At 59.8% G+C, this 57671-nt stretch carries 52 protein-coding genes (1 of these 52 running past the window's edge); 28 read left to right on the top strand and 24 right to left on the bottom strand.

Going from position 1 to position 57671, the window contains the following annotated elements:
- Nucleotides 1–1751: the 5' portion of a DEAD/DEAH box helicase family protein gene (locus R8871_RS35420; protein WP_175054561.1), read on the bottom strand. The gene continues 391 nt to the left of window position 1, outside the view; only the first 1751 of its 2142 coding nucleotides appear in the window; its start codon is at nucleotides 1749–1751; its stop codon lies beyond the left edge, outside the window.
- 319 nt (nucleotides 1752–2070) lie between these two features.
- Nucleotides 2071–2721 carry a DUF3800 domain-containing protein gene (locus R8871_RS35415; protein ID WP_175054560.1) on the bottom strand — a complete coding sequence of 217 codons (651 nt, stop codon included), beginning with the start codon at nucleotides 2719–2721 and terminating at the stop codon, nucleotides 2071–2073.
- Between the two features lie 794 nt (nucleotides 2722–3515).
- Between R8871_RS35415 and R8871_RS35410 the strand changes: the two genes are divergently transcribed.
- Nucleotides 3516–4256 carry a hypothetical protein gene (locus R8871_RS35410; protein WP_175054559.1) on the top strand — a complete coding sequence of 247 codons (741 nt, stop codon included), beginning with the start codon at nucleotides 3516–3518 and terminating at the stop codon, nucleotides 4254–4256.
- A 2-nt stretch (nucleotides 4257–4258) separates the two neighbouring features.
- On the top strand, nucleotides 4259–6187 hold the full coding sequence (locus tag R8871_RS35405; protein ID WP_175054558.1) for a phage integrase family protein: 1929 nt from the start codon (nucleotides 4259–4261) through the stop codon (nucleotides 6185–6187).
- A 431-nt stretch (nucleotides 6188–6618) separates the two neighbouring features.
- On the opposite strand, the gene R8871_RS35400 is transcribed toward R8871_RS35405, so the two are convergent.
- Nucleotides 6619–7593, bottom strand: a complete 975-nt coding sequence (locus R8871_RS35400) for a ParB/RepB/Spo0J family partition protein (protein ID WP_115783787.1) — start codon at nucleotides 7591–7593, stop codon at nucleotides 6619–6621.
- Nucleotides 7590–8807 (bottom strand): AAA family ATPase, encoded by a 1218-nt coding sequence (locus R8871_RS35395; protein ID WP_175054617.1) that lies wholly within the window; start codon nucleotides 8805–8807, stop codon nucleotides 7590–7592. The genes R8871_RS35400 and R8871_RS35395 overlap by 4 nt, the downstream gene beginning before the upstream one ends.
- Before the next feature lie 1222 nt (nucleotides 8808–10029).
- Here R8871_RS35395 and R8871_RS35390 point away from each other — a divergent pair.
- The 3 genes from R8871_RS35390 (at nucleotide 10030) to R8871_RS35380 (ending at nucleotide 12648) form a co-directional block, all read left to right on the top strand.
- Entirely contained in the window at nucleotides 10030–11526 is a 1497-nt protein-coding gene (locus tag R8871_RS35390; RefSeq protein WP_175054557.1) for a replication initiation protein, read from the top strand.
- 205 nt (nucleotides 11527–11731) lie between these two features.
- Entirely contained in the window at nucleotides 11732–12172 is a 441-nt protein-coding gene (parS, locus tag R8871_RS35385) for a type II RES/Xre toxin-antitoxin system antitoxin (protein ID WP_175054556.1), read from the top strand.
- Nucleotides 12172–12648 (top strand): RES family NAD+ phosphorylase, encoded by a 477-nt coding sequence (locus R8871_RS35380; RefSeq protein WP_175054616.1) that lies wholly within the window; start codon nucleotides 12172–12174, stop codon nucleotides 12646–12648. The genes parS and R8871_RS35380 overlap by 1 nt, the downstream gene beginning before the upstream one ends.
- A gap of 212 nt (nucleotides 12649–12860) precedes the next feature.
- On the opposite strand, the gene R8871_RS35375 is transcribed toward R8871_RS35380, so the two are convergent.
- The 8 genes from R8871_RS35375 to R8871_RS35340 form a co-directional block, all read right to left on the bottom strand.
- Nucleotides 12861–13316, bottom strand: coding sequence for a hypothetical protein (locus tag R8871_RS35375; RefSeq protein ID WP_246287982.1), 456 nt, complete (start codon nucleotides 13314–13316; stop codon nucleotides 12861–12863).
- A 488-nt stretch (nucleotides 13317–13804) separates the two neighbouring features.
- Complete coding sequence (locus tag R8871_RS35370) at nucleotides 13805–14071, bottom strand: hypothetical protein (protein WP_007731376.1); 267 nt, start codon at nucleotides 14069–14071, stop codon at nucleotides 13805–13807.
- A 35-nt stretch (nucleotides 14072–14106) separates the two neighbouring features.
- The gene (locus tag R8871_RS35365) at nucleotides 14107–14835 is read right to left on the bottom strand and encodes a DUF7673 family protein (RefSeq protein ID WP_175054554.1); all 729 of its coding nucleotides are present in this window, start codon (nucleotides 14833–14835) and stop codon (nucleotides 14107–14109) included.
- Nucleotides 14836–14839: 4 nt separating this feature from the next.
- Complete coding sequence (locus R8871_RS35360; RefSeq protein ID WP_175054553.1) at nucleotides 14840–15076, bottom strand: hypothetical protein; 237 nt, start codon at nucleotides 15074–15076, stop codon at nucleotides 14840–14842.
- Nucleotides 15077–15523: 447 nt separating this feature from the next.
- Nucleotides 15524–15886 (bottom strand): single-stranded DNA-binding protein, encoded by a 363-nt coding sequence (locus R8871_RS35355; protein ID WP_175054552.1) that lies wholly within the window; start codon nucleotides 15884–15886, stop codon nucleotides 15524–15526.
- A gap of 46 nt (nucleotides 15887–15932) precedes the next feature.
- Nucleotides 15933–16232 (bottom strand): hypothetical protein, encoded by a 300-nt coding sequence (locus tag R8871_RS35350; protein WP_097397482.1) that lies wholly within the window; start codon nucleotides 16230–16232, stop codon nucleotides 15933–15935.
- 51 nt (nucleotides 16233–16283) lie between these two features.
- Complete coding sequence (locus R8871_RS35345; protein WP_175054551.1) at nucleotides 16284–17117, bottom strand: DUF932 domain-containing protein; 834 nt, start codon at nucleotides 17115–17117, stop codon at nucleotides 16284–16286.
- Between the two features lie 62 nt (nucleotides 17118–17179).
- On the bottom strand, nucleotides 17180–17593 hold the full coding sequence (locus tag R8871_RS35340; RefSeq protein ID WP_171929560.1) for an antirestriction protein: 414 nt from the start codon (nucleotides 17591–17593) through the stop codon (nucleotides 17180–17182).
- Nucleotides 17594–17813: 220 nt separating this feature from the next.
- Here R8871_RS35340 and R8871_RS35335 point away from each other — a divergent pair, with 220 nt between their 5' ends.
- Nucleotides 17814–19871: a ParB/RepB/Spo0J family partition protein gene (locus R8871_RS35335; RefSeq protein WP_175054550.1), complete on the top strand. Its 2058-nt coding sequence runs from the start codon at nucleotides 17814–17816 to the stop codon at nucleotides 19869–19871.
- Nucleotides 19872–20213: 342 nt separating this feature from the next.
- On the opposite strand, the gene R8871_RS35330 is transcribed toward R8871_RS35335, so the two are convergent.
- On the bottom strand, nucleotides 20214–20747 hold the full coding sequence (locus R8871_RS35330; RefSeq protein ID WP_175054549.1) for a hypothetical protein: 534 nt from the start codon (nucleotides 20745–20747) through the stop codon (nucleotides 20214–20216).
- 333 nt (nucleotides 20748–21080) lie between these two features.
- On the opposite strand from R8871_RS35330, the gene R8871_RS35325 reads away from it, so the two are divergent.
- The 9 genes from R8871_RS35325 (at nucleotide 21081) to R8871_RS35285 (ending at nucleotide 30209) form a co-directional block, all read left to right on the top strand.
- On the top strand, nucleotides 21081–21338 hold the full coding sequence (locus tag R8871_RS35325) for a hypothetical protein (protein ID WP_175054548.1): 258 nt from the start codon (nucleotides 21081–21083) through the stop codon (nucleotides 21336–21338).
- Nucleotides 21338–21703 carry a plasmid mobilization protein gene (locus R8871_RS35320; protein WP_097389471.1) on the top strand — a complete coding sequence of 122 codons (366 nt, stop codon included), beginning with the start codon at nucleotides 21338–21340 and terminating at the stop codon, nucleotides 21701–21703. Before R8871_RS35325 ends, R8871_RS35320 begins: the two co-directional genes overlap by 1 nt.
- Nucleotides 21704–21708: 5 nt before the next feature.
- Nucleotides 21709–21942 carry a hypothetical protein gene (locus R8871_RS35315; protein ID WP_175054547.1) on the top strand — a complete coding sequence of 78 codons (234 nt, stop codon included), beginning with the start codon at nucleotides 21709–21711 and terminating at the stop codon, nucleotides 21940–21942.
- A 4-nt stretch (nucleotides 21943–21946) separates the two neighbouring features.
- Complete coding sequence (locus R8871_RS35310; RefSeq protein ID WP_175054546.1) at nucleotides 21947–25201, top strand: LPD7 domain-containing protein; 3255 nt, start codon at nucleotides 21947–21949, stop codon at nucleotides 25199–25201.
- A gap of 22 nt (nucleotides 25202–25223) precedes the next feature.
- Nucleotides 25224–25760 carry a PH domain-containing protein gene (locus R8871_RS35305; RefSeq protein ID WP_175054545.1) on the top strand — a complete coding sequence of 179 codons (537 nt, stop codon included), beginning with the start codon at nucleotides 25224–25226 and terminating at the stop codon, nucleotides 25758–25760.
- Between the two features lie 785 nt (nucleotides 25761–26545).
- Entirely contained in the window at nucleotides 26546–26851 is a 306-nt protein-coding gene (locus R8871_RS35300; protein ID WP_407673248.1) for an HU family DNA-binding protein, read from the top strand.
- 205 nt (nucleotides 26852–27056) lie between these two features.
- Nucleotides 27057–27263: a hypothetical protein gene (locus R8871_RS35295; protein ID WP_115779613.1), complete on the top strand. Its 207-nt coding sequence runs from the start codon at nucleotides 27057–27059 to the stop codon at nucleotides 27261–27263.
- Nucleotides 27264–27448: 185 nt separating this feature from the next.
- On the top strand, nucleotides 27449–27889 hold the full coding sequence (locus tag R8871_RS35290; protein ID WP_175054543.1) for an SET domain-containing protein: 441 nt from the start codon (nucleotides 27449–27451) through the stop codon (nucleotides 27887–27889).
- A gap of 1363 nt (nucleotides 27890–29252) precedes the next feature.
- Nucleotides 29253–30209: an AraC family transcriptional regulator gene (locus tag R8871_RS35285; RefSeq protein ID WP_175054542.1), complete on the top strand. Its 957-nt coding sequence runs from the start codon at nucleotides 29253–29255 to the stop codon at nucleotides 30207–30209.
- Between the two features lie 85 nt (nucleotides 30210–30294).
- Here the strand turns inward: R8871_RS35285 and R8871_RS35280 are convergent, their stop codons facing one another.
- The 7 genes from R8871_RS35280 to R8871_RS35250 form a co-directional block, all read right to left on the bottom strand.
- Complete coding sequence (locus R8871_RS35280) at nucleotides 30295–31314, bottom strand: ABC transporter permease (RefSeq protein ID WP_246287980.1); 1020 nt, start codon at nucleotides 31312–31314, stop codon at nucleotides 30295–30297.
- The gene (locus R8871_RS35275) at nucleotides 31311–32291 is read right to left on the bottom strand and encodes an ABC transporter permease (RefSeq protein ID WP_175054541.1); all 981 of its coding nucleotides are present in this window, start codon (nucleotides 32289–32291) and stop codon (nucleotides 31311–31313) included. The genes R8871_RS35280 and R8871_RS35275 overlap by 4 nt, the downstream gene beginning before the upstream one ends.
- On the bottom strand, nucleotides 32284–33786 hold the full coding sequence (locus R8871_RS35270; RefSeq protein WP_246287978.1) for a sugar ABC transporter ATP-binding protein: 1503 nt from the start codon (nucleotides 33784–33786) through the stop codon (nucleotides 32284–32286). The genes R8871_RS35275 and R8871_RS35270 overlap by 8 nt, the downstream gene beginning before the upstream one ends.
- A 14-nt stretch (nucleotides 33787–33800) precedes the next feature.
- Nucleotides 33801–34766, bottom strand: a complete 966-nt coding sequence (locus tag R8871_RS35265) for an ABC transporter substrate-binding protein (protein WP_175054540.1) — start codon at nucleotides 34764–34766, stop codon at nucleotides 33801–33803.
- Nucleotides 34767–34867: 101 nt separating this feature from the next.
- Nucleotides 34868–35596 carry an SDR family oxidoreductase gene (locus R8871_RS35260; protein ID WP_175054613.1) on the bottom strand — a complete coding sequence of 243 codons (729 nt, stop codon included), beginning with the start codon at nucleotides 35594–35596 and terminating at the stop codon, nucleotides 34868–34870.
- An 86-nt stretch (nucleotides 35597–35682) separates the two neighbouring features.
- A complete protein-coding gene (locus tag R8871_RS35255; protein ID WP_175054539.1) occupies nucleotides 35683–36429 on the bottom strand; it encodes an SDR family oxidoreductase in 747 nt (248 codons plus the stop codon).
- Nucleotides 36430–36868: 439 nt separating this feature from the next.
- On the bottom strand, nucleotides 36869–37513 hold the full coding sequence (locus R8871_RS35250) for a citrate lyase subunit alpha (protein WP_175054612.1): 645 nt from the start codon (nucleotides 37511–37513) through the stop codon (nucleotides 36869–36871).
- A gap of 73 nt (nucleotides 37514–37586) precedes the next feature.
- Here R8871_RS35250 and R8871_RS35245 point away from each other — a divergent pair, with 73 nt between their 5' ends.
- The gene (locus R8871_RS35245; protein WP_246287976.1) at nucleotides 37587–38015 is read left to right on the top strand and encodes a TIGR02391 family protein; all 429 of its coding nucleotides are present in this window, start codon (nucleotides 37587–37589) and stop codon (nucleotides 38013–38015) included.
- Here R8871_RS35245 and R8871_RS35240 read toward each other — a convergent pair.
- The 4 genes from R8871_RS35240 to R8871_RS35225 all read right to left on the bottom strand — a co-directional run bounded on the left by R8871_RS35240 (nucleotide 37962) and on the right by R8871_RS35225 (nucleotide 44437).
- Nucleotides 37962–39413, bottom strand: a complete 1452-nt coding sequence (locus R8871_RS35240; protein WP_175054538.1) for an NAD-dependent succinate-semialdehyde dehydrogenase — start codon at nucleotides 39411–39413, stop codon at nucleotides 37962–37964. The two genes, R8871_RS35245 and R8871_RS35240, sit on opposite strands and share 54 nt — an antisense overlap.
- Nucleotides 39414–40101: 688 nt before the next feature.
- Complete coding sequence (gene citF, locus R8871_RS35235) at nucleotides 40102–41640, bottom strand: citrate lyase subunit alpha (RefSeq protein WP_175054537.1); 1539 nt, start codon at nucleotides 41638–41640, stop codon at nucleotides 40102–40104.
- A gap of 78 nt (nucleotides 41641–41718) precedes the next feature.
- Nucleotides 41719–43176, bottom strand: a complete 1458-nt coding sequence (locus R8871_RS35230; protein ID WP_175054536.1) for an NAD-dependent succinate-semialdehyde dehydrogenase — start codon at nucleotides 43174–43176, stop codon at nucleotides 41719–41721.
- 322 nt (nucleotides 43177–43498) lie between these two features.
- Nucleotides 43499–44437, bottom strand: coding sequence for a LysR family transcriptional regulator (locus R8871_RS35225; RefSeq protein WP_175054535.1), 939 nt, complete (start codon nucleotides 44435–44437; stop codon nucleotides 43499–43501).
- A gap of 215 nt (nucleotides 44438–44652) precedes the next feature.
- Here R8871_RS35225 and R8871_RS35220 point away from each other — a divergent pair, with 215 nt between their 5' ends.
- From R8871_RS35220 to R8871_RS35165, 12 genes are all read left to right on the top strand, one after another.
- Nucleotides 44653–45495 carry an FAS1-like dehydratase domain-containing protein gene (locus R8871_RS35220; RefSeq protein WP_175054534.1) on the top strand — a complete coding sequence of 281 codons (843 nt, stop codon included), beginning with the start codon at nucleotides 44653–44655 and terminating at the stop codon, nucleotides 45493–45495.
- A gap of 25 nt (nucleotides 45496–45520) precedes the next feature.
- On the top strand, nucleotides 45521–46684 hold the full coding sequence (locus R8871_RS35215; protein ID WP_175054533.1) for an acyl-CoA dehydrogenase family protein: 1164 nt from the start codon (nucleotides 45521–45523) through the stop codon (nucleotides 46682–46684).
- A gap of 11 nt (nucleotides 46685–46695) precedes the next feature.
- Entirely contained in the window at nucleotides 46696–47874 is a 1179-nt protein-coding gene (locus R8871_RS35210) for a CaiB/BaiF CoA transferase family protein (protein ID WP_175054532.1), read from the top strand.
- Nucleotides 47875–47965: 91 nt separating this feature from the next.
- Nucleotides 47966–48766, top strand: a complete 801-nt coding sequence (locus R8871_RS35205) for an HpcH/HpaI aldolase/citrate lyase family protein (RefSeq protein WP_175054531.1) — start codon at nucleotides 47966–47968, stop codon at nucleotides 48764–48766.
- A 73-nt stretch (nucleotides 48767–48839) separates the two neighbouring features.
- Nucleotides 48840–49589, top strand: coding sequence for an electron transfer flavoprotein subunit beta/FixA family protein (locus tag R8871_RS35200; RefSeq protein WP_175054530.1), 750 nt, complete (start codon nucleotides 48840–48842; stop codon nucleotides 49587–49589).
- A 26-nt stretch (nucleotides 49590–49615) separates the two neighbouring features.
- Nucleotides 49616–50560, top strand: a complete 945-nt coding sequence (locus tag R8871_RS35195) for an electron transfer flavoprotein subunit alpha/FixB family protein (RefSeq protein WP_175054529.1) — start codon at nucleotides 49616–49618, stop codon at nucleotides 50558–50560.
- Nucleotides 50561–50685: 125 nt separating this feature from the next.
- Nucleotides 50686–52362, top strand: a complete 1677-nt coding sequence (locus R8871_RS35190) for a thiamine pyrophosphate-dependent enzyme (protein WP_175054528.1) — start codon at nucleotides 50686–50688, stop codon at nucleotides 52360–52362.
- 270 nt (nucleotides 52363–52632) lie between these two features.
- Nucleotides 52633–53094: a hypothetical protein gene (locus tag R8871_RS35185; RefSeq protein ID WP_175054527.1), complete on the top strand. Its 462-nt coding sequence runs from the start codon at nucleotides 52633–52635 to the stop codon at nucleotides 53092–53094.
- Nucleotides 53095–53302: 208 nt separating this feature from the next.
- Nucleotides 53303–54976: an MFS transporter gene (locus R8871_RS35180; protein WP_175054610.1), complete on the top strand. Its 1674-nt coding sequence runs from the start codon at nucleotides 53303–53305 to the stop codon at nucleotides 54974–54976.
- A 16-nt stretch (nucleotides 54977–54992) separates the two neighbouring features.
- Complete coding sequence (locus R8871_RS35175; RefSeq protein ID WP_175054526.1) at nucleotides 54993–55589, top strand: glutathione S-transferase N-terminal domain-containing protein; 597 nt, start codon at nucleotides 54993–54995, stop codon at nucleotides 55587–55589.
- 94 nt (nucleotides 55590–55683) lie between these two features.
- A complete protein-coding gene (locus R8871_RS35170) occupies nucleotides 55684–56571 on the top strand; it encodes an amidohydrolase family protein (RefSeq protein ID WP_175054525.1) in 888 nt (295 codons plus the stop codon).
- 12 nt (nucleotides 56572–56583) lie between these two features.
- Nucleotides 56584–57378, top strand: coding sequence for a maleate cis-trans isomerase family protein (locus R8871_RS35165; RefSeq protein WP_175054524.1), 795 nt, complete (start codon nucleotides 56584–56586; stop codon nucleotides 57376–57378).
- Nucleotides 57379–57671: the final 293 nt, after the last annotated feature.

Raw genomic sequence — 57671 nt, 5'->3', positions numbered from 1 at the left:
TCGTCCACGTCCAGCGACAGCAGGTGCGTCGGCTCGTACTTCTTCGTTTGCGGCGTCTTCGATATCACGATGCCCCCCTCGCCGACCGCATCCTCGTCGCCGTGGTACGCCACCACGCCCACGAAGTCGAAGATTGTGAAGACCGGCTTGTTCTTCGCCTTGCGGGTGCCGCGACCGCGCATTTGCTGGTACAGGATCGCGGAACGCGTGAAGCGTGCGAATACCAGGTTCACGACGTCCGGGCAGTCGAAACCCGTGTCGAGCATATTTACCGACACAAGGATTTGCGGGAACTTCTCTTTCTTGAACCGCTTGATCTTCGCCATCGCGTCGACCGTGTCGTCTGGCCCTGCGCCCGACACCACGTAATCAGCGATGCGCACGTCCGGCGACGGCTTTTTGTCCGCGAACTCGGCGTCGAAGAGGTTCGCCAACGTCTCAGCGTGCTTCTTGTTGACGGCGAAGACGATGGTCTTGCCGATCAGCGGCATCCGCAGCACGCCCTTGTGGTCCATGAAGCCGTTCTGCAACACGTCGCGGAACTCGCGGACGATCGCGCGGTTGCGTTCGGGGATCGTGAAACGGCGCTCGAGCGCGGCCGGGTCGATCATGATCGGGCCGCGGCTCGCAAACAGTTGCTCGAACTCGGCGGAGGTCTCGTCGTCCATCGTGGCCCAATCGAGATCCTTGCGATGCACTTCGAACCCGCCTTCCGCAGCCGTTTTCACGGTTTTCGCCGCGTAGACCTGATACGGCACGAGCCAGCCGTCTTGAATGGCGTCTTTCAGTTTGTAAGAGACGGTCGGCTTATCGACCTCGAAGAACCGCAGCGTGTCCCGCACGAACTGCTTGTCTTCCTCGTCGGCCTGCGCGTCGTCGAGATTGGCGACGCAGGGCGTGGCCGTAAGGCCAATCTGCACGCCATCGAAGTATTTGAGAACGCCGGACCATTGCCCGTAGATGCTCCGGTGGCACTCGTCCGAGATGATCAGATCGAAGTAGCCGGACGAATACTCCGTGTAGACGTTGATCATGCTTTGCAACGTCGTCACGGTGATCCGCTTCTCGTCCTGGAACCGGCGCCCCGCGCGCAGGACGTACGCCGGGTAGTCTGGCAGGTGTTCCGCGAACGCGTCTTCCGTCTGCTTCGCCAACGGGATGCGGTCTACTAGGAACAACACGCGCGTCACCGCGTTGGCCTCGAAGACCCGTTTTATCAGGGCGGCTGCCGTCCGCGTCTTTCCGGTTCCGGTCGCCATTTCGACCAGCAACTTGCGCCGGCCCTGCTGCATTTCCGCGCAGAGCTTGTCGATGCCCTTGATCTGGTAATCCCGCTCCACGATCTTCTGGTCGATCGGCACGGACAGCAGTTCCTTGCGGACGGTCAGGCTCGCAAAGCGACGTTCAAGGTCGTCTTGCTTGAAGAACGTCTTCACTGGATGGGGATAGGCTTGCTGCTGCCATTCCCAAAAGAGGACTTCGGCGCCGTTCGTCAGAAAGATGTACGGGACTTTCAGGTGCTCCGCGTAGCGCTTTGCCTGCGCCGCCGCGTCTGCCGGGTTCGTCGTGAAGCGCTTGGCTTCGACGACAGCCAGCGAACGCCCATGCCGGTCGCATAAAACGTAGTCGGCACGCGTGCCGTCGGTCATCACCACCTCGTACCGCACCTGCGTCGGGTCGGTGGTCTTCCAACCCTGATCCGCCAGCATGGCGTCGATCATCACCCGGGAAAACGCTTCGTTTGTTGTCATGTCCTTGAGCCGTTGGGACTTTTGTCTATTTTAAGGGTGCGCGTAACGAGGCGGTAAGATTTTTCCCTGTCGGCGCGCGTCGCTGCCGATATCAAATTTTGCAATGGGAAGGTGGGGCTTGATCCTTCGCTGCAGCCGTATCGAGGTGGCACCGGTGAGTCGAACTGCCGCAGCGGCTGCAATTAAGTTAAGAGCACCCATTGGATGCTTGGGGTTCGAATGTCTGAGGGCGGTCGATCAGCGAGATTCGAACCGCACACCTCGCAGGCCTCGCCCATCGAGCGCGTTCCTGACTGCCGCGGGGAGCCGCGCATGGCGGTTAGAAGAACAGCCAGCGCTGCGCAATACTCGGCGATGCCGACTTGTAGGCGTCGCCGTTGCGGTGCTCATGATGCGCCCAGACGATACCCGCCATCCAGTCGACGAACTGTAGGGAAAAACTGTCCCTACTTTCCCACGGCGTGGTCTGCAGCATGGTCTCGGCGCCGCAGCCCGCGAGTTCGGTGCAGAGATACTCGTGCAGTGAATGCTTGAGTTCGATCTTCAGGGAACGGGCGTCCGGAATGAAGCATACCGAATCGTATTCGCTCATGACCTCAAGCAGCAGGAGCTTCGCCATGAAGTTGTAGAGGCCGTTGGGCGAGCGTCGGAACGCGCTGTTCGCCTTTTCCTTGCGGACAGTAATCGTGACGAAACGGATGTCCGGACGCTTCGCGCGGATCTTCGCGAGTTCGCCGGCGAAAGCCATCCGCTCACCCGACGAAAGCTGTACGGATTTAAGTTCATTGTGCGCCGAGCGGCCCCGATGCTTGTAGACCCCGCGCACGACGCGTTCAAGAACGGGCTCCGCACCGTCCGGGATGATCGCGGCGGCCAGCGTGAAGAAGCGGCTCGAACCACCCCGCTGGTAAGGCGCGTCCAGTTTCCAGCCCAGGCACCCGCTTTCGTCGAGGTAAATCGTTACGCCCAAATCAGAGTGCCCATAATAAAAATAGCCTCCCGAAGGAGGCTACTGGAAAAGGTGCGGTACCCGGACCTGACGTACTCACAGTACGCTTACGATCGCCGACGCCAATTTGTCGCAGGTGATCCGGGCATATTTAAACCGCAGCGCCGCTATGGCTTCATTATGAAGGCAGGACCGCAGTTTTTCAACCGGCGGTTGTAGCGCCCCGACGGAGCCACCATTAGGCCGCCGTGAATGCGTCCGAACTCTTTCCGCGCGACACACCTGCCTGCGGCAATCCGGATCATCGCAGCGGTCGAGGCATGACAATTCCTTCGCGCCGCGCGCCGGCCGGTCGAACGAGATCGAAGAAGCGGCATATCGAGCGGTGTCGCACTATTCCCGCTCACGATCGCGTCGAGCCCCGCTCTGCTCCCCTATGCAGGTGGCGGCCCTGTTGTCGCCAGTACTGGCGATACTGGCAACCCGTCCCTTTGCCCAAGGGACAGCCCCACTGGGCAATCCGGTCCATCCCCTACCTCCTCCCGTCACTCCGGGCAGTTCCACGGTTGCCGATGGCGCGCCGGCGATGCGAATTGCCCTGCCCTGCTTCGCACGAACTCCCTGGCGCTGGCGAGGGTGAAAACCCGACCGGTCAGAAAATCGCCACATCTGATAACTCCAGTTATCACGAATGGCGAATTTGCTTGGCAGATTCGACGCGCTCCGCTACGCTTCGCTGGAATGCCCGCCCGGCAAGGCTTTGCGCCGGCATCCCAGCGGGCGGTTTCGCGACGACCGACAACAAGGAAGTGAACATGAGCGCGATGCTCTACGAACTGACGGCGAACGCCGCGCGCATGTGCTTGCCCGTGGCGCTACCGGCCGCGGCGCCCGAAGGCTGGATCGATCTGCTCGATCACTGGCAGACGCTGCTCGGCGCGGCCATCGGTGGCGTGCTCGGCGTGGCCGGCGCCCTGATCGTCGCGCGATCGCAGCGCCGCCGCGAACAGCGCATTGCCGCCGGCATGGTGCTGCCGGACCTCCAGCAACTCGATGCGGCAGGCCAAAGTCTTCTACACCGGCTCGGTCCTCCACCAGACGCAAACACGCCGGAGCAGGCGCGCGCGTTCTTTGCGGCCGCACGTGTTGTGGATACCCTCAGGCTTCTGGCTGAACGGAGGCCCAGCGTGTTCGCCCTGCACACGCCCGCGATCGGGCAGCTTTCCGATCTCGATGCCCGCCTGTACAGCCACCTGTTTCAGTGCCAGATGGTCCACCGGCAGTTTGAGGATGCGATGGCTTCACTGAAAACCGTGCCGAGCGAACCGAAAGGTCTCGAATTGCGTCACCAGCGCCTTTATACGGACTGGGCACTCTGCGCGGAGCATGCTGCACTCGCTCGGCACTTTCTCGAACGGCTCGTGTTCTCGCCTTGGCCACGCTGGATATCCAATGCCTGGATGAAACTGCGTCCTGACGACCTCGACGACCGCTCAGCGTATCTGCTTGAGAAAGGCGAGATTCGTCCCCCGGCAGCTACCAGAAAGGCAGACTAGCCTTGAACGCATCCATCCGACGGCTAACCCGGCAGCATTTCGCACTGTACAGAGGCTGGCTGGAAGGTGCCCCGATTGAAGGGCTCCATGCCGCTTACGGCGAACCGGGTTCGGACGTTCGTGTCACGCGCCGGCTGGTCGCGACACTGCGCGATGCGCTGGCAGTCGCGGCCCGTCGCGCGCGCGACGTCGAGGCCGCTCACCTGCTGCGGCTTAAACCCGGCAGCATTCCGCTCGCCGAGCTGCACGGCCGCGACGACGTGCCGACGCTCGAGGCGTACCGCGCGCAGGTGGATCCGGACGCCGTCTACGGCGAAGCGGAGCTCATCGCGCTGTACCGGGGCGATTTTCCGCCCCCGCCCTCGCCCGCCCTTGACCGGAAAATCGCCCGCAATGCGCGACTGCGCGCCCGCCAGGCCGCGGCGCTCGAGCGAATGGAACGCGCGCTGGTTCAGGATCCTGCGCCCGAGCACCCGCTCGACGGCTGGTTCGAGCCGGCGGTCGCGGCGCGCCTCGCCGCAGCGGGACTGACCACCCTCACCGACCTGCTCGCGCTGATCCAGCGCCGCCGGCAGCGCTGGTACACCGCCGTGCCTAGGCTCGGTCCGAAGGGCGCGCAGCGCATCATCGACTGGCTGGATCTGCACGCGCGCTCGCTGCACTGCATCCTCTCGCCGCTGGCGACCACGCCGCGCCGGCAGCTCGCCGTGGGCCATCCGGTGCTCACCCGGCCGGCCGTCAGCGCCGACGTGGCGCCACTGGAGTCGCTGCGCGTACCGCCCGAACTGGATGGATCGCAGGGCCTGAACCGGGCGCCCGTGCCCGCCCACCAGGCGGAACTCGCCACCGACCTGGACGCCGTCAACGCGTGGATCGCGATCCGCGGCGAGCGCAGCGCGCACACCGCCCGCGCCTACCGGCGCGAAGCCGAGCGGCTGCTGCTGTGGGCGATCATCGTGCGGCGCAAGCCACTGTCGTCGCTCAATACGCTGGACTGCCGCGAGTACATCAACGGCTTTCTGGCCGACCCGCAGCCGGCCGGGCGGTGGATTGGCAACGGCAAGGCCGAGCGGTTCGACCCGGCCTGGCGGCCGTTCGCCAAGAAGCTACCGCCCGCGAGCCGGGAAACCGCCCGAAAGATCCTGTCGGCCATGTGCAGCTGGCTGGTGGAGGAGCACTACCTGCGGGTGAACCCGTTTCACGGGCTGCAGAAAGTGGACAGTGCGAAGCCGCTGGTCGACGTGACCGGGCGCACGCTCACGCACGCCCAATGGCGGTTTGTGCTGCAGACCGTCAGCCGGCCGCTGAACCTGCCCGGCGCCTCGGCCGCCGACCAGCGGGACTGTTTCGCGCTGCTGCTGGCGTATGCGACGGGCTTGCGCCGCACCGAGCTGGCCACCGCCACCACCGGCGCACTGTCGCGCAAGGCACTGGATGCGGCCCTCGAGGACGCCTGGACCCTGCGGGTCATGGGCAAGGGCAAGCGGGAGCGGCAGGTGCCGATGCCGCACCGGCTGATGGAGGCGCTCGCGGCATCGCTGCAGCTGCGGCCGACGCCCTGCACGCTCGAGACCGCGCCCGGCGGCACGCCGCTGATCGCCCATCTCAAAACCGGCAAGCCCCTGTCGCCCGATGCGCTCGCCCGGCTGTACAAAGCCATCTTCAAACGGGCCGCGGACGCGCTCGCGCCCACCTACCCTGGCGCCGCGGCGGACCTGAAACGGGCCAGCACACACTGGCTGCGCCACACGCATGCGAATCACGCGCTCGACGCGGGCGGCGACCTGCGGGACGTGCAGACGGGCCTGGGCCACGCCAGTCTCGGCACGACGACCCTTTACACCAAGGGCGACGCGGTCCGGCAGTACCGCGCGGTCGAGCGGTTTTTTGAGGCGGCGCTGAATGACGCTGCCGCCGCATCGCCAACCTGATCCGGCCGAAAACGGCTGAGCAGGCCGTACTATCTGCCGTCCCCATGGCCATGCCGCTAACAGGAGTTAGCGGCATTGAAGCGAAAAAAGCGGCCCGTCGGCGGCCGATCGCGCGGACCGCTTCGCGATGGGGGGCAGTGCCGCGACGGACGGCCAGACATCAACACACCCCCGCGATTCTAAACAGCAGGGATTTAGCCTGGCTGTTTTGTTTGCTCACCGACAGCAGTTTGAGTGTGTCAGTAATACTGACACGGCAGCTGTTCACCGGAGGTGCGTGCAGCTCGACACTCGGGTGAGCCCCGCAGAAGTGAAACCGCGTGTTGTTCGGTTTGGGGGCTGTGTCAGTATTACTGACACCAACCCGACGTTCTACAGGCACAAAAAAGCCCGCTCGAGGCGGGCTCTTCGATGGCGGCTGCGCCGGACGGTCAGCGAGGCTCACCCTTGTACAGATCACTTATGAGTTGCCGGATTCGAGTCTCTTGCGCCTCGGTCAACGACGCGGTTTTGATTTTGACCGTGAAATTGTTGACGTCCTTGGTTATGCTTCCAGCTTGGTCCTTGCCAGCGAAAAACTTCTCAATGAGACGCTCCCGAGCCGCTGTCCCGGTCGCGCGACGTGTGACCATGGCGGCGATTGCCGGAGCGAATTTGCCTTGGGCTAACTCGCCTTTCACCACGTCGGGCCACAATTCTCGCGCTGCCAATTCAGCGTCCGCCCCGTGCTTCTTCAGAGCAGAAACTACCTCCTCAGCTGCGTTGCAACCGAGAAGACCAGGCTGCAAATCGAGGTCATTCTTGATGAAGTCAGGCAAATTTTGAAACGCGAGAAACTGGTACAGGCCTGTGCGCGACAGGCCCAGTGATTCCGCCAAACGCTTGCGACTCGGAAACTCAGTCTCAGACCGCCGGATGGAGATGGCAACCTCATAGTCAGACAGGTCGTCCCGTCCCAAATTCTCGACAAGCGCCAAGACAATCATGTCTTGGTCGGAGCATTCGATCACTACTGTCTTGATATTCTCAAGCCCAAGCATCTTATGTGACCGCCAGCGGCGTTCCCCGGCGACAATCTGGTACGCCGACTCGACGCGCCGAACAACGATGGGCTGCATGAGCCCCACTTCGCGAATCGATTCCGCGAGCTCAGACAGTTTGGTTTCATTGAAAACTCGCCGCGGCTGCCAGGGATTTGGGACGATGGCGGAAACAGGCAATTGCGACGACGTGCCCGTCGACTCGAGTTCCTGCACTCTCAATTGCGCGGCCGCCAATGCCCCGGCCATACCCGGCGCGGTCTCTGTGCGACTCGCGCGCCGGCCAACGTCGGGGGTTCTTTCCGCCGTCGAACGAAGACCGGCGGTCTTAGCCAGCATCTGGTCACGAATATTGCCGTTGCTCATTGTGCCGGCCTCCATTGTTGGACGAACATGTCATCGACCCATCGGCAGTAGTCGACGAGCGGCTGTCTTACCCGCGCCAAGGACTTGGCCTGGCTGTGCGAGCTGCTGATGTCAAATACGGTAGTGAACGCAAGCGCGCCCGAACTCATCACGGAGCTAGCTGGAACCTCGAACTGGGAGAGCCAGTGCCGGTAAGCGCCCTGTGCCCAAGTGCGGACGACAGGAGCCGCGGAAGTGGTGCTGTAATTCACACGCGTCAGCAGGACGGACACGAAGTCATATTTTTTGTTGGATTCGTATTTGATAAAGGACTTTGCGACGTCGGAGAAAAGCCGCCAAAACGAAAGTGAGCTGAAAAAGTCGAGATTCTCCGGGACCATGGGCATCACCATCGCGTCCGCGGCTAACAGGGCGTTCAGATTCAGGTACGAAAGAGACGGCGACGTGTCCAGAATGATGTAATCGTAGTGCTTGCGCAAAGGCGCGAGCCCGTCGCGCAGCACCTGCCAGAATTTGAAGCCAGGAATCTTCATCTGCATTGCTGGGAGGTGATACTCCGCACCGACTAGCTCAGTATGAGCAGGGATGATGTCTAGCCCGTCCCAATAAGTCTTCTGCACCTTCGCCAGTAGGCCGCCCTCTACCTTCTGGTCATAGATATAAGGGAGTACCGTGTCGTCAGCAAAGACTTCCTTCTCGGCATACAAGCCACACAGCTCCGAAAGGGAAGCTTGGGGGTCGAGATCAACTACGACAACCTTTCTCCCGCGCAAGCTCAGCCCTTGGGCGAGACACATAGCTGACGTCGTTTTGGCCGAACCGCCCTTGAGCTGTGAGGTAACGATCACTTTGCCCTCAAAGTCACTCGGACCGACTACCAGCGGCGTCTGGTAAATGTCCGATACCTTCTGTACCCAGTTTCGAGCTTCAACCAATGTAAATAGACGACTACGGCTTCGGCCAGTGCCTGTCGACTGCCCCTCCGGCAACACACCGTCCCCCTTCGTTGCAAGGTATTGCACTTGCTGACGCGTCAACCCACATAGCTCGGCGACTTCTCCCGTAGTGAACACCGGCGCTTCCTTGCGCGGGCGCGGCGCTATAATCTGGTCTCGCAATTCAGTTGCATAATCGGTGACGACGTCCGCGAAATCGGAGATTTCCTCAAGCGTTACGGTTCGGTCTATCGGCATCGGTTGACTGACATTGGCCATTTCTGAGTTTTCCCTGAAAATTGAAGCTAAACGGAGAATACAGGAAAAACGCAGAAACATGCTTGTTTCATTGTCTGAATTCTGAAGAGTCGCCCGTAAGCCACTGTTTTCTATATATTCACTCACCCAGTCCCAGCGCGGACAGAAGATGAGTCTCCGCCATTGCAGGTACAAAATCTCTCACCTTTGACGAGCTACACGAGCCGAGGTGAGCGTATTCCGGTCAAGGTATTAAGAAACGAAGTAATCGGGCTGCTGCCGCAGTTAGGAAAAATCAGACATGTCGAGGCAGAAAAGCTGGCCTCCGGCACGAGAATGGCGTCTCCACACCGTGTCCATCTCACATTCGCCTTTCACTAACCACGAACCAGAGCTAAAGGTGAGAGATTGTGTACCTGGTTTGCCTAGTTGCCCATGCACCACCATATTGGGCACGAAGTTTCTCATCCTACGGATGCACGGAGGCTCGCCACGGAAGCGCATTTCCATTGGCCATCGGCGGCCGAGCGAATAGGTGGGAGATTTCGTACCGTGCGTTCCTTGTGCAATCTCAAAGCCAGACCCCGCGTACAAAATCTCTCACCTTTCGAAGAGCAACTGCAGCTAGGTCCGAGCAGCCGATGTGCTGACTGTTCCGGCCTCACTAGCGCTTGACGACGGCTGCTTTTGTGCCGCGAATTCGATGCGGCCAATTAGCAATCACCGGTCGTATCTTGCCGAAGCGCCTGTCCGCGACCATCCGCGTCATGCCCTTTCAATAGGGCAATGAACTGGTCACCCGTTTGTAGGTTGTTTTATAAAAAAACAAACCAACAAACTAACAGGGAAGATCGGGATCCTTTAAAATCAACAGGTTAACACCTGTGGGGTGAGAGTTGATGTGTCAAAGGTGAGAGATAATGTACCTCGCAGGTGAGAAATCGGAAGGGTAAAAAGTGAGACTCCGTGGACCCGAAGGTGAGAGAAGGTGCCATAGCCGGTCCTGAGGTGAGAGATTTGGCGGCAGCTCTGTGGATAAGCGGGCGGAATCCCGGCCGCGCAGAGTTTTGGGCGCACGTGTCTGAATTGACGGTGAGACTTGTTGTACCGAAGGTGAGAGATGTTGTACCCGCGGTCGTCGACGGCGCGAAAGGTGAGACGCATCCATTGACATCTCACCTTTATATGCTTAGAGTCTGCTGAAATTTTGGCTTAGGAATAGCTGCATTTTCAGGGAACAGGCATGGCCAGCAGCGTCGAACGGCGAGTGACCCCGCTTCAATATGCGCTTGACCTTTTCGTCGAAATGGCGCCGACACGCGGGTCTATCAATGAGGCCGTCTCTGACAAGGATATCGGCTATCAAAAGAACCGGGTCTTTGCCCGCATTATTGGCCTCGGTCTATCCGCTAGGCGTTTCGTTGACGCCGCCTACTTTATCGTCGCGCAGGAACCTGAAATCCAGGAAGCCTACGATGTCACCCTCAGCTTTTTCAAATGGCTGATGCGCTATGACAGTAAAAACAAGAAGCATTTTTCCAGCGTCATTCGTAGCGTCAAATCTTCCATGCTCGAAGTGACAAGCGCGCCAGTCTTGTCGGTCGATTCGGCTGGACGGATGGTGGAAGAGTCCGTTGAAAGCGGTGAGGAAAAGGGCAGGGCAGTCGATGATGAGGCGGATGACCACGACTTGGTGGTCGAAAATGAGGATGGCGACTGGCTTGAGCTGATAGGCCGCGTCAGTGTCAGAAATGGTCGGATTCGATTCAGGGTGCCGGTTGAGCTGCAACGCCTCATCAAGGACCCCCAGAACTCTTACTGGACTAGCCTGTTAATCACCTCGAGATTTACGCTTATCTATGCGCGCGCAATCTACGACCATGTCCTGCCATTTGTTCCGAACGCGGTAACGGAGTGGCTGCCGCTGGACCTCGTTAGAAACCTGCCCGGAAAGTCATGGGCAAACAACGCTGAATTCAAATACTTCAAGCGTGATTACCTAGAGCCAGCCGTGAGCCAAATCAACGAGCTGTCTGACATCGAGCTCTCGTATGAAACCCGGGCAGGGACGCCGGGTTCGCGAAAGAAAGACCAGATTCGCTTCAGGCTCAAGCGCAAGGAGGCAGCTGTGGCCTCCAAGGCGGATATGCTCAATTCGGTAGCGCTTTTCATGACACTGCAGAACGAATTCGCGCTGTCCGAAAAGCAGTTTGAGACAATCGCGCAGAACCGGGCAGTGTGGACCGATGAGCGCATTCAACAGGCCATCGAATACACCCGGTGGAGAATCCGACAGGGCGACAAGATTAAAACGGCTGCGGGGTACATGATGAAAGCCCTTTCGGACAACTACCGAGTGTCCGAAGCCGATAAGCAGGTTGAGTTAATTCAGGCTCAACTGGTTGACGCGGCGACGGTTCAACAGGAGTCCAATTCCAACATTCAAAAAGCGGTAGCTGCCAACTTGGCGGCAGCTAACGCCGCAGCCGAACAGCGTCGACACGAAGAGATTCGCCTCGCGCGCGAATACTTTGACACGGCAGACAAGAAGAAACGGGAGGACCTTGTCCGCAAGTTTGTCGCATCGAGCACTATGGGGCTCCGGGCGATTGAACGTCAGATGCTTAAACCTGCGCAGGTAACAGAGGCGAACATCCTGACCTTTCCGGATATCGCCAATACGTTTGGTTCCTTTGTTGCCGGCGAACTTAGAAAGGCCGCGCGCGTGCAACGCAAGTAGAGGCAAAGGTGCACTTCCTCCGTCTCGGGTACAACATCGCGTTCAAATTACAAACACGTTCATGGCACACCCCCCAAGGGGTTTTGGCGCGATCTCTCGCTGAAAGTAGCCGGCAGTCCAGCCCGGACCGGCGATGCCCTGGCAGCAACTACCGTCTGTGCCATTTTGGTATAAAATAGATGCCAAATGGCAGGAGGTGAAGCCGATGAACGTCATCGAAAAGGTATCAGCCGATTCATTGCTGGGAGGCCAGTCGGTATTTCCGCGTTCTCCCCGATCCGGCCTTGAATGGGTGGAGGTCGTCCGCCACGGCATTTCGTCGCGGGCGCTGGACGCGATGCTCAAATCCATCGGACTTTCGCAAGCAGAACTGGCGCAGGCGCTCGATATCCCGGAGCGTACCTTGGCGCGTCGCAAGCGGGAAGGCGTGTTGAGCCGTGAGGAGTCAGCCAAGCTGCTGCGACTCGCGCGTGTCGCCGCGCGCGCTGCCGAGGTGTTTGACGATCTCGACCTGGCACTCGCCTGGCTTAAGACGCCGGTTGCTGCCCTGGAAGACGCCACGCCACTGAGTCTTGTCGATACCGACATCGGCACCGATAGCGTGATGGATACGCTGGGACGCATCGAGCATGGCGTGTTTGCGTGATGTTCACGGCATGGCGAGTGGTGACTGAGCGATATGCGGATACCGCTTTTTCTGGAGAAGGAGCGCGATTGTACGGTGGCCGGTGGAACCCCAAAGGCGTCGCGATGGTGTATACGGCGCAGACGCAATCGCTCGCGCTGCTCGAGATGTTGGTCCAGGATTCACCGCTGCGCGCCCGCTATGTGATGATCCCGGCCAGTATCCCGGAGAAAATCGTCGAACGTATCGATCCCGCCAGTTTGCCTCGCGACTGGCGGGACATTTCAGCGCGGGCCGAACTGCAGCAACTTGGATCGGCGTGGGAGCGGAAGCGAACCAGCGCCGTGCTGGCTGTTCCCAGTGCGGTCGTTCCTGCGGAATCCAATTATTTGCTCAATCCCAATCATCCGGACTTCGCGCTCGTCGTGGTTGGAACGCGTGATGAGTGGTTGACCGACCCCCGGTTATTGCGGCGCGCGGCTGCAAAGGGATCGTGACGAGCATCTCGTGTGGCGGTGGCAAGCGGACGACGGCGTGTGATCAACCAACCCGCCGGCCATGCTGCGCGGGGTGCCGCCATTCAAGGTGCATGTGTGTTGTCAAAACCGGTTACATCATGCGTTCAGGGACGTAGCCAGTCATGCACCACTGGCGGAACCGGTCCTGCAGGATCTTGAACTGGCTCGTGCCGATCCAGTCAGTGGGGGGATTATTTTTCGTTACGGTCACGGTCGATGTAACGGTTAAATGCGGCTTCGTCGTCGTAAAGTGACCTCGAAAACGTGTGGTCGGCCCAGTCGATCAGGCGCTCGATCACCGCGCGCCGGGACAGGCCGAAGTGCGCGACCAGCCGCTCCAGCGCGAAAAACTGGGTGCCAGTCATCGTCAGGTTCAGACGCCGCTCGCCAGAATCGGCGTCTTCCTGACGCGGAAGCCGTCCGAGGACCGCCGCCGCATCGGAAAGGGCCTGGGCGGACGGCTTCGCCCGTGACACAGTTTCAAGCTCGCGCCGCGCCTGTCCCAGTTCACCACGCAGCTGCTCGCACTCCCGCACCAGGGCGTCATGGACGTCGGCAGGCGGAGGGGTATTTTTCGTTACAGTAACGGATTTTGTGCGCGCGCCATGTCGGGCTCGCCACGCTGCCTGACGTTCGGCGTTCGACATCGCATCCGGCTTCCGTGGCCGGCCACGGCCACGCTTTTTAGTGGTGCCGGTTACCTTGTCGTTTGCCGGTGAAGGCATGATCCATCCAAGTGCGGTTGACCACATCTATTTTACGTTATTCATAACGATAAATGTGGTATTTCGTTACGCGTAACGTAAATGTGAACAAGCTGCCTTGCACGGTATGTATTCATCCGGACAGATGGTTGCAAGTGTCGGGTCCCTGCCCGGGTGTCGTTCCCCGGAGAGGATCGCTCACGGCGCAAAGCCGATTGCAGCCCGGCATGGCATCGCTTTATCTTTTTTCGTTTTGTTACGTGACACACTCGGGGAGGCCGTCAGGGAAGAGGGCATCTGAAGATTCGGAAATACTGGGATGGCCCCAGCCTCGCGTACGTAAACGTCCGAATCTTGAGGGACACCCCGATCAGTCGCGACCCCGGCGTGATACAGGAACCGCAGGATTGCGAATCATCAGCGTATCGAGGCTATTCTTCTGTTTCCCAGATGTGGCCAAATCCGGCGGCATGGCAGAGTAGCGCCCATGCGGAATAGGGGATTTCATTTTCGCCGCTGATCCAACGACGTATCTGCCGCCCGCTTTTGTCAGCGAGGTCCAGAAATTCCGCTGCACTACGTCCGGTAAAACCGGCCAGCCGGACTACCTCCTGGATTTCAGCTCCGGTCGGTTTGGCCCAATAGATCGCGGGCTGCAAGCATTCGCGTCGGATTGTCGTGGTTGTATCAACTGCCATATGCGTTTCCCCTGGTACTCTTACGTTCGTCTCAACTACTGGCCCATAAGGCGTGCGCCCGGAATCGAAAACCACTGCGGCCGCAGCTCGCCTGCCTTGATGTCGAGTGGCTCTTCGTGCCACTCACGCGGTCGCCCCGCGATGCAGGTCGATAAGATCACGGCTATACGCTCCGAGTCGCCAGCTGAAAAGTGTAGTTCGATCGGCAACTGGCGTGCAGGGTCCCCGTCAATCGCCACCACCAGCGTCATATCGCGATAACCTGGTGCTTCCTGATTCGTCACATAGCGGGCCTGATAGCGTTCGCCATGAACCGGCGCCGGCGCGGGCCGTTTGTCGAGATTCCAGCGCGTGATTATCTGCTGCCAGCGCTGCTCACCGCCAGGAAAATAGCCGCGCACTTTAACAGTCGGGCGGTGGTCGAGTCGCAGCACGGCGAGACAGTGCTCGAACAGATCTTCTTCCGGCGCCCGCAGCGCCGTTAGGTCGAAACGGTAGTCGGTGCCGTTGTACAGGCCCGCGAGAAATTCGGCGACGGTCTCCGCCTGTTCGGTGTCGCCTTCCGGCATGTCAACGGGCTGCGGGAGCGAATCGAGGCCGCCTTCACGATCGCCAGCGCGGATCTTCGCTGCGCGCTGCGCCCCCGTCTGGCCGCCGTGCGCGTTCGCAAAAAACTCGGCGATGGTGTGCTGGAACGCCTCGAGGAGGTGCTCGGGCACGTCGCTGGTAATCCGGTGCGTTTTCGGCCGAGGCGGAATGTTCATGGTGTTACACGGAGTAGGGGACTTCGACCGCGTACCCGCGGTCGGTGATAAAAGCGGCGATGCCGAACGGCACCGTTGCATCGAGGGCATCGGCCAATGCAAGCCCGGAAACCATCCCGCGGAAATGTTCGCTACTGTACCCAACGCCGGTTCCTCGCTTCCGATCGCGCCAGGCCACAGCCATGTGTACCTTAAGACGTGCCAGTCCGTCGGCGCCAGCGTAAATCGTTCTGCCTTCCATCTCTGATCCTGTTGATTGAGCCCGTGTATGCGATCGTACGTCACCGCCGGCGTCGGCGGTCCGCAAGCCGATCCAGTATCCAGCCCCCACGGCTTCGCCGCGGAGGAAACACGCAGCCTCCGGCTGCTTGACGACCCCGGCTGCGGTCTGCCTGCGCCGTACCGGATCGTCGCGGCGCTACTGCGCCGCGACGGCGCGCTCCCCACGCCTACCGGCGCGGGTCCCCGGGCGCCTCGATCCGGGCGCACCGGCGCGCGCGTGACGCCTGCGGTTATTCGGGCTCAAGGTTTGGCAGGAAGGGGGTGCCCTTTCCGGACGGCTGGGACACGCATGCCGCTGAGGCTATTTCGGGCAGGCATGAGCCGGAAGGAACCACCGCAGCCCAGGGTCTCAGCGTCAACTCCTGCATTGGTCAACAGCCCCGGCATGGACCGGGGCCGACATGCATCATTCCTGACGCCGCGCGAGTTGCGCCCGCTTGAGTTCGCCAGGCGCGCCGAAGTCGAAGTTATCGACCGTGAAGTTGTAGCCGTAACGTTCGATGCCTTCACCGTCCGTGAAATCGTTGTTCGCCAGCTTTGCCTCAACGATCAGTTGATCGCCCTTCAGAACGTTTCTGGCGATGGCCTCACCGCGCGACCCAAAGGCGGTGAACTGGATTCTCACCTGACGCTCTTTCGCTTCGCAGCTGCCTTCGTCGCGACCGGCGTACTCGTTGGAAATCAGGGTGAATTTCGTCACCTTCGAATCACCGTGATTCGCAAGCACTGGGGCGGCGGCAACACGGCCCGTAAAGAAAAGCTTGTTCATGATTGGTACTCCTTAAAGTTTGAATGAAACAGAGGGCGACTTTCGTTCAAAATCCTGATTCGGGTAGGGCAGGCTGCGGGGCACGGGGTGGCACACGATGAAACTCGGAGAGAGCGTTGCGGGCTATCGCGCGCAACTCTTCCCGGTGCATGTCGATTGGGTGCCCGTCGCGGTCCAGCATGTTGGCAATCCGGTCGAGTGCTTCTGCGGAGCGCGCTGCGGCATCGGCGGACAAGGCCATGCGGAACAGTTCCGCGCGGACCAGAGAACGATCGCCGTATTGATAGACGGCCAGCAGCGGAAGGAGGGCGGTCAGCCACGTTGGGCGGATGTGAGCGGTATCCATGTCGGTTTCCATAGTTGAGGTCATGCCCGGCCCGAAGGCCGGGCGCACCTGTCAGCCGCGCAGGCGGCACAGTTCGTCGGCGAGCACCCAGAGGGCGCGGTTGAGCCTGATGTTCTGGTCAATGCCGGTCACGGCGCGGGTTGTGGTTGCCCGCCCATTCGCATTACGACCGCGCAGGCCGCCGTTGATCATGTTTTCCTGGACGCGATTGAATGTCGTCCACAGGTCCGCTCCGCGATCCTCCATGCGATGCGGTGTTAAAAGTTGCTGGTCAGTGATGGGCGCGGGCTTCCCGTCGTCGTACCGCAGCGCAAGCGCGGCCCGCGCGAAAGCGGTCTGTTCGCCGTTGGTCAATGCCAGACCGGCCATCCCCTCGCGCTGATGGGTCGCTGCCTCAAAGCTGTCGAGCACCTTGAACGCTCCCTCGATTACCTGGCCGACCACGTCGCCCTTATGAGGCACGCGGATATCACCAATGGTGTCTCCGCAGACCATACCGTTCTGGCACACAAACCGGAACATCCCGGCGAGCATCTGGTAGCTGCTGCTGCCATCATGGCTGTTCAGAAGGATGATTTCGTTGGCTTCGCGGCCCGTGATCTGGTCGGCGTGGCGCAGGCGGACCATATGTTTCGTGTGTGAGCGCTTGTCGTCGGCGCGTACGCGGGTCTGACAGGCCATGAAGGGCTGAAAACCTTCCTTGCGCAGGCCGTCCAGCACGTCGCTGGTTGGAATGTAGGTGTACCGTTCCGAGCGACTTTCGTGCGCGGACAGCGCGAAGATCGACGGGGCAACCTCTGCAATCTCATCATTCGTCAGCGGGCGATCCGAACGTGTGCCAACTGCGTTGCGTCCGAAACGGCTTGTCAGGTAAGTGGTATCCATGCTGTTCCCCAATATCAGGATCAGCCCCAGCCCACAGGCCAGGGCCGTGAGTGGTCAATGCGTCAGTCGATGGCGCGCAGAATGTTGGCGGCCTCTACGTGCTGCGCCGCGTAGGCCCGCAGCGCGTGGTAGTGGTCAACGATCCTGTCATCGCCGCACTTTTCCGCCAGATGGCACAGGGCAAACAGCGTGACGACGATACCGAACGCGTCAGCGCCCATCGTGTCGCTGTAGCCGTTCATGTGCCACCGCACATGTACCCGTCCGCAGTTCGCTGGAGCCATATAGAAGCCGCCGTTCGACAACTGGAAGAAGTCCCACGAACCGCCCTTGTAGGCACTCGAAAGGCGCGTAGCCCAGTCGAACACCAATGCCTCGCCCCGAAGGTATTGCGCGCCCAGGTAGTGAGGAAGGAAATTCAGACGCAACTCATCGACAACGACTGCCGACGAGATTCTGGTTTCATTGTCAATCACGGTTATCTCCGGAAATGGGCCGCAGCGAAATGCCGGGCCACGCTTTTATATTAGGTCGTATTGACCTTTATATCAAGATTTTAACGATTCTGTTTTTCAATTCTAAACATATGTCAATTTAAAATATAAATCGGATAATTTAATTATATAAGGGCAATTAGACCTATCATATCCATGTGGCCCGGCATTCCGCTGCGGCCCATTTCCGGAGGCATCCATAATGGAAGTCGTTGAAATCCGTGTAACTGAATCCGTTCTCGAAGCTAACTTCGGCAACGAAGCGCAGATCGAATACGTCCCGTACGGACGGCTGTGCCGATCACCACTGAATGTCCGCAAAAAGGCATCCACCGGCATCGAGGCGCTGGCCGGGACGATTGTGGGGAATGGACTGATGCAGAATCTCGTCGTGCACCCTGTCAAAGGGTCGCGCGCGAAGCAGCCGAAGCTTGGGGTCTGCGCCGGTCAGCGGCGTCTCGCCGCGCTCGATCTGCTGTTCTCGCAGGGCAAAATCACTAAGGACTTCAAGGTGCCGGTGCTGATCGTCAGTGATGGCGAAGCCGTCGCCGCGTCGCTGATCGAAAACCGCGAACGCGAGACCATGCATATCGCGGACGAATGTGGCGCGTTCCGGCTGCTGACCGAAGAAGGCAAGAGCATTGCGCACATTTCGGCATTGTTCAAGGTCTCGGAAATGGTCGTGCGCCGTGCGCTCAGGATCGCAAACCTGTCGCCGGTGCTGCTCGATCTGCTGCGCGACGACAAGCTGGACTATGAGCAGGCGAAGGTGCTTGCACTGGCCGACGATCACGCGACGCAGGAGCGCGTGTGGACTGACGCGCAGACGCCCTGGCTGCGCCGTCCTGCCGAACTGCGCGCAGCGCTGACGAAAGCGGAGCTCGACGCCAGCGAGAATCCGCTCGCGAAGTTTGTCGGGCTGGACGCTTACGAGGCCGCAGGCGGTTTTGTGCGTCGCGATCTGTTTTCCGACGACCAGAACGCCGGATACATCGCGGACGCGGACCTGTTGCACCGACTTGCGACTGACCGCCTGATCGAGCTATCCCAGGCCGTGGCTGCTGAGGGTTGGTGTTTCGTGGAGACGCGGACCCGCTGTGACCAGGCCGAACTGTTCCAGTACGACCGGATTGCATCGACCTCACGCAAGCCGACCAAAGCGGAAAAGGCCGAGCTTGCGAAGCTTGTTGCCACGCGCGACGAGGCGAAGGCCGCACTCGATGCGTATTACGCCGATCAGGACAGCGGGGAAGACGAGGCGCTTTGGGAAAAGCTGGACAACGCGCTCAACGATGCTTCGGCTGCTGTTGACGCCTATACCGAGCGCTTTGAAACATTCGCCGCCGACGACATGAAGCAGGCCGGTGCGTTCGTCGCCATTGACGAGGACGGAAAGGTGCAGATCACGCGTGGCCTGCGGTGCCGGGAAATCAACGACGCAGACGCGGGCAGTATCGCTCACTTCACGCATGCGCAGCGAAATCGCGACCTGCCCACGAAGGCCAAGCCCCTGCATGGCGAAAAGCTGTGCAAACGGCTTACCGCGCACCGCACGGCTGCGGTACAGATCGAGCTTGCGCAGCAGCCGACCGTTGCGCTGGCCGTGCTGATGTACCGGATGATTCCGGCTGTGTTCAATGACGTGTACGGACAGTCATACATCGACCATGCGGTGCGGATCGACGTGCATACGTCGCGCGATGCGCTTGTGTCGAACGCCGACGACATGGCCGACAGCGCTGCATGGAAGGCGCTTGAAGTTGAGCGGGCGAAGTGGAGCCGGATGCTGCCGAAGCGCACCGATGAACTGCTCGCGTGGCTGCTGCAACAGGACGTGGACGTGATGTCAAACCTGTTTGCATTCTGCGTGGCCGCGACGGTAGACAGCATCAGTCCCCTTGACCGGGCGCACCCGGTCAACGAAGTGGCGAACACGCTGGAACTGGACCTCACGCGCTACTGGAAGCCAACGCGTGCAGGGTATTTCGAGCACGTCCCGAAAGATCGTATCGTGACCGTTGTCGGCGAGACGGTTTCGCCGCAGGCCGCAGGCGAACTGCGCGGGATGAAAAAGGGCGATGCCGCTGCTGCCGCCGAGCTTCGCATGACGGACTCGGGCTGGTTGCCGGAAGTGCTGCGCAACCGTGAGGTGCCGGAACACGTCACGTACGGCCATTGGGAGGATGACGGGGAAAGCAATGCCGATAGCACGCAGGATGAGTGCAACGACGGGGATGCGGAGGAAGCCGAAGTCGCCTGAGCCGTGATGCACTTCGCGTAAGTGCGGGTTGTCACATGCCGCCGTCCGGGTGAAAGCCCGGGCGGCTTTTTGCTTTACGGGTTCTGCACAGGAAAAAAAAGCCGGTACGCAGACCGGCTTTCCGAGGCTCCTGCCGCGTGCCTTTGGGGACCAGGCCGCGGCAGGGCGATTGTGCCAGGGAGCACGCCTGAAGGCGCCGCGTTTTGCGCAACAGAATGTAACTGCGTGTGCGAACCAGGGTGGTATCGCGCGCGCCGCGCGCCCGGATCGAGGGCCACGGGGACCCATGCAGGATGCATGGGGAGCGGCCCGACCCGGCGCAGTGCGGCGGGGCGATGCGGCTCAGGGTTTCGCGTGCTGAGGATATTTTTTCTTGAGCGCGTCAATATCGGCATTGCTCACGCGAGGTTCGCCGTACTGTTCGGCGTAGAGGCGGTTCAACTGCATGCTTGAGAGGTGCGGATTCTCAGACTGCAATTGCTCGAAGGTTTTGATGCGAGTCTGGGCCGGTGCTGGTGCTGGTGTCGGTGCAACGGTTGTGGGAGGCGCAGGCTTGTGTGCTTCGAGAGGGGCTGTTGCCCGGGAGGCTGTCACGGGGGCCGGTGCGCTGGGGTGGGCTGCCGCAGCGGCGGATTTGCTTCCGGAGCCGGGCGGAGAGGCGCTCTTTCGAAGCCTGTACAAAGTTCCGTGAAACGTCCGAAGGGAGATATGGAGTCCCTGTTCGCGCAAGGTATTCAGGATATCAACGGCGGGAACGCGAGCGGCGAGCGCCGCCTCGATGTCCGGAAGGAGGGCCTTGAGATGCGAAGCCTTGCTGCGTTTCGGGCTTGTGCTGGCAAGGCGGCGCAGCGCGGAAGCAAGTTGTTCGTGATCCATTGAGAAGATGGCGAATAAATGTAGTGTGGGCGTAGTATGAATGACGACAGCACGTAGGGGCAAGGTTGTATCGGGTAGTACTCCCATGCAATGCGTGATGTATGGGTGGAGTAGGCTCGTAGAATATGCGTAGGAAATAATGTGTGGCGAGAGCGGGGCGAGGCACGTCGAATATGTTTACGTAACGCTACGCGTTCCGTAAAATATTTCGTGCCAAAGGGGCGGGCCCCTTTGAAACCCCGCCGCGGTCTACTGCCGCGTCAGCCAGGTCGGCAACTTCGTTACCGACACTAAGCACTGCCTGGTATGCGTAATGAATACGGAGGTCCGGCGATGATTCCGAGCAGCGAATGGGTGATCCAGCTTGTAGTGGGGCCGCGTGCCGACGAGCGCGGCAGTGAGCCGCGTTATCTGCCGTGGGCAGGCTATACGTGGCCAATGACGGGTGACCAGGCGATGCGCGCGCTGCGCGAGTGCGAGTTGCGGTGGCCGGAATACGAGTTTCGCGCGCATCCGATCGATGACGACTGCAGGCCGTTCGCGATGGTCGGCGCGGAGATCGACCGTAGTCGTTCGACAGGGCTCTGGTAATGCCGCGACAGAAGAGCAATGACGGGGCAGGGCTGGGCAAGCCGATCGCGTTCCGTCTGTCTGATGCAGATCGTGCGGCGTACCTTGCCAAGGTGGCGCAAAGCGGGATGACGCAATCGGAGTTTTTCCGGCAGGCGGTGCTGACCAACCGTACGCAGGTGATTGCGCGGCCGGTGGCGAGCGGAGACCGCAAGCGGTTGCTGTACATCTTCAACAAGACCAGCAACAACCTGAACCAGATTGCCCACCGCGCGAACTCAGAGCACGTTCGCGGGAAGCTTTCGGAGGCGACCTACGAGCAACTGCTCACGCAATTGCAGCTCATCGGGCAGTACCTCAAGGCAACCCTGAACAAGGTCGACTGATATCGATGGGAATGGATCAAAAGCAGGCCGCCATCATGGCGGTCATCGAGCTGGAGACGAAGCTGCACTTCGATCGCGACCACGACGGTGCGCGTACGCTGAGGCAGCCGGACTGCGACAGCGCCCGGGCGTCCGTCGATGCCGCTGGCCATCTGCTGCTGTCGATCGTACACAGCACGCTGATTTTGCGCATCGAAGGGGCTGAGCGCTGGCTCGCCGAGTGCGGGACGCTGGAGTAGGACGATGCTCATACGCGTACGCGGCTATCACGACGGGATCAAGGCATACCTGGAGAAGGGCCAGAAGCAGGGTCGCGAAATGGAACGCGACGAGATGGACGAGCGCGTGATACTCGCCGGCGATCTCGATTTGACGAACGACATCATCCAGTCGATCGACACGGACGCCGAGCGCTACCTGAATGTCACGCTGTCATTCAAGGAAGACGAGGTCGACCGTGAGCTGTTAGGTGAGATTGTTCGGGAGTTCGAGACGTTTGCGTTTGCCGCGTACCGTCGGGACGAATACAACTTCTACGCCGAAGCGCATGTGCCGCGGATCAAGAGCTATGCGGACCGCAAGACGGGCGAGGCTGTCGAGCGCAAGGTTCACGTGCATGTCGTGATCCCGGAAATGAATCTGGTAACAGGCCGACGGCTTGATCCGTTCGGGAAGGTTGACCATAACGAGCGGTATCTGGAGGCCTTTCAGGAGCACATCAACGCGAAGTATGGACTTGCGAGTCCGAAAGACAACCGGCGTGTGCAGTTCACCGACGCGTCCGAGATGATCAGCCGGTACAAGGGCGACGTATTCGAGGGCGCTAACCGCGAGCTGAAGGCCTCGATTCTTGAGGCAGTGATGACGCGTGATGTGACCCGATATGACGACTTCAGGGCCTTGATCACGGAGTACGGCGAGACGCGCACACGCAATGCCGGCAGGGAGTCGGAGTACGAGAACGTCAAACCGGCCGGTGCCGCGAAGGGTGTGAACCTGAAGGAGTTCGTGTTTTCGCGCGAGTTCATCGAGCTCGATGCTACGGCCAAGCGTGAGGCGCTCGAATCGAATGTGCATGCGCAGTACGTCGAGCCCGGCGTATCGCGCGATACGCCGCGGATCTATCTCGATTCGCTCGAGACGTGGCACGACACGCGCGCGCGAGAGATCAAGTATCTGAACAGCGGCAGCAGTTTTTACAAGACGTATCAGGCAGCGTCGCCGACGGAGCAGCGGCGCATTCTCGAACACCGCGAACAGCGGTTCTACGATGCAACAGGAGGGCTCAATGAGCGCACACGAGAGCGAACACAACAGCGCCACGATCGATCCGGACACTGGCGAGATTGGAGGCGGATGGGAGCCGCCGGAGCAGGAGGGCGGGCGCGAGAGCGCGGCGCCGGGCGGGAGCCGGAAAGGGCAGGGCAGTCGCAGCAATGGTGGAATGAGCTCGAACGCGCGCACCGCGAGATCACAGGACGATGGCGAGCCGGAGCGGATCACGACCTTGACGCTCGCTTCGATCGATCCGGCACGCCGTCCCAATCCGCCCACCGTGTGCATGGTATGTCCGGCCGCGGTGTGGATGGCGACGCCGCGCGACGTCAAGTGCTTCTGCCGCCTGATGCATTACTGGAGCTGGGAAACCAGCAAGCCGAACGAATTGACGCATTGCGATGGTCTGGCGATCGCGAGCGAGCGGGAAGAGAGCAGCTAGAAACATCGGTGCCGCGGCCCCGATGGCGCGAAGGCGCCGACGGCGGCTTCGACGTGGGCCGCAACTACGGCGAGTTCGCGGATCGGTGGCAATGGTCGGGCGAACCCGATGCCATTGACAGTTCCGGCGGCGAGCCTGAATGGAAAGCGATCGTAGATCGCATGTTTGTCGCGTGGGACCAGGCGGACGAGGCAGGGCGGACGCGTCTCACGCGCACCGCTGCCGGGAAGTTCATGCGGGCCGGAGGACCGTTCGGCTCACGCGAGCCTTTTGGTCTGAGCGATGCGTCTGGCGGTGGCCGCCTTCCCGCAGGGTTCGGGCCACGTGAGGAAATCCGCAACCTCGCGGATGTGCAATCGTTCGATGCGATCGAATCGCTGCCCTTCGAGATCCGGCCAACCGATGCTCCGTTTCCGACGGACGGCGCGTCGGGCGATTTCAATGCACGTGCGCGCGCGTCGACCGTGCGCGCGGCGGATACCGTTCGCGACCAGTTTGCACGTGACCTGTCCGAGGCTCGCACGGCACGACGGGCCCGGGAGCGGGAGGAGTTCACCGAGATCCGCGCGACGCTCGACGCGGGCCGGCTGCTGGCCGCGCTCGCGCACTCGCACGGACTGATCGTCGAAAAGTATTCGATCGGGAAAGGCGCGGACGGCGGTGACAGAATCCAGGCCGGCTCGCGCAATCTGAATGCGTCTGACTTCCTCACCAAAGAGATGAACCTGTCATGGGAGGAGGCGGCGCAGCTGCTGCGCGAGACCTATCGCGCCCAGACAGAACGTAATCCGGAACATGCACCGAGGCGTACGCCTGAACGGGACCTATGGGGCGAGTTCCAGCAATGGCGATCGGCATACCGGAACGAGCTACGTCGCGCGTGGGATGCGCAGGCGGATCATGAGAGTGAGCGGCGAAAGGCGGTCAAATCTGAGTTCTACAGTGCCCGCAGCGCGCTCATTGAACGCCCGCGCATGGACCTGTCAAGCGCGCAGCGCCGCGAGCAGCTGTCCGCAGCACGTGTTGCGCGCCTTGAGGCAGAGGCCGCGCTGCGTGTGCAGATCGCGAAAGAGCGGGATGCGCTGAAGGGCGCCGCAAGCCGGCCGTTGACCGAGCAGTATCGTGACTTCCTGCAGGAGCGTGCTCAGGAAGGCGACGAACGGGCGCTGCGTGAGTTGCGCCGGATGCAGCACATCCGCCTGCGGACGAAACGTGCAGACGACGAACGCGCGGTCAATTTCAGTGCGCCGTCTCATGCGGTGAAGCGACCGGCAGCCCACGATCGCAACGAGATCATCTACGCGAGCCCGGTGATCACGTACGAGGTGCGGGCCAGCGGCGAGGTCGACTACCGGAAGGACGGTGTGGCGTTCCTTGTCGACGAGGGCCGCACGTTGCGCCTGTGGGATAGCGAGCGCGAGGCGATCGAGATTGCGCTGCGTTTCGCGCAGCAGAAGTTCGGCAGCACGCTGTCGCTGTCCGGACCTGATGACTTCCAGGCGGCCGCGGCGCGTGTGGCGGCCGACACGCGCATGCGCATCGTGTTCGAGCAACCAGAGCTGGAGAGCATCCGGCAGGTCCGGCTTGCGCAGCTCGATTCCGAAGCGCTGGAACGTCGGGCAGCGCAGCGTGAGCGCGAGGCATGGGAGCGTGACGAGCTGCGCGATGCTGTGCGCAATCCGCCGCCACCCACCCCGGAAGATCCGTCCAATCCCGACTTGGATGTAGCACCGCCCGCTGATCCGGATGCACCGGACAGCGGGCCGGATATTGACCGATGAACCATCAACCTGAGCGAAGAAAATGAAGGAGCTTGCACACATCGATCGCGACGGCCCGAGTGCGGTCGCGCCCGGCGTGATCTTCAGCGGCACGCCGTCGCAAATCGTGAATCTGCCGACCTACATTAAGGGCGGCGTCGGCGCGATCGTTGTTTTTGCCGCCTACCTGTGTGCGCAGACGCGCTGGCCAGTGCCCTGGTTTGCACCGGTCGTTGCGCTGCTGGCGATCGTGGCGGGCGTCCTCGTCGTGTACCTGCGTACGGCGAACACCGAAATCGTCATCGACGCGGCCCGCATCACCCGCAAACAGGGCATTCTCGGCCGGCGGATGCGCAGCCTCGAACCCTTCCGCATCCAGGACGTGACGTCGTTGCACCACTGGTGGCAACGACCTTTCGGTATTGGCACGGTGCTCGTGCTGACCAGCGACTCAAACAATCCACAGTGGCGTCTTCCCGGGATGCGAGGTGCCGAACAGCTGAGAGGCGAACTGAACCTGGCCGCGATCACGTTGCGCGACGCGAAGGGCATTCGCGAGGTCAGCATGGGCCGAGTATAAGCGCTCGTCACCTGACGCCGGCAGCCCGCGCTGGCGATACCGATAAAACAGGGTGTGAGTCGTGCGTATTCGCACGATCATTAGCGGAGGATCGCGCAAACTGTTGTCCTCTTTCGGGTTCGGTGTGGCCCTCCGAATAGCCGAATCTGCGCCAGCCAGAGACCAGCGAAGGTCGCTGCTTTATTATTCGTAAAAGCAACTAACGGACCGCGCCTACGTCGGCCGACATCAAACCTGTAAAAGCCGCTACGAACGTAGCCGGTTGCATGAGAAAACTGAAGGGGTAGATAGATTGGGGCTATCTACCCCTCCATTTGCGGACACTGGTCCCAATTTGATATTTTTTGTTCGGTTTCAGCCGGGAGGATGGCGACGGGCGTCGCTCCCCTGATGACTGTCAGGCATCGGCGCGCAATCGGACCCGGCCATAGGCGGAGGAGTCTGGGGCCGCGTGACCGGGACTGCTGTGATGTGACCGGAGGTCACGCGGCATGCGCGATCCGGGCAGCACCAGACGCGGAAGGCCCACCAGGGTGTGTCGGAATGTCGATGGCCTGCGCCGGTCGATGACGGCGGAGGATCGCCGAGGCTTCGGCATATCACCGTGGATCTCTCCGCAGGCGCTTCAGTTTTTGCAAATGCAAAGTCGCCCAGCCGGTATCAACGGCCGGGCATTGGACACGACGCCGATGACGGGCGGCCATCGGGTACCAGGCTGGCGTGGGTAAGCCGGTGCGATGGAGGGCCGATTGCGCAAAGTGGTACCGATCGGGTAGGGTGCCTACATCAATCAACCACAACGAGGAATCAAAATGAACAAGCAGGAACTGGTGGATGCGGTCGCCGCGAAGACGGGCGACAGCAAGGTCGCCACGGGCGAGACGATCGACGCGGTGATCGCGGCCATCACGGGCGAACTGACGAAGGGCAAAACGGTACAGCTGATCGGTTTCGGCTCGTTTTCGACGGGCGCGCGCGCCGCGCGGGTCGGCCGCAATCCGGCGACCGGCGCCGAGATCCAGATCCCTGCTGCGAAGACGGTGAAGTTCACGGCGGGCAAGGCGTTCAAGGACGCCGTGAACGGCGCCTGAGACCAGACGCAGGCCGTCGGCCCGATTTCTGCCGATGGCACGGCAGTTGGCAGGGTAGCCGCTACTACAGGTGCTGGCGGCAGCAGCGGCACGCACTGATCGGGCAAGGCCTGGACCTCGGCCAGTTGGCCTGGTAGCATCAGTGCGAGATGCCGCGACGTACTGCGGCCCCTGCGATTCGCTACATGTCTCTATAGATAGCCGAATGGAAAAGAAACGATCGCGGACCGGGCGCGAAATCTCGTGCCCAACGATCGGCGCGTTACTGCGTTACCGGACGCGCATCGTGCGCGTCATTGCGGAAGCCCGCGGGCAACGCGCGATGATCGAATCGCTCGATACCACAGGCAGGACCTTCGTGAGCACGGTGAAGTGGGTCAGCCTGCGTGAGCTGGGTAATCAGCTTTTCTGAAGCTGGATCTCTTCGCGGGCCGACCGGTCGGTCATTCCCGGATGCCTGCGGATCAGATGCCTCGACTCTCCAGCTTCGATATGCCCGCCGGTGCCCGAACGTGGCAAGCGCGTGCTCATCCCATCACACTGGATGCGGAAATTTGCTGCTCGTATACTGGCGCTGACATCGGGGAAGGAAAGAGTATGCGGCGCGTGATTGTTCGGCGGTCTCCAGTTCACGGCAAAGGCGTGTTTGCCATGCATGCGCTCGCGGCGGGCGAGCGCGTGCTTGAGTACAAAGGTGAAATCACCTCGTGGCGAAATGCGGTGCGCCGTCACCAAAATGAAGGCGTCGAAGGACATACGTTTCTTTTCGGGTTGTCGGATGGGCGGGTGATCGACGGCAGCCGCGGCGGTAATAGCGCGCGCTGGCTCAATCACGCCTGTGAGCCGAACTGCGAGACTATCGAGGCTGACGGACGGATTTTTATCCACACGCTCCGGCCGATCGGGGCCGGTGAAGAACTGTTCATTGAATATCTGCTCGCCACTGACGATCCGCTGGATGAAGACGTTCGGGCGCAGTACGCGTGTCGGTGCGCCGCGGCGGACTGTCGTCACTCGATGCTGGCCGACGCAGCGTGAACAGGGGGTGCCCCTATGTGTTTCGTCAAGCATTAGGGGCTGATTTCGGGTGGTAGAAGGTGCCGTCGCGCAGCATCGCGAACAAGGGGTATTCGTACTTTCCGTGGTGCGACACGTGTCGCCGTCGGCCGCGCGTCAAGCGGCATGTAGTAGGCGGTAAAGCTCGTTTCTGTCTTGTCGCGCTCTGTGTTCGTGTGAACGATCGCAAGTGCCGCGACCCGCTGTACGACCAGCAGTTGCCTATCAGACATGCGTGACCGGTAACAGTCAGGTGTGAAGCTCTGAGGACAACGTGCCTCTCGACTGACGGCTCACCCCGGCGACGGGGAAGGAACCGACACTGCCAGCCGCCGCGCGGTGTGAGGTGCAAGGCAAGTTCCGCAAGCACAACATATGTGAACTGTTGCAAACCTCGTAAAACGAAATGGGCCAAAGCGGCTGTCAGGCCCAGACCAAAAGGTGAGCAGCCGGTTGCTTCCGTCACGAAAGGGAGCACGTCGTCATAAGCGCTGCCGGGGGAGAGACAGGTGCTAAACGGACAGACCCGGGAATCAATCGGGCCGGCAGGGACGGGAACGTGGTAAGCCCAATTGTCCGCAGACGCCACACGTTTGGCTACGGCAGGTAACCCGCGAGGGAAGCTGTTGGGCAAGTGGGTATGAGAACGCGGAAAAAGCGAATGGCGGGCGGTAATAGCTCGCATAGGGGTTCAAGATTTGCCTCGGCCCGAAAGGGTGCAGACTTCCGCGTGGTGCAGTTGTCGCAGGTCCATGTTAGAGATTCACTGAGGGGAAGCTTGTGAGAGACCGGGATTCTTACGGTTCAGCGCCCTTCGTCTCAGCGATGAGGCGAATCGACAACGTGATGCTTGCGAAGGGCCCGTTCAGCTTTCGAGACCGGCATCAGTGCGACGCTTAATGCTGTGCGCCAGCGCAGTGCGGTGAAAGTCGCATGCTGCGTTCTTCGGGGGCCGCGTTTCCGTGAGGGAACGTGGCTACCCTCTCATTTTCTGGCGGTTCACGCGAAAAATCGCTTGCAGATCAATGCGCTGCAGAGCGGTCGGTGGGCGAAAATCGGTGAGGCCGCGCGGCCTTGTTACAGGCGGCTGCTCACGCCGTTACCGCCAGAAAATGCACGGAAAGTACGGTTACCTCACCATGGACAAACTCACGTATTAGCGTTGCTCTGGGCGGAGCGTCAGGGCAGTAGGGGTCGAGGGTTTGCCCGTAAGCGGCGCTAACAAACTGGTCTCGAATTCGGCTAGCTGATATTGTCAAAGGGCATGACCTCGTATATGGTTGCCGTATCGCACTAGGCATCGATAGGCAATGTCGATGCGACGCTTGGGAAGACCAAAACAGCAATGGGAAGTAAGCGCCCTGTACTGACTCCGCAGTTCGAGCACGACCTCCTTCGAGATCCCCGTCTCGGCTATGAATCACCGAACACCTCGGAGTTCGTGCGATGCATCGAGCATGGGAGCCCCACGCCGCTCGAGCGCTGGCACTGTCACGACGAGTGCGAACTCCAGCTGATCGTTGGCGCAAGGGGGCGTGCTTTCGTTGGCGACTACTTTGGCCACTTTGAGCCTGGACATCTTGTTCTTACCGGTCCGCGCCTTCCCCATAACTGGATCTCGACCGACCTCCCGCCAAACGGCCTCGAGGTGCGCAGTTTGGTGATCCAATTCCGCGAGGAGCCACTCCGAGAAGGGATGCGCGCTATTAAAGAGCTTGAAGAGGCGCGACCGCTGCTTGAGCGAGCGCGCCGTGGTATTGAGTTCTTCGGTCTGAGTGAAAGTGTCCGCGATCGATTTTACAGAATTAAAAGGACCCACGGTCTGCAGCGCTTTGCGGAGTTCGCAGATTTGTTGTGCCTGCTGCAAAATTCCAGGGACTACCGTCTGCTTTCGTCCGACAGTACGGTGGTCGTCAGCCCCATTAATGCCCTATCCACGATCAACGAGATCATAGAGTACGTCAACGAAAACTATGGCGAATCACTATCTCTATCGGACGTGGCCGTACGAGTGAACATGAGCGAGGATACCGTCTCGCGCTACTTCAAAAAAGCGACCGATAGCACGTTCACCACCTTCGTGAATCGCGTGCGAGTCCACAAAGCGTGCGAGCTATTGATGCATAGCGAAAGGCAAATTTCAGGAATCTGTTACGAAGTTGGTTTTAACAACATGGCCAACTTCAATAGACGTTTCAGAGAAATCAAAGGTACGACACCAAGCGAGTTTCGCCGACAGTCTATGGATCGGCTGGGCCGTGAGATCAGCCCGGGCGCCCAGGTTCGAGATGCTTCGCGGTGAGAACTTAGAGCGATCGCCGGCTGTAGTCACGCCGTCGAGCCGGCCGATGTTCAGCGCGCGGTCTGGTGCGCGACGCGCGCAATCTTCAAGGCGATCGTCTCGCAAGCCGTGATTGAAGAAGGATGACGGCGAGCAGAAAAAGGCCGCGCGCGATAGTTTGCCAATACGACCCCAAGGTGAGGTGTGCACCACCCGTGTAGCCATTCTCAAAATTAATCAGGTTCAGGATGACCGACAGCAGTAGCACGCCAGTGACTGTGTTCAGCACCGAGCCTTGGCCTCCGGTCAGCAAAGTGCCGCCGACGACGACAGAAGCGATGGCGATCAGTTCCCAGCCTACGCCTTCGGTGGGACTGCCCGAGGTCTGCGAAGCGACGATGACTCCGGCCAAGCCAGCGAGCGCACCTGAAATAACATAGACACCGATCTTCACCTTTACCACCGGCAGTCCCATCAGTCGCGCAGCCTCTTCATTGCCGCCCACTGCGAGCACCGCGCGACCGAAGCGGGCATAGCGCAGCAATAGCGCACCGGCCAACACAATGGCGGCTGCGATCCAGAGCGGAATCGGCAAGGCGAGGAAGTCCCCTTGCCCGACGGTGTCGAAACCGTGCTCGTAGGAGATCGAGACAGTTTGACGATCCGAGATGATCAGCGCCAGCCCGCGCGCCGCAATGTAAGTGCACAAGGTAACAATGAAGGGCATCAATCTGAAACGCGCGATCAGGACGCCGTTGACCAGACCGGCGAGAAGTCCGACTACAATGCCCGCCGCGATGCCTGGTGCGATACCGTAGTTGGAGTAGCGCGCCGCGAGCACGCTTGACAGGACGGCCACCGTACCAACCGATAGGTCGATGCCGCCGGACATGATGACGAAGGCCATGCCGACTGCGATCAAGCCGAACTTGGAGCTGTTCGACAGCACGTCTGACACGTTCTGCCAGCCGATGAAATTGTCGTAGCGCAGCGCGCCGAACAGTAATATCGAAACAAGCGCGATCAGGGCACCCTGGCTCTGCAGCAACGCTGCGACTGACGAATGGCCGGGGCGCGGGGCATCGGAAGGTGAAGAGGTTTTCATGAGATATGCCGATGCGCTCAACGGCGCTGCAGGTAGACGGCGGCGAGAACGATCGCGGCCTTGACGATGAGCGCCCATTCATCTTGGATGCCGTGGGCGAGCAGCGTGTATTGAAGCAACTGGATCGCCAAGGCACCGATCATGGTGCCGACGATGCGGGCGCTCCCACCCATCAAGGGCGTGCCTCCGACGGCTACAGCCGCGATCGCATCGAGCTCGATGCCGAGCCCGATCTTGGCCGGGTCGGCCGCAGAATTGATCGCCACATTGAGAAGCCCGGCGATACCGGCCAAGCCACCGCAGATGACATACATCGCGAGTTTGACGCGGTGCGCCTGAATGCCGGCCAGCACGGCCGCGCGTTCGTTGCCACCGGTTGCGAGAACCCAGCGCGCATACACGGTCTTGCGCATAACCCATGCAACCACGGCCACGACAACCACCATCAGCACTCCCTGTACTGGCACGCCCAGGAAGTTGCCGCCGAGGTGAGAGAACGAACTATTGGTGAAACTCCTCAGGTTCGAGTCGGTCAACATCTCCGCGAAGCCGCGTCCCGCTATGAAAAGGATGAGCGTCGCCACAATAGGCTGGACGCGTAGCCGCGCGATTAGCATGCCATTGATGCTGCCCAGCAACGCCGCAGCCACGATCGGCAGGACCAGCGCGCATAACAATGCGATTGTCGGATTGGCAAGAGGTCCGGAGTTCTGGCTCAAGAGTACGGCCGCCAGCGTGCCGGCGAATGCCGCGGTCGATCCCACCGAAAGGTCTATACCGCCGGTAGCGACGACCAACGCCATGCCGACGGCGACGATCATGATCGGCGCGATCTGCGTCAAGTTGACGTTCAGCGTTTGTAGCGTCAGGAACTCGCGGGTGAAGATCACGTTGAAGACCAGTAACGCGACTAGCGCGATGGCTGCGCCGGAACTGCGTAGCGAATGGAACCACTTGGCGGGGCTGCGCGCGTTGAGTGTCGGGGCTAATTTAGCCATGAGCCATTGCCTTCATGACGTTGGATTCAGAGATCGCATCGCCGCGTAGTTCGCTGACGGTCCGACCGTCGCGCAGAACGACGATACGGTCGCTTGAGGCGACTAGTTCCTCTAGCTCGCTCGCGATTACCAGCACTGACAGACCCTCGCGCGCGAGCTCCTGGATAAGGGTGAGTATCTCGGCCTTGGCGCCGATGTCGATGCCGCGTGTTGGCTCGTCCAGCAACAGCAGTCCGATATTGGTGGCCAGCCAGCGCGCCAGCAGGACCTTCTGCTGGTTGCCGCCCGACAACTCGCGAATTGGTTGCTCAGGACTCGAGCAGCGGATGCCTAGGCGCTCGATGAAACGAAGCGTGATCGCTGTCTGCGCGGCGTGGTCAACGATGCCCCAGCGCGCCAGCGAAGGTAGCAGCACCAGCGTAAGGTTCTCCCGTACCGAGAGGTCCGGAATGATGCCCTCGAACTTTCGGTCTTCCGACAGATAGGCAACGCCACGTGCGATGGCGTCCGCAGGGCCAGCGAGCGACACCACCTTGCCATCGAACTTGAGTTCGCCAGAATCGACGCGGTCGGCGCCGAAGATGCATCGGGCAAGTTCAGTGCGGCCCGAACCGAGCAGCCCCGCCAGCCCCAGGATTTCGCCGCGCCGTACAGCCAGGCTCGCGTCCTCCACACGGAACCCGCTCTTGAGTCCGATCACAGTCAAAGCGTCCGGCCCTGGATGCTCGATGCCCGTATGCCGCACCGCCTGAAGCGTGGACAGCTCGCGCCCGAGCATGGTTTGGACTAGCGCCAGCTTGTCGAAGCTCGCGAGCTCGCGTTCGGCCACCGTCTGACCGTCGCGCATCACGGTGATACGCTGGCAGACGGCATAAAGTTCATCGAGCTTGTGGCTCACGAAGAGCACGGCGACGCCATCGGACTGCAGCTTGCGGATCACGCCGAACAGCGTGTCGACTTCGGCCTTGTCGAGCGATGAGGTTGGCTCGTCCATGATCACCAGCTTGGCCTGGGTGCTGACGGCTCGCGCGATGGCGACCATCTGCTGGGTGGCGGTGTTGCAGCTGTGAAGCGGCCGCCGCACGTCTACCCGGATGCCGAAGGACTCAAGGAGCCGCTCCGATTCGGCATTTACCCGTCTCCAATCGATAATTCCTAAACGCTTGGGCTCGCGGCCGGCGAAGATATTCTCCGCCACGGAACGCAGCGGTATCAGGTTCAGTTCCTGGTAAATGGTGGAGATGCCGCCGTTCTGTGCCTCAATCGGCGCCTTGAACTCGACCGGATGGCCTGCGAACACGATGCTGCCGGCATCGCGTGAATAGGCGCCTGTCAGGATCTTGATCAGCGTCGACTTGCCGGCGCCGTTCTGTCCGATCAGCGCATGCACTTCACCTTTGCCGATCTCAAGCCGCGCGCCGCGCAATACAGCGACGCCACCGAAACTCTTGTTGATGCCTTGCATCGACAAGAGCGGGGAAGAGTCGAGGGTCATCACCTCCTCCCGACTCAGTAGCCGTCGGCCATACTGGCCTGGGCATTCGACTTGTCGTAGAACTTGTCGGAAACCTTGACCCAGGCCGGGATCTTCTCGCCCTTGGCGTAGCTCTTGATGGTCTCGCAGGTCACCGGACCGAAGAAGGGGCTCGACTGCACCGTGGCGCCCATCTTGCCGGCGGCGATTGCGTTCAGGGCGTCCCGGGTGCCGTCGATTGACACGACGGTCACGTCCTTCCCCGGCTTCTTGCCAGCGGCTTCCAGAGCTGCGATGGCGCCGATGGCCATCTCGTCGTTGTGAGCGTAGACCGCGGTCGCGTCGGGATGCGCCTGCAATAGCGTCTGCATCACCTGGCGCCCCTTGTCACGTGAGAAGTCGCCACTTTGTGAGGCGACGATCTTCATGCCGGTTTGTCGCTTGATCACGTCGTCGAAGCCCTTCTTGCGGTCGTTCGCTGGGCTGGAGCCGGTAGTGCCTTCGAGCTCGATGATCGTGCCTTTGCCGCCGGTGGTCTTGACCAGCCACTCACCCGCGCGGCGGCCCTGGTCGACGAAGTCGGAGCCGATGAAGGTCACGTAGTCGCGGCCGGCGGCGGCCACCGACTGGTCGACGTTGCGATCAATCAGAATCACGGGAATGCCGGCCCTCTTGGCCTTCATCACGGCCGGGATGAGCGGCTTCTCCTCGCGCGGTGCGAGCACGATCACGTCCACTTTCTGCGCGATCATGCTTTGCACGTCGTCCACCTGCTTGGAAGCAGAGCTGGCGGCGTCTGTATAGACCAGGTTCCAATGGCAGGCGGTCGCCGCATCCTTCATGGACTTGGTCTCGGCGATACGCCACGGATTGTTGTTTTCGGTCTGTGCAAAACCAACTTTGTATGTGGGTTTATCGGCGAGCTTGGGCAGACCCTGCGCCGCAGCCGACATGGCAAAGCTCGCTGCAAGCGTCAAAGCGCCGAGTTTCAAAATATGCATGTTTGTCTCCTTAACTACTTATTAATAAAACGCAGTCGACAATTCTGGCTCTTCCGTACGTGACTCCTTGCGATCCGAAGGCGAACCGATACGAGATTTCCCTAGAGGTCGAAATTGGTTGGCATCATGACCACGTCGCGAATGGTCATGCCGCGTTGCCGCGTCAGCATGAACATCATCACCTCGGCCACTTCGCTGGCCTCGATCAGGCTGCCCGATTCCTTGGCCTCTCTCAGCTTCTCCTCCGGCCAGTCGGCGAGCAGTGCGCTAATGACGGGCCCGGGCGAGACGGAACCCACGCGGATTCCGTGTTTGAAGACCTGGCGCCGCACCGTCTGAACAAAGCAGTTGATCGCCCATTTGGACGACGCATAGACCGGCTCCCATGGCGTCGGAAAGTGGGCAGCCAGGGAACTCGTCACGATAATATCGCCGGTCTGCCTTCCGATCATGTGCGGCAAAACGTCGTGAACATTCTTCATCACGACGTTGACGTTCAGGTTCAGCATCCGGTCAATCGCTGCCGTGTCGGCATCGACCAGATCGCCGCCGACGTAAGAGCCTGCATTGGCGTGAAGGATGTCGATCTGCCCCGCCATCTCCAGGACGCGCGGTGCAAGCGTCGCGCAGGCCTTCGGGTCGAGCAGATCGATTACCAGCGGAATCGCTGCGTCGCCGCGTTCGCTGCAGATTGCCGCCAGTGCTGCGTCATCGCGGTCGACGAGCACCACTCGAGCGCCGGCTGCCAGCAGCGCCCCGGTACTGGCCAGGCCAATGCCCGACGCAGCTCCAGTCACCACGGCGACCTTGCCTTCTAGTTCTTTTGCCATGCTGTCTAATCCTTCTTGGTTGTTCATCCATTCAGATACCTAATCGCTCGATTAGCCTTTCAGGATGCCGCCGAAGCGATCCTCGGCTATCCCGTTACGCTGTATCCACCGTCGACGCGCAGGCTCTGGCCGGTCATCATCTGGGCGCCGTTGGTCAGCATGAAGATTACGACCTGGGCGACTTCTTCCGTTTCGAGAAAGCGGCCCAGTGGCAATCGGCTTAGGCGCGGGTTAGCCTTCTCCGGCGCGCTCCATGCCATGCGGCCCATGTCCGTCATCGTGACATGCGGGTTGACGCTGTTGACGCGAATGCCGTTTGTCCCGAGTTCCACTGCCAAAACCCGCGTGATGGCGTCCAGCGCTGCCTTGGACGCGCAATAGGACAGATGATCCCGGATGCCCATGAACGCGGCATCGCTGGACACGTTCACGATCGCGCCCGGCAGACCTCGGCTGATGCGATCGCGTGCGTACGCTTGCGCCAGAACGACGGGAGCGAGGGTGTTGATCGTCAGCACACGACTGAATGTCTCGACCGGTACGTCAAGGCAGGGTTCCAGGATGTTCATGCCCGCGCAGTTCACCAGATAGTCGACAGGCATTGCCGCCTCGGCTGCGGCTCGGGTTGCCGCCAAGTCCTCCAAATCAACCAGCAGGCTGAATCCACCGATTTCAGCGCGCAACGATTCAAGGTCTTCGAACGAGCGTCCCATCGCAGAAACGGTCGCACCACGTGCCGCCAGCATCTTGGCAATGGTTCGACCGATGCCTTTGCTGGCGCCCGTAACCAGAACGGATTTCCCAGCGAAATCTTGCAGTCCACTGTTTGTCATATTTGCCGCTCGTTGCTTTCGTCATGGAGTGGTTGAGGCCGGCTTCGCTTCGCGTATCTCCGATTCATCCAGCCCGATGAACATAACAATAGCCATAATCCCCGTACATCACTGGTATAGAAACGCTCCGCTTTGATACTTTTATGGTCCGGGGCCCTCGGGACAAACCCTACGCCTACCGCGTGCTCAAGAGCCGGTTGTGAGAGGGCAGCAACGGGCGGTCGCTTTGAGGCTGTTCGTTAATGCGACAGCGCGGTGAGCACGGACACGAGGCGGTCCGGCGCAGGCTCGCCGTGCCGGCGGTTTCACCCGCCATCACTGGTACCGCGCCCGTCGGCGGGGCCTCAACCTTCGATAGTAACGAATGCTCAATCCGCCGGGCAGTGACGTCCGGTGGCTTTCCCAGCGCTTCGAGCGACACCTTGGCGCTGGCGTTCGATTACATTGTATGGCTGCGGAGCACCTCGAGAACGGACGTTGTCGTCGCGGAGACCGGAATGACGGAAACGACTAGGTAGCGCGTTTCTTGTGAAAAGCTGGGTATATGAGCGCATCTGCCATTGCGACTCGCGGTAGAGCCCGTTGCGAAATGCACATCCGTCGGAGTCCTGAGGACGTCGCGGACCGCAGTGCACCGGTAACGCAAGGGCCGAGTCACTGTCGCGCAATTCCACGGATTGGAATAATGCGACGCCGACATGCATCTGTGGTTGGCGTTTTCGCGATACGAACGGATCGCCTCAAGATCGAAACACTGGACGTCGAAAATGCAGTTAAAGAGCCCCGCCCGCAACATCTGGACGGTCATTGCTGTTACACCACCCACGGCGAAGCCACCCTTTACTCTAGGGGACTGCATCCGGTCGCCTACAAATTTCGCAACCGTGAGTGAGATGCCGCGAGCCCCAGTCTGAAACGAGAAACCGTCTATCAGCAGATACGCTGCGTCGATCACTCTCGCCGTCGTGGCCGCAATTTCCAGCCCGACGGGATCGTCAGTGACTCTTGTTGTTCCCGAAATGATCTGCGCAGCGTCGCCTATCGAATCGACGGCGACCGCAAAATCGACCAGATCCTGCGTAATGTCGGCGCGTCAGGCACGGTAGGGTAGGGTACCAGGTGTCTGTCACCTGCGTGCCGACCTTGCCGCGCGCGGCGTGCACGCCCACGTCCTGCCATTCTGCCGTTCAGAACTGGTCGCGGACAATTACTTCCACGACTTCCACGCGGTTCTCGAAGCGACGAAGAGCGTTGCCGCGAAGATTCGCGAGAAGACCGGGCTGGTCGACGATGGTGGGGCATCCGTAGACCGGGTGCTGGGTGGGAATCCGCCGATGCTTGCGATCAACCCATTGGCCGACGAGAGTGACTTCAGTGAGCAGCGTGGGTTCGGCAATCTTGTCAAGGGCATGTTTGGCATGTTCCGCAATACGGCTTCGCTCGTTCACCGCCGTCTGGATGTGGCAACGACGCCCGCGCGTCTATGGGCTGGTCGCGGTGCTCTACCAGGCTTGAAAGTCAAAAAGCGCTGCTCAGAGATTTCCAAAGCAGACGTATTTCGGTTCCAGGTATTCCTCGATCCCTGAATGGGCTCCCTCTCGACCAATTCCTGACTCCTTGATTCCGCCGAAAGGCGCGACCTCGTTAAAAACGAGACTGTCATTGATCCCCACCACACCGCATTCAAGTGCCTCCATGACCCTGAAGGAGCGGCTGATGTCCGTTGTGTAAAAGTACGCAGCGAGGCCCGTCCGCGTCGCGTTTGCAAGGGTAATGGCCTCGTCATCTTCCTTGAATCGAAGCACGCTGGCGACAGGTCCGAGGATCTCATCTCCACAAACCCCCATCTCGGGATGGACATCAGTGAGAATTGTCGGTCGGAAGAAGTTAGACCCCACGGTGAGGCGCGAGCCACCGGCGACTACGGTTGCTCCTGCATGCACCGCGTCGTCCACCAGGATCTCGAGCCGTGCAACCGCCGTGTCACTGATCAGCGGTCCAATCTGCACTCCCTCCACCATGCCGTCGCCCAGCTTGAGGGTCGAGACCTTCGCAACGAGTCGGGCGACAAAGGCTTCGTACACGTCCGCATGAACAAGGAACCGATTTGCGCACATGGCAGCTTGCCCCGAATGCCGGAAGCGTGCATCGATGGCTCCTTTGACCGCCAGTTCAATGTCCGCATCGTTGAATACAATGAACGGGCAGTTCGCGCCTAGCTCAAGCGACACCTTTTTGATGGTGGTCGAGCTTAACCCCATCAATCTCTTTCCGTCATCGATCGACCCGGTAAAGGACACTTTCCGCACTCTCGCATCCGAGACCAACGCGGTCCTGACGGATTCATCATCTCCCGTCAAAACTGACAACACGCCGCGTGGTAGACCCGCGCTTTCGCCGAGCACACATAGCGCCAGCGCTGAGAATGGGGTCTGTGAGTCAGGATGATGTACGACTGTGCAACCGGCAGCCAGGGCCGCGCCGATGCGCCTCGCTACCATTGACGACGGAAAGGTCCATGCTGTCATCGCGCCACATACGCCGATCGGTTGTCGCAGCACGCGGATACGCTGGTTGCGGCGAGGTGCCGGCAAATTGTCACCGTAAATCCTTCGCGCTTCTTCAGAGAACCAATCGAGGTAATTGGCGGCCTGTGTGACTTCTGCTCTCGCCTCGTGAAGCGGCTTTCCCTGTTCGCTGCACAAAATGATAGCCAGATCGTCGCGATGGGTTTCAACCAGACGCGCCCATTCCCGCAGTACCACGGCACGTTCGCGGCTACTCCACGCGCGCCATTCGCCAAACGCTGTTTTTGCGCATGTGATGGCCTCGTCAATCTGTTCCGCGGTTACCTGGGGCACAGAGCCGACCACTTCATGCGTTGACGGATTTGTGACCGGGATCCGCGGTAACGATGTGCTATCGACCCACGCACCGCCCACATAGGCCGATTGTTCAAAAAGACTCGCACACTGTAGCTTCAAGGTCACTCCTCAACGCGAAGTACTCCGTCGTAGCGGGTTCCCCGTCGACAAATATTGCGAATGCTTTGAGCGCGATGCCTGAGACTGGGCTGACGCATTCTCTGCACCGCATCTCGTACACCCGATAGCCCTTGGCAACCGTCCCGGCGGCCTGCGCCGACAAGCGATCTTGCCTGCCACGGAACGTCGCCTTCGTTACGGATAATTCATGGCATTAGCGCGGTGGTGGCAGTGTGCGACAGCACTCTGTATCCCTGCTCGGACATCGGAGGTCGCCAGCCTGGATCGGCTCCCACCTCATGTACAGGAACGGGACCATGCTTTGTATCGCGATTTCCGGGCACTTCAGATACGCGAATAAGGTACTGACGAGGCGGAACACTCCTTCTCGCGGCCGCAGTGACACGGGTGTCGCGCGCCGTCTCTTTAGCTGGCGCTCATCATGTGCCCGCCGATGGAGTGGGAAAGGGCGCCTGGCCATCAATATTCAACCTGTGCAAAGGGTAGATGCGTGTCCATCCAGTCAAAACGGCGATGTTCCGGCGTTCGAGGTTGGGACGTCAACACCGTCGCATCGGTCCTGGGGGACTCAATGTCAGGCGATGGTTCGCTGATTACGACGGCTGTCTGCGGCGAAAGAGTGGCGCGGAGATTCATGGTTTGATCCCTGAAGAGAAGGAGAAGCAACCTACTGACGTCTGGTTTGCCTGATGACGTCGATCACCGTGCCGTCACGGTATTGCTGGAGTGCGACGACGCGTCCGTCATCGATCAGGCGAGTTTCGCAGCAGGACCCTGAACCGGCAGCGGCAAAGTCACGGAGCCGCTCAATGGAAACGACGGGAATTCCAGCCGCTATGAGGCGATCTTTCAGATCAGGGCGACCCGGATTAACTGCAAGGCCCGCCTCGGTAACAACCACATCAACGGTCGTCCCCGGGGTTGTCGCAGTTGTCACGCGTTCAACGATCTTTGGGACCAACCCCGCGCGCAGCCGAGTCGTAACGATGGCAGCCTTCGCGCCCGCCGCAGTGTCGCTGTGTCCGCCGGAACCACCGGTGATTGATCCATTAGAGCGGGTAGTGACGTTGACGTTGAAATCGAGGTCAACTTCGGTTGCGCCGAGAATCATCGCATCGAGTCGATTGACGATGGCTCCCGCATTCCACGGGTTCGCATACAGCGAGGCAGACATGCATTGATGGTCGGCGTTCTCACGGTATGACCTGATTGCTTCCAGATCGAAGCACTGCACGTCAAAAATGCAGCTGAAAAGCCCCGCCTCCAACATTTGAACTGTCATCGCGGTGACGCCGCCGGCTGCGAAACTTCCGCATATTCCGGCCGAGCGCATCCGCTCGCCTACGAACTTCGCTACCGCCAGCGAAATTCCACCAGCGCCCGTCTGAAAGGAGAAGCCGTCGACCAGCAAATTCGCGGCTTCAATCACTTTCGCTGTCGTAGCGGCGATTTCGAGACCAATGGGATCGTCAGTAATGCGGGTTGTGCCTGAAACGATCTGCGCTGCGTCGCCGATCGATTCGACCACAACCACCATGTCAACCAGATCCTGGGTGATATCGGCGCGTCGGGCAGGGTAGGGTACGAGGTGGTCTGTCACCGCGACCACGCGGCGCGCGTGCCGCGCATCGACCAGCGCATAGCCGAGTGAGCCGCAGGCACTTGGACCGTCAATTCCGTTGACGTTGCCATAGTCGTCGGCCGTCGGCGCGGCGATGAAGGCGATATCAATTGCAAGCTCGCCAGACTCTATCGCTCGCGCCCGTCCGCCGTGAGTCTGCAAGACCGCGACGTCGCGCAGATCTCCCGCCCCAATAGCTGCAGCAACAGGTCCAACGACATAAGCTGTGTAGATCGAACTGACGACGCCTCGTTGAATGTGTTCGACCAGTTTTGCGTGAACGGGGAAGATGGAACTGGGAGCGATTCTGAGATCGGTGAGCCCGAGTTCAGCAGCCGCGTCCAGCACCATGTTCAAAACGTGGTCGCCGTTGCGCAAGTGATGATGGAACGATAGCGTCGAGCCGTTTCGGGCACCGGCTTCTCGTAGCGCGGTCTTCAGATCTGGAAGAAGTTTTGCCGCCCCGGACACGACGCAACGTGATGCGGAACGTTCCGGACCGTCGCAGGTAGCCTCGCCATACGGGCGTAGCGACGTGTTCCCGACTATGTCGGACGGTATTTCTCGCCCCAATGCATTTCTCATCTTCCCAGTCCTCACCCTCGGTTACAGCCGCCAACGGAACTCGGACACCCGTGTTTCAGGGGATCGCCACAGCAAAAATCACCGAACGTTGCCGAGACAGATGTACTTGCGCTCGGAATATTCGTCGATACCATGCTTCGAACCTTCCTTGCCGAAGCCGGACTCCTTGAAGCCACCGAAAGGTGCGACTTCAGTCGATACGGCACCTTCGTTGATACCGACGATTCCGAAATCGAGTGCCTCCGAAATCCGGACGCTGCGGTTCAGGTCTGACGTGTAGAAGTAAGCTGCGAGCCCGTAGCGTGTACTGTTTGCCAGGGCTACCGCCTCCTGCTCGTCGCTAAATCGGGTGATCGATACGACCGGTCCGAAGATCTCCTCATTGGCGATCGTCATATCGTTGGTCACATCTGTCACAACCGTTGGCGCGAAAAACTGGGCTCCGGCAGGGTGCTGTGTTCCACCGGTTAAGACGGTTGCGCCTTTGGACCGGGCCTCATCGACCAACCGGCTGACTTTGCTGAAGGCGTTCGAATCGATCAACGGACCGAGCGTTACGCCTTCTTCCGTTCCTCGACCCATACGCATGCCCTTTACGACCTCGGTGAGCTTGTTGACAAAGGCGTCGTAGATGCCATGCTGAACAAAGAAGCGGTTTGCGCAGACGCATGTTTGCCCGGCATTCCGGAACTTAGACGCAATCGCGCCCTGCACAGCCGACTCAACGTCAGCATCGTCGAAAACAATAAAGGGAGCATTCCCGCCCAGCTCAAGCGAGACTTTTTTCACCGTGCCGGCGCACTCCGCCATCAGCTTTTTGCCTACGGGAGTGGAGCCGGTGAATGAAAGCTTGCGGACTGTCTCACTACGGATAATCTCGCCACCGATTTCCACGGCGTCCCCAGTGAGCACAGACAACACGCCCTTAGGCAGCCCCGCTTCCTCAGCCAGAACGCATAGCGCCAAGGCCGAAAACGGTGTCTGAGGAGCAGGCTTTAACAATACCGTGCATCCAGAAGCTATCGCGGGTGCGACCTTTCGGGTCACCATCCCAGACGGGAAGTTCCATGGTGTAATCGCGGCACATACACCCACGGGTTGCCGGATAACCGTGATGCGCTGATTGTCACGGGGGGCAGGAATCGTCTCGCCATAGACCCGCTTTGCCTCTTCGCCGAACCAATCGAGAAACGATGCGGCATAGTCGATTTCGCCGCGTGCTTCCGCGAGCGGCTTGCCCTGTTCAGCCGTCATGATCTGGGCGAGATCGTCTTTGTTCTCGAGCATAAGTGCGGCCCACTTTCTGAGGACTGCCCCGCGGGCCTTGCCCGTCCAGCGACGGAAATCCTGAAACGCGTGGTCGGCAAGCAGAATCGCCTCTCGAACTTCTTCACGACTCAACGAGGGGACGCGTCCTACGACTTCACCCGTGGCCGGATTGCGTATTTCCATATAGGCGTCGCTGTTTCCTGTGGACCATTGCCCACCAACATAGGCGGCCTCACGGAAAAGATCGGATCGTGTGAGTTTGAACATTCGGAGTCCTTCGCAAAAGACATGGGCAGCTTCGTTCTGCCGGCTGAGGGTTTCGGTACATCGCGAGTCGCCTGGAATGACAGACAAACGTATGTCTATACGCAGGGCTCGGTGAGCAGGATTTTTACGCCGGTCAGAGTGTGACGACCGATGGGCGCTTCGGCGCGTGTCTATCGATTCCTGAACTGATTGTCAGGCGGGGACGACTGGGCATCAAGGGCATAACAGGCATAGCAGCTATGCTGGTCTCGGTCATTTCGAACCGCCCGGCGGGCAGCGAGTCTGCGGGAGTTTGCCGCCAGACAGGGCTAATAGCCAAATATCAACCGTCAACATGGAAGAGGCCCGTCTCTTCCTGTTCTTCTGCCAGCATGTGCTTCACGAGCGCGGCGAGTTCAAGTTCGACGACGCGCACGGCGCGAGTCAGGGGTCTGCCCACGGCTGTCGCAAGTACCAGCCGCGTATTTAACTTTGGACCGTCAACGGCGTTGATCTGGACAACGCCGCTTCGGACCTCCTTGGTCACGGCAGGGCGTGCAAGTATCGTGCAAGCGAGCCCGGCGATTACAATTTCCTTCAGAAGATCGAGCGTATCGACCTCGTACTCGACCTTTAGCGTAACCGCTGCGTTGCTTGCGGCGTACTCCAACGTTCGACGTAGACCATGATTCCGCGTCGGAAGAACCAGGGGCACCTCGGCGATGCTCGAAAGACTGATCGTGGCTGGAACCGAAAACGTGGTTCGAGCAGTCGGGCTGACGAAAAAGAGTTCCGCACCGGCGAGCGGTTCGACGGCGACCGTCGAGGAGCGGCGGGCATCATGCAGGATAGCGAGGTCCACCCGCCCGTCGACGAGCCATTCGTGGACGTACCCACTGTACCCACTAATCACGTTCACGTGCAGCAGCGGATATTTCTGTTTGAGCGCGCGAATCAGGCGCAGTCCCAGCAGGTTGCAGACGGTGGGCGTGAGACCAACCGTGACGGAACCACGCGGCGACGCCAGCTCAGATTGCAGTTCGGAGGGGATCGCGATGAGTTGACGAAGCAGCGGCCTGGCCCGTTCGATCAGGGTAGTGCCTTCCGGGGTGAGAGTCACGCCACGCCCGTGGCGATACAACAGACGCACCCCGCATTCTTCTTCCAGCTTCTGTATCTGTCGGCCCAGCGCCGGCTGTGCAAGCCCGAGGACAGTCGAAGCTTTCGAGAAGCTGCCGAAGTCGGCGACATGCATCAGCAGTTCCAGACGCTTCAGGTCCACCACGACTCCTGCAAAATGAGCATAGCTGATATAGCTGCTATGCAATTGATGTGTTCGCCCAATCCTACAACAATCACTCCAAGCCTTGAAGCCGCGAACGTGTGCCTGCAGACAGGAAAGTACTAGGGACTTTCCCGTACCGACTGTGGAGCGGCACTCATTTGTGAGCGTCGCGTGTCATGCAAAGAGGGGCAAATCAAATTGGAGACAACAACATGGGAGACGACGCCCATCCGTACGCACCATGGTTGAATCGGACCGCGGTGTTAGAGGACACAGTTACCGATTTTCCGCTGACCGCGCTGGCGGCTACGCTGGATCGCGATACACCTGAGAGCCACGTCCCGCCTGGTTGGCACTGGCTATATTTCCTTCCTGCTGGAAAGCAGGCCGAGCTTGGCGCCGACGGGCATCCCGCACGGGGCGGCTTTCTTCCTCCCATCGCCCTGCCGCGGCGGATGTGGGCTGCGGGTCGGCTGACTTTTCACCGCCCTCTAAAGAAAGGTGACCGAGTCCGGCGTACCTCCACGATTCTCAGCATCAACGAAAAATCGGGCCGTTCCGGCAAGCTGGTTTTTGTCACCGTGCGTCACGACATCACGGCTGGGGACGAACTCGCAATTTCCGAAGAACAGGACATTGTCTACCGCGACGTCGCGCTGCCAGGCGTGCGCCCGGTTGACCCCACGCCTTCGCCTGTGAATGAAGATTATTCGCGTGAGCTCACGGCTGATCCGGTGATGCTCTTTCGCTATTCCGCGTTGACGTTCAACGGGCATCGTATCCACTACGACCAACCCTATGCGACAAATGAGGAGGGGTATCCCGGTCTTGTCGTGCATGGCCCACTGATCGCGACCCTGCTTCTTGATCTGCATGCGCGGCAGTTTCCTGACGCGACACTGCAGACTTTCAATTTTCGCGCGGTCCGGCCGACCTTCGCGGATGTACGGTTCGCGCTCTGCGTCAAACGGGGCGAAACAGACGGTCAGATTGAGTTGTGGGCCAGGGACCACGAGGGCTTCCTGACGATGCAAGCCACGGCTATGCACTCCTAATTGTTATACTTCAGGGTTGATCATCATGCACACGAGTCATTCAGATAGTTTTCAGGACATCCGCGAGGCAGTCCGCGATCTTTGTCAGGAGTTTCCTGCCGAATACTTCCGGAAGATCGACGACGAGCGCGGCTATCCCGAAGTATTCGTCGACGCGTTGACCAAGGCGGGATGGCTCGCAGCCCTCATTCCCCAGGAGTATGGCGGCTCGGGCCTTGGTCTCACCGAGGCGTCGATCATCATGGAGGAAATTAACAGGTCGGGCGGCAACTCGGGTGCTTGCCACGGGCAGATGTACAACATGGGTACGTTGTTGCGTCACGGTTCGGAGGAGCAAAAGCGCCGGTATCTGCCGATGATTGCGAGCGGCGAGTTGCGTCTGCAGTCAATGGCCGTGACCGAACCGACTACCGGCACTGACACCACCAAGATCAAGACCACTGCCGAGCGTCGAGGCGACCGGTACGTGATAAATGGTCAGAAAGTCTGGATTTCGCGGGTCCAGCACTCCGATCTGATGATCCTGCTTGCGCGGACAACGCCGCTGAGTGAGGTGCAGAAAAAGTCCGAGGGCATGTCGATCTTCATCGTTGACATTCCTGAAGCAGTCCGTCATGGAATGACTGTTCGACCGATTCCGAACATGGTCAACCATGAGACAAACGAACTTTTTTTCGACAATCTGGAGATCCCTGCTGAAAACCTTATCGGGAAAGAGGGGCAGGGGTTCAAGTACATTCTGGATGGCCTGAATGCCGAGCGTACGCTGATTGCCGCGGAATGTATTGGCGACGGCTATTGGTTCGTGGATAAGGTCTCGCAATACGTTAAGGATCGCGTCGTATTTGGGCGTGCTATCGGGCAAAACCAGGGCGTCCAGTTTCCGATCGCGCGTTCTTACATCAATGTGGAGGCGGCGAGCATGATGCGCTTCGAAGCGGCTCGCCGCTTCGATGCACACCAACCGTGCGGCGCACAAGCCAACATGGCCAAACTGCTTGCTGCAGATGCGTCGTGGGAGGCGGCAAATGCCTGTCTCCAGTTCCATGGCGGATTTGGCTTCGCGAGTGAATACGACGTTGAGCGCAAGTTCCGCGAGACCCGCCTCTATCAGGTGGCGCCGATTTCGACGAATCTGATCCTCTCCTATGTCGCCGAGCACGTCCTTGGCCTGCCGCGGTCTTTCTAAGGAGCAGCTCAATGAGACCACTCGACGGAATTACGGTTGTTACGCTGGAGCATGCGATTGCCGCGCCCTTCTGCACGCGACAACTCGCTGACCAGGGGGCGCGGGTTATCAAGATCGAGCGCCCCGGCGCGGGAGACTTCGCGCGTGGATATGACGAGCGGGTAGGCGGGATGTCGTCACACTTCGTTTGGACAAACCGTTCAAAGGAAAGCCTGACGCTGGACGTCAAGAACGCCGACGCAAAGGAAGTGCTTGGAGGCTTGCTCTCAACGGCCGACGTTCTCGTGCAGAACCTTGCGCCAGGCGCCTCCGCGCGTCTCGGGCTGGACTTCGAAACGCTCAGTGCCAAATACCCGAAGCTGTGTGTCTGCGATATATCCGGATACGGCGGCGACGGCCCATACCGGGACAAGAAGGCATACGACCTCCTCGTACAGAGTGAGTCGGGCCTCCTTGCCATTACCGGTTCGCCCGGGGCACCCGCAAAGGCCGGCTGCTCCATCGCCGATATCGCTGCCGGCATGTATGCATACACGGGCATCCTGTCTGCGCTGCTGCTTCGCGGGCGAACGGGCAAGGGTAGCCACATTGAGGTATCGATGCTCGAGAGCATGGTCGAGTGGATGGGATATCCGCTGTATTACGCGATCAATGGGCAGAGTCAGCCGCCTCTGGCTGGCGCGTCACACGCGACTATCTATCCCTACGGACCTTTTCCGACCGGGGACGGAAAGACCGTCATGCTCGGACTGCAGAACGAGCGTGAGTGGAAAATATTCTGCGACGGTGTACTGATGCTTCCCGCTCTCGCCGGCGATACACGATTTGCCTCGAACTCGGCCCGTTCCGCCTCGCGCGATGCATTGCGAGAAATCATCGTCGACGAATTCTCGACACTTACAGCGGAGCAGGTGATAGAGAGGCTTGACCGCGCCGGGATCGCCAACGCGAGAATGAATTCTATCGAAGATGTGTGGAATCACCCTCAGTTGGCCGCACGAAATCGATGGCGGGAAGTCTCGATTCCAGGTGGCACGGTACCGGCCCTTCTACCTCCCGGCATCCCCGACGGATGCGAACCGCGAATGGACGATGTTCCGGCTCTGGGACAGCACACGGCTGCGATTATGAGTGAACTCGGATATACCAGCGACCAGGTTGAGGGCTTGCGAACCGCGGGCGTCATATGAGGCGGTCGCTGCAATCCTGCTGCTAGGGCCGTGTTGTCGGTCCAGATCCGATATCCCCGAATAACAAGCGAGTGACGTGCAAGTGATAGCCATGACAGTACCGAGGTCATATCTTTTTGTTCCCGGAAACCGGCCGGAGCGCTTTGAGAAAGCGCGTTCGTCGGATGCCGACGCGTTGATCTTTGACCTGGAGGATGCAGTACCTGCGGAAGAAAAGGATGCCGCACGGGGATGGATTCTGGAAACGCTCGACGAGGAGCGTCCGGCATATGTGCGAATTAATGCTGCTGGAACACGTTGGTTTGAGAGAGATGTTGAGGCTTTGCACCGACGGCCGGGTCTTACTGGGATCGTTCTCCCGAAAGCAGAAACTCCGGAGCAGATTGCGGTCCTCGTCGAAAACACCCCCGCGTACGTTCATGTCTTGCCGATTGTCGAAACCGCCACAGGCTTCGTCAATCTTCGGGCCCTATGTAGAAGTCCGCGGGTAGGTCGGATCATTTTTGGAACCCTGGATTTTCAGGTTGACCTTGGACTTGAGGGCGATGATGAAGAGCTTGCGATGTACCGGTCACAGATCGTACTCGAATCAAGGCTGGCGAATCTGCCCGCACCGGTAGACGGTGTGTCGACTTCTCTTGACGATTACTCGGTCGTGCTGGGTGATGCGAAGCGGGGACGTCGATTTGGTTTTGGTGCAAAGCTTTGTATCCATCCGAAGCAGGTCAATCCGGTACACGAAGCCTACGCGTGGAGCCCAAGCGAGCGTGAATGGGCAGAGCGGGTGATGGCTGCAGTCGAAGCATCGGGCGGACGGGCCGTTGCAGTGGAAGGAAAGATGGTGGACGTGCCTGTCATTCTTCGGGCGAAGCGGATTCTTGGACGCAACTGAGAAGGGGTCGAAATGGCACGCCTTAGTGCGAGTTCACGGCGGGCCGGTCGACTCAATTGAAGAGGGTATCGCAATGAAAGCGCTGGTATCGGTGAAGAGGGTGGTCGACTACAACGTGAAGGTTCGCGTGAAGTCGGACAACACGGGTGTCGATCTCTCGAACGTGAAAATGTCGATGAATCCGTTTGACGAGATCGCTGTTGAAGAAGCCGTTCGCCTCAAGGAAGCGGGCGTGGTGACCGAAGTGATCGTTGTGTCGGCAGGCGTTGCGCAATGTCAGGAAACGCTGCGTACGGCGCTGGCGATCGGCGCGGACCGCGCGATCCTGATCGAATCGAACGAAGACCTGCAGCCGCTGGCTGTCGCCAAGCTGCTCAAGGCGCTGGTCGACAAGGAACGGCCTCAACTGGTGATCCTCGGCAAGCAGGCGATCGACGACGACTCCAACCAGACGGGCCAGATGCTCGCAGCGTTGGCGAATCTGCCGCAGGCGACGTTTGCGTCGAAGGTTGTCGTGGCGGATGGCAAGGCGACGGTGTCGCGTGAAGTGGATGGTGGCGCGGAAACGTTGTCGCTGACGCTTCCCGCTGTGGTCACGACCGATCTGCGCCTGAACGAGCCGCGCTACGTGACGCTGCCGAACATCATGAAGGCGAAGAAGAAGCCGCTGGAAACCGTGAAGCCCGAAGATCTGGGCGTCGATGTCACTCCGCGTCTGAAGACGCTGAAGGTCAGCGAGCCGCCGAAGCGCTCGGCTGGCGTGAAGGTGGCCGACGTGAAGGCGCTGGTCGAGAAGCTGAAGACCGAAGCCAAAGTGCTTTGATCGACGGACACGCGGAGACGAATGAAATGACGATTCTGGTAATTGCTGAACACGACAACGCGTCAATCAAGGCTGCGACGCTGAACACGGTGGCCGCTGCGCAGAAGATTGGCGGCGACGTTCATGTGCTGGTGGCTGGCCACAACGCGCAGGCAGTCGCCGACGCCGCTGGGGAAATCGCAGGCGTCGCGAAAGTGCTGCTCGCCGACGCGCCGCAACTGGCCGCTGGCCTCGCGGAAAACGTCGAGGCGACGGTGCTGAACGTCGCGAAGGATTACTCGCACATCCTCGCGCCCGCTACGGCTTACGGCAAGAACATCGCGCCGCGCATCGCCGCGAAGTTGGACGTCACGCAGATCAGCGACATCACCGCCGTTGATTCCGCCGATACGTTCGAACGCCCGATTTACGCAGGCAATGCGATCGCGATCGTGCAATCGGCTGATCCGATCAAGGTGATCACGGTGCGTTCAACGGGTTTTGACCCGGTCGCAGCGGAAGGTGGCAGTGCATCGGTCGAGAAGATCGAAGCCGCAGCCGACGTAGGCCTCTCGGCGTTCGTAAGCCGCGAAGTGACGAAGCTGGACCGTCCGGAACTGACGTCGGCGCACGTCATCGTGTCGGGTGGCCGTGGTCTGGGTAGTGGCGAGAATTACACGAAGGTGCTGGAGCCGCTGGCCGACAAGCTCGGCGCGGCGATGGGCGCGTCCCGGGCTGCTGTCGACGCTGGTTTTGTACCCAACGACTACCAGGTCGGCCAGACCGGCAAGATCGTCGCGCCGCAGCTTTACGTCGCAGTCGGCATCTCGGGCGCGATCCAGCATCTGGCGGGGATGAAGGATTCAAAGGTAATCGTCGCGATCAACAAGGACGAAGAAGCGCCGATCTTCAGCGTCGCGGATTATGGCCTCGTCGCAGATCTGTTCACCGCCGTGCCCGAATTGGTGGATGCCCTGAATGACCCCCTGTAGCGATGCTTCACCGTGATCGGCATAGCTGATATACGCCAAGTTCGATTGAACCAGTGGTGCAATTGAACAAAGATACGATTGAACGCCACCTCTTGAAACGCAGGCTAATTGCCGCAGGATTAACCATGAATTCCGTCACGACAAACACGTCCGCCCACGCGATGCTCTCCGTATTCGCGTCAAATGGAATCGATCGCGTATTTCTCGTTCCCGGCGAGAGCTACCTTGGCATTCTCGACGCGCTGAACGACTTTCCACAGATTGACGTTGTGACGTGTCGGCACGAAGGCGGAGCCGGTTTCATGGCATGCGCGGATGGTCGGCTCACACGTAAACCGGGCGTCGTGATGGTAAGCCGCGGGCCTGGCGCGACCAATGCATCGATCGCTGTACACACCGCACAGCAGGACGCGGTCCCCCTGATCCTGGTGATCGGCCAGATCCCGAAGGCTGACCTGCGAAAAGAGGCCTTCCAGGAAATCGACTACCAGAAAATGTTCGGTTCGGTGGCGAAGTGGGTCTGCGAGGTTACCGAGCCTTCGAAGTTGGCAGAGTGTGCCTATAAGGCCGTCCGGATGGCGTGCTCCGGGACGCCGGGCCCGGTTGTGCTTGTGGTGCCCGAAGATATCCAGCAACAGACGGTTGAAATGCCGGAATGGACGACCCCGCCGCAGGCAACTGCTGTCGCGAGTGAGGACAGTGTCTGGGCTGTCTTGAAGATGATCAAGGAAGCGAAACGGCCGCTACTTGTGGCGGGCGGTGCGCTGGATACGGAAGATGGCCGTGATGCGTTGCGGGCGCTGGCAGAGAAATTCCACATCCCTGTTGCTGTCTCTTTCCGTCAACATGACATCTTCCCCAACACACACGAGCTTTTCGCCGGGGATCTGGGTCTGGTGAACCCGAGCAATCAGATTGCGGCGTTTGAGTCGAGCGACCTCGTCATTGCGCTTGGGACTCGACTCGGCGACATTACCAGCCAGGGGTACCGTTTTCCTCAGCTACCCAGACCGTCGCAGCGGTTCGTACACGTTTATCCGGACGATCATATCGTTGGCCTCCACTTCGTGCCGGACGTCGGGCTCGTTTGCGACGCTGCAGGTTTTGCCCGCCAGCTATGCGCAGAAGCGGGCCATGATATTCCAGCCGAGTGCAGGGAATGGGCGGCTCAGATCAATTCAATTCACCGGAAGATCGCTGCCTGGCCATCGCCGGACGTTGCGGATGGAGTGCCATTTGTGAAGGTGGTCGAGCGGCTCGCGAAAGTCGCGCCGCGCGATCTGGTTGTCTGTCTGGACGCAGGTACATTTGCGGCTCCCGTGTATCGGCATTTCTCTTTCGTATTTCCGCAGCGCCTGATGTCTCCGCTATCCGGTGCGATGGGATACGGCACACCTTCGGCCATCGCGTCCCAGCTGCGCATGCCGACGCGGCCGGTTGTGTGCCTTGTGGGTGACGGCGGCTTCCTGATGACTGGCAATGAAATCATCGCTGCGGTCGAGCGGAAACTGCCGATTCTGTTCGTCCTGTCGAACAACAACTGTTATGGCTCGATCCGGGTGCATCAGGACAAGACCTATCCAGGCCGACATGTTGGTACGTCGCTGAGCAATCCGGACTTCGTTGCGCTCGCGAGAGCTTATGGCGTCATCTCGGAGCAGGTCACGGAACTGGACCAGGTTGATGCCGCCTTGAATCGTGGACTGGAATCGAGGCAACCGTACCTGATCGAAGTGTGCTCGAGTTTGACGGCCATTCTCCCCGCGAAGGCTGGTGAGAATGGGACCCGCTCCGGCGACTGAAGCGCGTCTCAGGAACGGTTGGAGCTTACGGTGTCTGAGACTGTGTGCGGATACAGAGATCGATCCGGCGATTTCTCTCATGACCATGTGGCGTTCCAGGAATATCACTATCCGGTTCGTGCATCCCGGCCGCTGCGGTTGCGCAACCTCCTACTGCCTTTCCGGTTGCGGTGCCTTGTCGAACGAGGCAGTTTGAGTTTGGAGGTCAGCGGCAGGGTTGTTCGTCCAAAGCAGGGGTTAGTAACCGTTGACGCGTGGAACGCGTTCGCCATGTCACTTGCTCCGGACGCACACGGGTGCGTCGCGGCCAGTTGCTGGGTCGCTGGAGACAAAGCCGATCCCGTCGGTTCAGCAGAAGTTGCTGGGTCAGGCGTCGCCCTCGCGCTGGCGAAGGCAGTGTTTGCAGATCCGGGTTGTAACTGGCAACTGGATCTCGTGGCCAGGCAGATGGGCTGTAGCGTCAGGCAGTTGCAAGTGATCCTTTTCACACAGAATGCGAGTTTCACGCAGATTGTGACCAAGCAACGGCTGATGAGAACCCTGTTCTGTTTGCTCGGTGAGGGAGGGGCGGCTATCCAGGGAGTATTTGCAGATGGATGGCGCGATCGTCGTGAACTGGAGCGGCTTATGACGTCGGAATTGCTGGTTGAGCTTGACGCCATCATCGGTGCGAGTCCGATGCGTTTCATCGGAGCAGTATCGAGTCGGAGCGGCGGTTCGTTGGAAGTATAGATGCAGGTGCAAGTTCCAGGGGTTTACGCTGCCGCGAGAGGCGCGTTTGGCGCACCGCCCGAAAGGGCGGTGCCCTTTTTTCTCCCGATAGGAGAAGATCCCCAGGAGTGGGTTTTTGCGGCAACGTGATGTGGTTATTGAAGCAGCGATTACAGCTGCTCGCCTGGCGTAACGAATACGCCACTGACAGGAGACAAAGATGCAGTCCATGCTTGAACAGGCCGTCGGCGGTTCCACCAACGCTTCTGCTTTACAGATGTCGAAGTCCGAAGCCCGGTCGGCGGTACTCGGTGCGTCGCTGGGTACGCTGTTTGAGTGGTACGACTTCTACGTTTATGGACTGGTTGCGACCGTCGTAGCGAAGCGATTTTTTGCAGGGCTCGACCCGACATCCGCATTCATTCTGGCATTGATGGGCTTTGGTGCCGGGTTCATCGTTCGCCCGCTTGGCGCTGTCATCTTCGGACGTATCGGAGACATGATCGGCCGAAAGTACACCTTTCTGGTGACGATCGTGATCATGGGTGGCGCGACGTTTGGCACTGGGCTGTTGCCGACCTATGAGGTGGCTGGCATCCTGGCGCCTGTTCTGCTGGTCGGCCTTCGGCTTCTTCAGGGCCTGGCGATCGGTGGCGAATACGGCGGCGCTGCCGTTTACGTTTCGGAGCATGCGCCGAAAGGAAAACGCGGGTTTTACACGTCCTGGATCCAGACCACGGGCACTGCCGGAATGCTGCTTGCGCTTGTCGTGGTCATTGCGACCACGTTCGTAACTGGCGACCACTTCTCGGTATGGGGCTGGCGCATTCCCTTTCTGGTGTCATTGCCGCTGCTAGTTGTGTCGTTAAAGATTCGTGCATCGCTTCACGAATCGCCAATCTTTAAAAAGATGAAGGAGCAGGGGACTTCGTCCCGCGCGCCTCTTCGAGAGGCATTCGGCAACTGGAAAAATTTGCGCGTAGTCCTGATTGCCCTGGGCGGCGTTTGTGCCGGCCAAACCGTGATCTATTTTACCTGCCAGTTCTTCCCGCTGTTCTTTCTGACGCAAACTCTCAAGGTTGATAGCAAAACGGCAAATACGCTGGTGATGGTGGCGCTGATGATTGGCTGCCCACTGTTTGTGGTCTTTGGCGCGTTGTCGGACCGGGTTGGACGAAAGCCGGTGTTGTTGTTCGGTTTGATCCTTGCCGGTGCGACGTTCTTTCCTATCTATAAAGGTCTGACACATTACGCCAATCCAGCACTTGAACGAGCGCAAAAACTGGCCCCGGTAATCCTGCACGCGGACCTTTCGGAATGTTCTTTCCAGTTCAATCCGACTGGCACAAAAAGATTCACGAGTTCATGCGATGTGGCGAAGCAGTTGCTTGCTCAGAGCGGCGCGAACTATGAGACGGTTGGCGCGACGGCCGGAAGCATTGCCACCGTCGAGCTTGGAAACACTGTGATCAGATCCTACGCCGCCTCGTCGATGACGCCCGCTGAATCGGCTGGTGCCGACAAGTCATTCCGGTCATCCATCGCGGTGGCCCTGAAGCAAGCGGGGTATCCTGCTAGCGCGGCTCCTACAGAGATCAATTATTTCGGCGTTCTGGCGTTGCTCGTTTTACTCATGGGTTACGCGGCGGCAACCTACAGTGTCGTTGGTGCAACACTCGTTGAACTTTTTCCGGCGCGTATCCGCTATACATCGTTTTCCGTTCCCTATCACGTCGCGACGGGTTGGCTTGGTGGCTTGCAGCCAACTGTATCTTTCGCGCTGATTGCACAGATCGGTAACATTTATTCCGGCCTTTGGTATCCGACAATCGTCATTGCCGTCTCGACGGTCGTAGCCGTGCTGTTCCTGAGAGAAACAAAGAACGTTGACGTTCACGTATAAAAGGCAGGTAACCGAAATGAAGCTGCTCTATAGCCCCGGGTCACCCTTTGCGAGGAAAGTTCGCGTCGTTATTCGAGAAAAGCATCTCACCGCTCGCTTCCAGGAATTCGTGACGAACCCGCACGATAACGGGCAAGAGTTGCTGGCGCTCAACCCCCTTGCCAAGGTACCAGCTGTCGAGCTTGAGCATGGCTCGCTTTTCGATAGCCCGCTGTTGTGCGAGTACCTCGACGGTCTGTCGCCACAGCCGCGTCTGATTCCTGTCGAATTTCTCTCAAGGATCGACGTTCTGCGCACACAAGCACTGGCGGATGGCATCATGGATGCGGCTGTTGCATCAGTGCTCGAAAAGCGTCGGAGCGATACAGCTCCCTCGGCCCACTGGCTTGCTCGCTGGGAGGCGGCGATGCGCCGTTCGGTCGGAATGATGTCTAATCTGCAACTCCCGGATGGCGTCCGTCTGGACGGTATAGCGGCTGCTTGCGCACTGTCCTATCTGGATTACCGCTTTCCCGCGATCCCCTGGCGAAAGGAATACCCTGCTCTAGCCGCGTGGCATGCCTCCTATACGGCTCGGCAGAGCTTTGTGGAAACGGCCCCGCCGGCCCAATAGGTGAACCATGCAGCCCGGCAAACATCGAACAGTTTTAAATATTGCTGCGCGTCGAGATTGACCAATCTGATCAGACAGGAGCTGGAGCATAGTGATGTCACACACCAACGAAGCGGATCTTACGAAACTTCCGTTCAGTCCTCGCCCGCAACATATCTCGCGACCTTCTGTGTCGGTGCCCGCGCGCGCGACCGATACGCATTTCCACATATTTGGCCCGCAAGACAAGTATCCGCTTGGGGTGCCTCGCATGTATAACCCGCAGGAGGCAACGGTGGAAAACTACCGGGCTATGGCCGCGACTGTGGGTATTCAACGGGTCGTGGTCGTACAGGCGAGCGTTTATAGCACCGATAATCGCTGTCTGCTGGACTCAATCAGGGAGTTTGGAGTTGACCGGGCTCGTGGAATCGCCGTGATCGACACGGATACTACGGACGAAGAGCTTGAGGCACTTAAAAGCGGTGGTGTCCGCGGCATCCGATTCAACGCGATTTCTGGTGGTACAGACCTTGATCAACTGTCGATCCTTGCAAAGCGGATTGAGGCGCTGGGCTGGCACATCCAACTCTGGGTGAAGGGAGAACAGCTCCCCGCACTCGAATCGCGGCTGCTGGATCTGCCTGTCGAAATTTCCATCGATCATATCGGTCAGATCACCCCGGCGAATGGAGCAAACAGTGACGAGTTCCAAACGCTACTGCGCCTGCTAAATTCGAGACGGGCGTGGGTCAAGCTTTCGGGCTATCGCGCGTCGGCGAAGGTGTATCCGCATGAAGACGTCAAACCCTTCATTCAGGAGATGATTTCCGCGGCGCCCGATCGGTGCGTTTGGGGGAGCGACTGGCCGCATCCGCTCCTCGGGACACGCGCAATGCCCGATGTTGGCAAGCTCATGGACCTCCTTGCAGACTGGGCAGGCACATCCGCTCAATTCGAGGAGATTCTTGTCGGAAACCCGGCTCGCCTGTACGGCTTCTGAGGTCCACTGACTATGTCTTCTGAATCAACACTCCCGCACGGCGACCTTCATGACGTCGAGGGGGCCGGACCACACACGCCGCAAGTACGTCTTGGTGTCATTCTGCCGAGTGTCAACACTGTCGCGGAAACGTGGCTGCATGCTGTTTGTCCGGAAGGCACGTCGATTCACACAGCCAGAATGTTGATGCCGGATGCACTGACGCCCGATGCGATCGAAATCATGGACCGAGAGGACGCGCCGCGCGCGGTTGCACAGATTGTTTCGTGCCGACCTTCGGTCATTGGTTATGCGTGCGTGGCGAGCAGCATTGTCCGGGGTGCGGCCTACGACCGTCATCTTGAAGGCGAACTTACCGCGCAATCAGGGCGGCCGTGCGTGACCGCTATGGGCGCGATATCACGTGCATTACGCGTCCTCGGTGTGCGCCGAATCTCGCTGGTGTCGCCTTACGCAAGCGCATTGGCAGAACTTGAAAGACGATATCTGGAGGCGCTCGGCCTTGAAGTCGTCGAGGAAAGGCACTTTAGTATCAGTTCCGCTTTTGATCTGGCCTCGCCATCACCACAGCAAATCTGCAAAATGGCCTTGGCGAGCGACGTCCCCACATCAGACGGAATGCTGCTGAGCTGCATGAATTTTCGGGCCCATGAAGTTATCGAGACAATCGAAGCGGCTACTCAAAAACCGGTAGTCACGGCTGTGCAGGCGTTGCTGTGGAACAGCCTGAGGGCCGCCGGAATTGAGGGTGATGTTTATCGCGGTGGATCATTGTTCAAACAACGCTGGTCGTCCCCCGCCAGTTGAAGCTTTTCCTAACGCTAGGCCGAGCCCGGGTGCTAACGCAAGCATTGCGTCGAAGGTCGGGTCGGTCGGCTTTCTTACAGGCGAAAGCACTGGTAGTCGCGATTCCTGCCGGCTCCAACCGGGGTCTCTCATCGGGGCCGCCGTGCGCCCTCTTTGCGCCGTCTCTGTCTTGCCCGAATTGTATAGCTGCTATACGTGGGATGCCGTTGCCGATCTGGCCCGCATCCATATACTTGACTTATAAAAATTGCGCATTGTGGCAGTCATGAGAACCGCCGTGATGCACGCAACTT

Source organism: Paraburkholderia sediminicola, assembly GCF_902859805.1.
Taxonomy (GTDB): Bacteria; Pseudomonadota; Gammaproteobacteria; order Burkholderiales; family Burkholderiaceae; genus Paraburkholderia; species Paraburkholderia sediminicola.
Note: the sequence above shows the minus strand (reverse complement) of the source record. Positions and strands in the feature narration are given on the sequence as shown.

What these genes read in the sequence shown, in the direction of transcription:
- R8871_RS35410 (WP_175054559.1), top strand. Translation starts at nt 3,516, where the DNA reads ATGAGCGCGATGCTCTACGAACTGACGGCGAACGCCGCGCGCATGTGC.
- R8871_RS35400 (WP_115783787.1), bottom strand. Translation starts at nt 7,593, where the DNA reads ATGAGCAACGGCAATATTCGTGACCAGATGCTGGCTAAGACCGCCGGT.
- R8871_RS35395 (WP_175054617.1), bottom strand. Translation starts at nt 8,807, where the DNA reads ATGGCCAATGTCAGTCAACCGATGCCGATAGACCGAACCGTAACGCTT.
- R8871_RS35390 (WP_175054557.1), top strand. Translation starts at nt 10,030, where the DNA reads ATGGCCAGCAGCGTCGAACGGCGAGTGACCCCGCTTCAATATGCGCTT.
- parS (WP_175054556.1), top strand. Translation starts at nt 11,732, where the DNA reads ATGAACGTCATCGAAAAGGTATCAGCCGATTCATTGCTGGGAGGCCAG.
- R8871_RS35380 (WP_175054616.1), top strand. Translation starts at nt 12,172, where the DNA reads ATGTTCACGGCATGGCGAGTGGTGACTGAGCGATATGCGGATACCGCT.
- R8871_RS35375 (WP_246287982.1), bottom strand. Translation starts at nt 13,316, where the DNA reads ATGTCGAACGCCGAACGTCAGGCAGCGTGGCGAGCCCGACATGGCGCG.
- R8871_RS35370 (WP_007731376.1), bottom strand. Translation starts at nt 14,071, where the DNA reads ATGGCAGTTGATACAACCACGACAATCCGACGCGAATGCTTGCAGCCC.
- R8871_RS35365 (WP_175054554.1), bottom strand. Translation starts at nt 14,835, where the DNA reads ATGAACATTCCGCCTCGGCCGAAAACGCACCGGATTACCAGCGACGTG.
- R8871_RS35360 (WP_175054553.1), bottom strand. Translation starts at nt 15,076, where the DNA reads ATGGAAGGCAGAACGATTTACGCTGGCGCCGACGGACTGGCACGTCTT.
- R8871_RS35355 (WP_175054552.1), bottom strand. Translation starts at nt 15,886, where the DNA reads ATGAACAAGCTTTTCTTTACGGGCCGTGTTGCCGCCGCCCCAGTGCTT.
- R8871_RS35350 (WP_097397482.1), bottom strand. Translation starts at nt 16,232, where the DNA reads ATGGATACCGCTCACATCCGCCCAACGTGGCTGACCGCCCTCCTTCCG.
- R8871_RS35345 (WP_175054551.1), bottom strand. Translation starts at nt 17,117, where the DNA reads ATGGATACCACTTACCTGACAAGCCGTTTCGGACGCAACGCAGTTGGC.
- R8871_RS35335 (WP_175054550.1), top strand. Translation starts at nt 17,814, where the DNA reads ATGGAAGTCGTTGAAATCCGTGTAACTGAATCCGTTCTCGAAGCTAAC.
- R8871_RS35330 (WP_175054549.1), bottom strand. Translation starts at nt 20,747, where the DNA reads ATGGATCACGAACAACTTGCTTCCGCGCTGCGCCGCCTTGCCAGCACA.
- R8871_RS35325 (WP_175054548.1), top strand. Translation starts at nt 21,081, where the DNA reads ATGATTCCGAGCAGCGAATGGGTGATCCAGCTTGTAGTGGGGCCGCGT.
- R8871_RS35320 (WP_097389471.1), top strand. Translation starts at nt 21,338, where the DNA reads ATGCCGCGACAGAAGAGCAATGACGGGGCAGGGCTGGGCAAGCCGATC.
- R8871_RS35315 (WP_175054547.1), top strand. Translation starts at nt 21,709, where the DNA reads ATGGGAATGGATCAAAAGCAGGCCGCCATCATGGCGGTCATCGAGCTG.
- R8871_RS35310 (WP_175054546.1), top strand. Translation starts at nt 21,947, where the DNA reads ATGCTCATACGCGTACGCGGCTATCACGACGGGATCAAGGCATACCTG.
- R8871_RS35305 (WP_175054545.1), top strand. Translation starts at nt 25,224, where the DNA reads ATGAAGGAGCTTGCACACATCGATCGCGACGGCCCGAGTGCGGTCGCG.
- R8871_RS35295 (WP_115779613.1), top strand. Translation starts at nt 27,057, where the DNA reads ATGGAAAAGAAACGATCGCGGACCGGGCGCGAAATCTCGTGCCCAACG.
- R8871_RS35290 (WP_175054543.1), top strand. Translation starts at nt 27,449, where the DNA reads ATGCGGCGCGTGATTGTTCGGCGGTCTCCAGTTCACGGCAAAGGCGTG.
- R8871_RS35285 (WP_175054542.1), top strand. Translation starts at nt 29,253, where the DNA reads ATGGGAAGTAAGCGCCCTGTACTGACTCCGCAGTTCGAGCACGACCTC.
- R8871_RS35275 (WP_175054541.1), bottom strand. Translation starts at nt 32,291, where the DNA reads ATGGCTAAATTAGCCCCGACACTCAACGCGCGCAGCCCCGCCAAGTGG.
- R8871_RS35270 (WP_246287978.1), bottom strand. Translation starts at nt 33,786, where the DNA reads ATGACCCTCGACTCTTCCCCGCTCTTGTCGATGCAAGGCATCAACAAG.
- R8871_RS35265 (WP_175054540.1), bottom strand. Translation starts at nt 34,766, where the DNA reads ATGCATATTTTGAAACTCGGCGCTTTGACGCTTGCAGCGAGCTTTGCC.
- R8871_RS35260 (WP_175054613.1), bottom strand. Translation starts at nt 35,596, where the DNA reads ATGGCAAAAGAACTAGAAGGCAAGGTCGCCGTGGTGACTGGAGCTGCG.
- R8871_RS35255 (WP_175054539.1), bottom strand. Translation starts at nt 36,429, where the DNA reads ATGACAAACAGTGGACTGCAAGATTTCGCTGGGAAATCCGTTCTGGTT.
- citF (WP_175054537.1), bottom strand. Translation starts at nt 41,640, where the DNA reads ATGAGAAATGCATTGGGGCGAGAAATACCGTCCGACATAGTCGGGAAC.
- R8871_RS35230 (WP_175054536.1), bottom strand. Translation starts at nt 43,176, where the DNA reads ATGTTCAAACTCACACGATCCGATCTTTTCCGTGAGGCCGCCTATGTT.
- R8871_RS35220 (WP_175054534.1), top strand. Translation starts at nt 44,653, where the DNA reads ATGGGAGACGACGCCCATCCGTACGCACCATGGTTGAATCGGACCGCG.
- R8871_RS35215 (WP_175054533.1), top strand. Translation starts at nt 45,521, where the DNA reads ATGCACACGAGTCATTCAGATAGTTTTCAGGACATCCGCGAGGCAGTC.
- R8871_RS35210 (WP_175054532.1), top strand. Translation starts at nt 46,696, where the DNA reads ATGAGACCACTCGACGGAATTACGGTTGTTACGCTGGAGCATGCGATT.
- R8871_RS35205 (WP_175054531.1), top strand. Translation starts at nt 47,966, where the DNA reads ATGACAGTACCGAGGTCATATCTTTTTGTTCCCGGAAACCGGCCGGAG.
- R8871_RS35200 (WP_175054530.1), top strand. Translation starts at nt 48,840, where the DNA reads ATGAAAGCGCTGGTATCGGTGAAGAGGGTGGTCGACTACAACGTGAAG.
- R8871_RS35195 (WP_175054529.1), top strand. Translation starts at nt 49,616, where the DNA reads ATGACGATTCTGGTAATTGCTGAACACGACAACGCGTCAATCAAGGCT.
- R8871_RS35190 (WP_175054528.1), top strand. Translation starts at nt 50,686, where the DNA reads ATGAATTCCGTCACGACAAACACGTCCGCCCACGCGATGCTCTCCGTA.
- R8871_RS35185 (WP_175054527.1), top strand. Translation starts at nt 52,633, where the DNA reads ATGTCACTTGCTCCGGACGCACACGGGTGCGTCGCGGCCAGTTGCTGG.
- R8871_RS35180 (WP_175054610.1), top strand. Translation starts at nt 53,303, where the DNA reads ATGCTTGAACAGGCCGTCGGCGGTTCCACCAACGCTTCTGCTTTACAG.
- R8871_RS35175 (WP_175054526.1), top strand. Translation starts at nt 54,993, where the DNA reads ATGAAGCTGCTCTATAGCCCCGGGTCACCCTTTGCGAGGAAAGTTCGC.
- R8871_RS35170 (WP_175054525.1), top strand. Translation starts at nt 55,684, where the DNA reads ATGTCACACACCAACGAAGCGGATCTTACGAAACTTCCGTTCAGTCCT.
- R8871_RS35165 (WP_175054524.1), top strand. Translation starts at nt 56,584, where the DNA reads ATGTCTTCTGAATCAACACTCCCGCACGGCGACCTTCATGACGTCGAG.